General features: G+C 50.1%; 51 protein-coding genes, 2 pseudogenes and 1 riboswitch (1 of these 54 running past the window's edge). Of the genes and pseudogenes, 7 read left to right on the plus strand and 46 right to left on the minus strand.

Features of this window, described 5'->3' with window-relative positions; translation table 11 throughout:
* The 3 genes and pseudogenes from I8U19_RS17870 to I8U19_RS06600 form a co-directional block, all read left to right on the plus strand.
* Positions 1 to 151, plus strand: a pseudogene (locus I8U19_RS17870) (IS256 family transposase); the annotation flags it as partial.
* Between the two features lie 87 nt (positions 152 to 238).
* On the plus strand, positions 239 to 385 hold the full coding sequence (locus I8U19_RS06595; protein WP_198055516.1) for a hypothetical protein: 147 nt from the start codon (positions 239 to 241) through the stop codon (positions 383 to 385).
* Positions 386 to 1204: 819 nt separating this feature from the next.
* Positions 1205 to 3406: a cell wall-binding repeat-containing protein gene (locus I8U19_RS06600; RefSeq protein WP_198055517.1), complete on the plus strand. Its 2202-nt coding sequence runs from the start codon at positions 1205 to 1207 to the stop codon at positions 3404 to 3406.
* Positions 3407 to 3458: 52 nt separating this feature from the next.
* Here I8U19_RS06600 and argF read toward each other — a convergent pair whose 3' ends face one another.
* The 24 genes from argF to I8U19_RS06720 form a co-directional block, all read right to left on the minus strand.
* Complete coding sequence (gene argF / locus I8U19_RS06605; protein WP_198055518.1) at positions 3459 to 4424, minus strand: ornithine carbamoyltransferase; 966 nt, start codon at positions 4422 to 4424, stop codon at positions 3459 to 3461.
* A 55-nt stretch (positions 4425 to 4479) separates the two neighbouring features.
* Positions 4480 to 5661, minus strand: coding sequence for an acetylornithine transaminase (locus tag I8U19_RS06610; protein ID WP_198055519.1), 1182 nt, complete (start codon positions 5659 to 5661; stop codon positions 4480 to 4482).
* Positions 5630 to 6430 (minus strand): acetylglutamate kinase, encoded by an 801-nt coding sequence (argB, locus tag I8U19_RS06615; RefSeq protein WP_198055520.1) that lies wholly within the window; start codon positions 6428 to 6430, stop codon positions 5630 to 5632. Before argB ends, I8U19_RS06610 begins: the two co-directional genes overlap by 32 nt.
* A gap of 27 nt (positions 6431 to 6457) precedes the next feature.
* Entirely contained in the window at positions 6458 to 7663 is a 1206-nt protein-coding gene (argJ, locus tag I8U19_RS06620) for a bifunctional ornithine acetyltransferase/N-acetylglutamate synthase (RefSeq protein ID WP_033100537.1), read from the minus strand.
* Positions 7664 to 7730: 67 nt separating this feature from the next.
* A complete protein-coding gene (gene argC / locus I8U19_RS06625) occupies positions 7731 to 8762 on the minus strand; it encodes an N-acetyl-gamma-glutamyl-phosphate reductase (RefSeq protein WP_198055521.1) in 1032 nt (343 codons plus the stop codon).
* A 333-nt stretch (positions 8763 to 9095) separates the two neighbouring features.
* The gene (locus tag I8U19_RS06630) at positions 9096 to 9419 is read right to left on the minus strand and encodes a c-type cytochrome (protein ID WP_033100346.1); all 324 of its coding nucleotides are present in this window, start codon (positions 9417 to 9419) and stop codon (positions 9096 to 9098) included.
* Positions 9420 to 9431: 12 nt separating this feature from the next.
* Positions 9432 to 10232 carry a hypothetical protein gene (locus tag I8U19_RS06635; protein WP_198055522.1) on the minus strand — a complete coding sequence of 267 codons (801 nt, stop codon included), beginning with the start codon at positions 10230 to 10232 and terminating at the stop codon, positions 9432 to 9434.
* Positions 10233 to 10297: 65 nt separating this feature from the next.
* Positions 10298 to 11086: an enoyl-CoA hydratase-related protein gene (locus tag I8U19_RS06640; RefSeq protein WP_033100348.1), complete on the minus strand. Its 789-nt coding sequence runs from the start codon at positions 11084 to 11086 to the stop codon at positions 10298 to 10300.
* A gap of 36 nt (positions 11087 to 11122) precedes the next feature.
* Positions 11123 to 12233 (minus strand): peptide chain release factor 2 gene (gene prfB / locus I8U19_RS06645; RefSeq protein ID WP_181735394.1). Its coding sequence is split into 2 segments (ribosomal slippage): positions 11123 to 12160 and positions 12162 to 12233, totalling 1110 coding nucleotides; the frame shifts between segments, so codons are not numbered across the junction.
* Between the two features lie 100 nt (positions 12234 to 12333).
* The gene (gene secA, locus I8U19_RS06650; protein WP_198055523.1) at positions 12334 to 14877 is read right to left on the minus strand and encodes a preprotein translocase subunit SecA; all 2544 of its coding nucleotides are present in this window, start codon (positions 14875 to 14877) and stop codon (positions 12334 to 12336) included.
* A gap of 135 nt (positions 14878 to 15012) precedes the next feature.
* Complete coding sequence (locus I8U19_RS06655; RefSeq protein WP_198055524.1) at positions 15013 to 16233, minus strand: glycosyltransferase family 4 protein; 1221 nt, start codon at positions 16231 to 16233, stop codon at positions 15013 to 15015.
* A 245-nt stretch (positions 16234 to 16478) separates the two neighbouring features.
* Entirely contained in the window at positions 16479 to 17546 is a 1068-nt protein-coding gene (gene wecB / locus I8U19_RS06660; RefSeq protein ID WP_198055525.1) for a non-hydrolyzing UDP-N-acetylglucosamine 2-epimerase, read from the minus strand.
* A 190-nt stretch (positions 17547 to 17736) separates the two neighbouring features.
* The gene (hpf, locus tag I8U19_RS06665) at positions 17737 to 18300 is read right to left on the minus strand and encodes a ribosome hibernation-promoting factor, HPF/YfiA family (protein ID WP_198055526.1); all 564 of its coding nucleotides are present in this window, start codon (positions 18298 to 18300) and stop codon (positions 17737 to 17739) included.
* A gap of 250 nt (positions 18301 to 18550) precedes the next feature.
* Positions 18551 to 18748, minus strand: coding sequence for a cold shock domain-containing protein (locus I8U19_RS06670; RefSeq protein ID WP_033100539.1), 198 nt, complete (start codon positions 18746 to 18748; stop codon positions 18551 to 18553).
* Between the two features lie 215 nt (positions 18749 to 18963).
* On the minus strand, positions 18964 to 19686 hold the full coding sequence (locus I8U19_RS06675) for an amino acid ABC transporter ATP-binding protein (RefSeq protein WP_198055527.1): 723 nt from the start codon (positions 19684 to 19686) through the stop codon (positions 18964 to 18966).
* Between the two features lie 7 nt (positions 19687 to 19693).
* Positions 19694 to 20395 carry an amino acid ABC transporter permease gene (locus I8U19_RS06680; RefSeq protein ID WP_033100354.1) on the minus strand — a complete coding sequence of 234 codons (702 nt, stop codon included), beginning with the start codon at positions 20393 to 20395 and terminating at the stop codon, positions 19694 to 19696.
* A 310-nt stretch (positions 20396 to 20705) separates the two neighbouring features.
* Positions 20706 to 21479, minus strand: a complete 774-nt coding sequence (locus tag I8U19_RS06685) for a basic amino acid ABC transporter substrate-binding protein (protein ID WP_198055528.1) — start codon at positions 21477 to 21479, stop codon at positions 20706 to 20708.
* Positions 21480 to 21965: 486 nt separating this feature from the next.
* Positions 21966 to 22241, minus strand: coding sequence for an HU family DNA-binding protein (locus tag I8U19_RS06690; RefSeq protein WP_033100356.1), 276 nt, complete (start codon positions 22239 to 22241; stop codon positions 21966 to 21968).
* A gap of 82 nt (positions 22242 to 22323) precedes the next feature.
* Positions 22324 to 23067, minus strand: coding sequence for a ComF family protein (locus I8U19_RS06695; RefSeq protein WP_198055529.1), 744 nt, complete (start codon positions 23065 to 23067; stop codon positions 22324 to 22326).
* Entirely contained in the window at positions 23048 to 24673 is a 1626-nt protein-coding gene (locus I8U19_RS06700) for a DEAD/DEAH box helicase (protein WP_198055530.1), read from the minus strand. Before I8U19_RS06700 ends, I8U19_RS06695 begins: the two co-directional genes overlap by 20 nt.
* A 122-nt stretch (positions 24674 to 24795) precedes the next feature.
* Positions 24796 to 25224, minus strand: coding sequence for a glycosyltransferase family 2 protein (locus tag I8U19_RS06705; protein ID WP_033100357.1), 429 nt, complete (start codon positions 25222 to 25224; stop codon positions 24796 to 24798).
* An 80-nt stretch (positions 25225 to 25304) separates the two neighbouring features.
* The gene (locus I8U19_RS06710) at positions 25305 to 26045 is read right to left on the minus strand and encodes a response regulator transcription factor (protein WP_198055531.1); all 741 of its coding nucleotides are present in this window, start codon (positions 26043 to 26045) and stop codon (positions 25305 to 25307) included.
* A gap of 183 nt (positions 26046 to 26228) precedes the next feature.
* Positions 26229 to 27428, minus strand: a complete 1200-nt coding sequence (metK, locus tag I8U19_RS06715) for a methionine adenosyltransferase (protein ID WP_033100359.1) — start codon at positions 27426 to 27428, stop codon at positions 26229 to 26231.
* A 206-nt stretch (positions 27429 to 27634) separates the two neighbouring features.
* Positions 27635 to 29932 (minus strand): S8 family peptidase, encoded by a 2298-nt coding sequence (locus I8U19_RS06720; RefSeq protein WP_198055532.1) that lies wholly within the window; start codon positions 29930 to 29932, stop codon positions 27635 to 27637.
* Between the two features lie 218 nt (positions 29933 to 30150).
* Between I8U19_RS06720 and I8U19_RS06725 the strand changes: the two genes are divergently transcribed.
* From I8U19_RS06725 to I8U19_RS06735, 3 genes are all read left to right on the plus strand, one after another.
* Positions 30151 to 31221, plus strand: a complete 1071-nt coding sequence (locus tag I8U19_RS06725; protein ID WP_198055533.1) for an LCP family protein — start codon at positions 30151 to 30153, stop codon at positions 31219 to 31221.
* 268 nt (positions 31222 to 31489) lie between these two features.
* A complete protein-coding gene (locus I8U19_RS06730) occupies positions 31490 to 32539 on the plus strand; it encodes an LCP family protein (protein WP_198055534.1) in 1050 nt (349 codons plus the stop codon).
* Positions 32540 to 32604: 65 nt separating this feature from the next.
* Positions 32605 to 33249 (plus strand): YigZ family protein, encoded by a 645-nt coding sequence (locus I8U19_RS06735; protein WP_198055535.1) that lies wholly within the window; start codon positions 32605 to 32607, stop codon positions 33247 to 33249.
* A gap of 27 nt (positions 33250 to 33276) precedes the next feature.
* On the opposite strand, the gene I8U19_RS06740 is transcribed toward I8U19_RS06735, so the two are convergent.
* The 7 genes and pseudogenes from I8U19_RS06740 to I8U19_RS06775 all read right to left on the minus strand — a co-directional run bounded on the left by I8U19_RS06740 (position 33277) and on the right by I8U19_RS06775 (position 40485).
* The gene (locus I8U19_RS06740) at positions 33277 to 34074 is read right to left on the minus strand and encodes a MetQ/NlpA family ABC transporter substrate-binding protein (protein ID WP_152568508.1); all 798 of its coding nucleotides are present in this window, start codon (positions 34072 to 34074) and stop codon (positions 33277 to 33279) included.
* Between the two features lie 15 nt (positions 34075 to 34089).
* On the minus strand, positions 34090 to 34743 hold the full coding sequence (locus tag I8U19_RS06745; protein ID WP_033100363.1) for a methionine ABC transporter permease: 654 nt from the start codon (positions 34741 to 34743) through the stop codon (positions 34090 to 34092).
* A 6-nt stretch (positions 34744 to 34749) separates the two neighbouring features.
* Positions 34750 to 35700, minus strand: coding sequence for a methionine ABC transporter ATP-binding protein (locus I8U19_RS06750; protein ID WP_198055536.1), 951 nt, complete (start codon positions 35698 to 35700; stop codon positions 34750 to 34752).
* 78 nt (positions 35701 to 35778) lie between these two features.
* Positions 35779 to 35888, minus strand: a riboswitch (SAM riboswitch).
* A 534-nt stretch (positions 35889 to 36422) separates the two neighbouring features.
* Entirely contained in the window at positions 36423 to 37067 is a 645-nt protein-coding gene (locus I8U19_RS06755; RefSeq protein WP_033100365.1) for a sugar transferase, read from the minus strand.
* Between the two features lie 221 nt (positions 37068 to 37288).
* Positions 37289 to 38227 (minus strand): SDR family oxidoreductase, encoded by a 939-nt coding sequence (locus I8U19_RS06760; RefSeq protein ID WP_033100366.1) that lies wholly within the window; start codon positions 38225 to 38227, stop codon positions 37289 to 37291.
* Between the two features lie 295 nt (positions 38228 to 38522).
* A pseudogene (locus tag I8U19_RS06770) lies at positions 38523 to 38848 on the minus strand (aldehyde dehydrogenase family protein); the annotation flags it as partial.
* The gene (locus I8U19_RS06775; protein WP_198055538.1) at positions 38845 to 40485 is read right to left on the minus strand and encodes an acetolactate synthase large subunit; all 1641 of its coding nucleotides are present in this window, start codon (positions 40483 to 40485) and stop codon (positions 38845 to 38847) included. The pseudogene I8U19_RS06770 and the gene I8U19_RS06775, both read right to left, overlap by 4 nt.
* A 295-nt stretch (positions 40486 to 40780) precedes the next feature.
* Here I8U19_RS06775 and I8U19_RS06780 point away from each other — a divergent pair, with 295 nt between their 5' ends.
* Positions 40781 to 41680, plus strand: coding sequence for an LCP family protein (locus tag I8U19_RS06780; protein ID WP_033100370.1), 900 nt, complete (start codon positions 40781 to 40783; stop codon positions 41678 to 41680).
* 404 nt (positions 41681 to 42084) lie between these two features.
* Here the strand turns inward: I8U19_RS06780 and I8U19_RS06790 are convergent, their stop codons facing one another.
* The 15 genes from I8U19_RS06790 to spoIID form a co-directional block, all read right to left on the minus strand.
* Positions 42085 to 43191, minus strand: coding sequence for a glycosyltransferase family 4 protein (locus I8U19_RS06790; RefSeq protein WP_160173825.1), 1107 nt, complete (start codon positions 43189 to 43191; stop codon positions 42085 to 42087).
* Between the two features lie 151 nt (positions 43192 to 43342).
* Positions 43343 to 44728, minus strand: a complete 1386-nt coding sequence (locus I8U19_RS06795; RefSeq protein ID WP_152568510.1) for an O-antigen ligase family protein — start codon at positions 44726 to 44728, stop codon at positions 43343 to 43345.
* A gap of 6 nt (positions 44729 to 44734) precedes the next feature.
* The gene (locus I8U19_RS06800; protein ID WP_198055540.1) at positions 44735 to 46201 is read right to left on the minus strand and encodes a lipopolysaccharide biosynthesis protein; all 1467 of its coding nucleotides are present in this window, start codon (positions 46199 to 46201) and stop codon (positions 44735 to 44737) included.
* A 34-nt stretch (positions 46202 to 46235) separates the two neighbouring features.
* Positions 46236 to 46982 carry an acyltransferase gene (locus I8U19_RS06805; protein WP_033100374.1) on the minus strand — a complete coding sequence of 249 codons (747 nt, stop codon included), beginning with the start codon at positions 46980 to 46982 and terminating at the stop codon, positions 46236 to 46238.
* 14 nt (positions 46983 to 46996) lie between these two features.
* Positions 46997 to 48310: a nucleotide sugar dehydrogenase gene (locus I8U19_RS06810; RefSeq protein WP_033100375.1), complete on the minus strand. Its 1314-nt coding sequence runs from the start codon at positions 48308 to 48310 to the stop codon at positions 46997 to 46999.
* Between the two features lie 21 nt (positions 48311 to 48331).
* Positions 48332 to 49438, minus strand: coding sequence for a DegT/DnrJ/EryC1/StrS family aminotransferase (locus tag I8U19_RS06815; protein WP_033100376.1), 1107 nt, complete (start codon positions 49436 to 49438; stop codon positions 48332 to 48334).
* A gap of 16 nt (positions 49439 to 49454) precedes the next feature.
* The gene (locus tag I8U19_RS06820; RefSeq protein ID WP_033100377.1) at positions 49455 to 50480 is read right to left on the minus strand and encodes a Gfo/Idh/MocA family protein; all 1026 of its coding nucleotides are present in this window, start codon (positions 50478 to 50480) and stop codon (positions 49455 to 49457) included.
* A 341-nt stretch (positions 50481 to 50821) separates the two neighbouring features.
* Positions 50822 to 52021: a glycosyltransferase family 4 protein gene (locus I8U19_RS06825; protein ID WP_033100378.1), complete on the minus strand. Its 1200-nt coding sequence runs from the start codon at positions 52019 to 52021 to the stop codon at positions 50822 to 50824.
* 321 nt (positions 52022 to 52342) lie between these two features.
* A complete protein-coding gene (fabZ, locus tag I8U19_RS06830) occupies positions 52343 to 52768 on the minus strand; it encodes a 3-hydroxyacyl-ACP dehydratase FabZ (protein WP_033100379.1) in 426 nt (141 codons plus the stop codon).
* Between the two features lie 200 nt (positions 52769 to 52968).
* On the minus strand, positions 52969 to 54285 hold the full coding sequence (locus I8U19_RS06835; RefSeq protein ID WP_198055542.1) for an NAD-dependent malic enzyme: 1317 nt from the start codon (positions 54283 to 54285) through the stop codon (positions 52969 to 52971).
* A gap of 76 nt (positions 54286 to 54361) precedes the next feature.
* Positions 54362 to 54886: a CDP-alcohol phosphatidyltransferase family protein gene (locus I8U19_RS06840; protein WP_033100381.1), complete on the minus strand. Its 525-nt coding sequence runs from the start codon at positions 54884 to 54886 to the stop codon at positions 54362 to 54364.
* Between the two features lie 84 nt (positions 54887 to 54970).
* Entirely contained in the window at positions 54971 to 55834 is an 864-nt protein-coding gene (locus I8U19_RS06845; protein WP_033100382.1) for a DNA-directed RNA polymerase subunit beta, read from the minus strand.
* A gap of 276 nt (positions 55835 to 56110) precedes the next feature.
* On the minus strand, positions 56111 to 56395 hold the full coding sequence (gene spoIIID / locus I8U19_RS06850; protein ID WP_033100383.1) for a sporulation transcriptional regulator SpoIIID: 285 nt from the start codon (positions 56393 to 56395) through the stop codon (positions 56111 to 56113).
* Positions 56396 to 56607: 212 nt separating this feature from the next.
* Complete coding sequence (locus tag I8U19_RS06855) at positions 56608 to 57297, minus strand: M23 family metallopeptidase (RefSeq protein ID WP_033100384.1); 690 nt, start codon at positions 57295 to 57297, stop codon at positions 56608 to 56610.
* A gap of 89 nt (positions 57298 to 57386) precedes the next feature.
* A protein-coding gene (gene spoIID / locus I8U19_RS06860; RefSeq protein WP_198055543.1) for a stage II sporulation protein D crosses the window boundary here: on the minus strand, positions 57387 to 57671 show its final stretch. The gene runs 741 nt beyond the window's last position; only the last 285 of its 1026 coding nucleotides appear in the window; its start codon lies beyond the right edge, outside the window; its stop codon occupies positions 57387 to 57389.

The raw sequence follows: 57671 nt of genomic DNA on the forward strand, positions 1-57671 counted from the left end.
TCGAGCTTCCGCGTTGCGTTTGCTGGGAGCACTACTGATGGAAGTGGACGAAAAATGGGCCAGTGGTAGAAAGTACTTGGACATGACCGAGTACTTGGAGTGGCGAAAATCCAAAGAAAAACCTCAGCCAAAAGTCACACGCATAAGTTGAACGCCGACTTTTTCTGACCGTGGAAATTTACACATAATTTTGGACTTGATCCCTCCATGGATTGACTATTTATTAGGAAGCAACTTCATGTTAGCAGCCATTAGCTATGGAATAGATTACATTATGGAGGAAAGAGTAGTAGAGAAAAAAACATTCCTTATTGTTGCGGTCATCTTTGCCGTGATTGCCATTCTAATCTTTCTTATAAAACCTATTAAATCCGGGATTATTTAATAATGATAAATAGAAAAATAAATGAGTCATTGTTATAAGTGTACTGGTACTACACCATTTCTGTTTTTCAATTAATTTTGCTTTAGTACTTCTTATCAGGTTGCGCACACTTGACCCAAAATTTTCACAACGTCTAAACACCCGGGAATACTCATAACAATTTTAATCACTACGGCCATGATCACCATCCTCCTCTGGAAATGGGCGGAAAAGAGCAAAAACCTTTTGATCAGGTTAATTATTTTAGGTCCTTTTTATATTCGAATGTTATATAGCTCTGTTGAAGATCTTGTGAAGAGCTTTTCTGGTCAAAAGTATTTTCTTTCTCTCTTTCTTGCATTAGTGATTATTGTCATGTTCATTGTGTATTCATTATCGAATTAATGAACGTTTGTTGTTTAATTTGATCCGAAAGAAAAGGAGTAAAGAAAATAGCAAAAGTAATTAAAAGTGATTTTAAAAACCATGATTTTCGATTTAGTAGGAAAACATATTTATACCAATTAGACAGTCATGGAGATGTCTCGGCCCTGACGGGTAGCACGGATGCCAATGTCTTCACGGCCGGAATTAATCTGAATAAACAGCTCTTGTATTGAAAATATATCGAAAATAAAAACAAATCAATCTTAAATAATTGTTCACAAATAGCGGTTAAAAAGACGCTGATTCTCTTTTAAGTTTTTCGAATAATATTTTGCAATGGAAAATTTCCATTTCTGCAGATAGAGGACAGTTCGGGTTTGCAACTGGTGTTATTCCAGCTCGGCTATTCCATCTATTTGTACAACATCCTTTTTTTCTCTGAGGAGGAACGCTATGGCCGGATTGAAAAACAGACGGGGCATCCTTTTGGCTTCAGGTGTAGCCGCAGCAATTGCCTTTTCCCTTCCAGTCTGTCCTTCCACTTGGGCTAATCCGCCGGTGGTCAAAGTGATGGCGAGCGATGTACGGGATCAATTGCAGAGCGATTTCAACGGGAAAAAGCAAAACATCAAGATGGAAACGGAAGGAAAGCAGGCGGTACTTACAGTTGGACAAGCTGATGACACAGCCGTCTATACTTCGCCCGTGATCAAGTCGAAGATTGTGTTTACCGATGTAGGCATCCACTGGAAAAACCGGTCGAAAAACAAGGATCTTGGCGCCCGGAATACAAAGGTGGAGGTTCGCTTCTCTGCGGACGGGCAAAAATGGTCCGACTGGCAAGTGGCCGAAGTATCGGATGATGTAGGTCCTCATCCAAATCAGGAGGAAACATTCAGCGACTTGATTTATGCCGGAAACGGACGTTACCTGCAATACCGAGTCCATCTTACCGGAAACAAAAAAGTTTTGCCACGGATCAAGGATATCAAAGTAACCTTTATTAACTCGCGCGACGGCAAAAAAATCGTATCCAAAAAGCCGTTCTGGGAAATCCTCTTCGATAAAGTCGATGCCGCAGTGAACAAGCCTGATGTCGTCTCCCGGGCAGAGTGGGGGGCTGACGAATCGCTGCGCTTTAAAGACGGAGTTGAGACCTGGCCGCGTGAATATCATCCGGTGACGCACCTGTTCGTTCACCATACGGATACGCCAAACGATGATCCTGATCCGGCGGCACGTATTCGCTCCATTTACTATTACCACACTGTCACGCGCGGTTGGGGCGATATCGGTTATAACGCCATCATCGGCAGTGATGGACGGATCTATGAAGGGCGTAAAGGAAAAGACGATGAAGTGCTGAGCAACGGCGTTGTCGGAGCAGGAACCTATGCCTTTAACTACGGAGGTTTCTCCGTTTCTTTGATGGGTAACTACCAGGACGCACCGTTTCCGAAAAACATTCGCGACTCGCTGGTGAAACTGCTTGCCTATGAAGCATCAATCAACAACATCAATCCGGTGGGCAAATCGGATTTTGTGCGGGATTATCCCTACAACGACCCCAGTGTGCCAAAAGTGGACTACAATATGCCAAACATCGCCGGCCACCGCGATTCCAAATACACACCTGGCACTGAATGTCCAGGGGACTATGTTTATAACGATCTTCCCAACATTCGCAAGGATGTGAAAGCAGCGATCGATGCCGCCAGTGTCAACCCGAACTTAAAACGGCTGTCCGGGGCAAACCGTTATGAAGTGTCGTCCAATGTCAGCCAAGAATTGTCAGCTCTCAACATTTCATCGGATACGGTGCTTTTGGCCCGCGGCGATCTTTATACCGATGCGCTTTCCGGAGGTCCGTTGGCTGCCAAAAACAAATCGCCGATCTTGCTGACCACAACCGATTCTCTGCCAACCCAGGTTCAATTGGAATTACAAAGGCGCAAACCGGGCAAGGTGATCATCCTGGGTGGAACGGGCTCCGTTTCGGCCAATGTGGAAACACAGCTCCACAATCTTGGAATCACTGATGTTGAACGGATTGCCGGTCCAAACCGCTTCGCAGTTTCCGCTTCCGTGGCTGATCAGGTGGTCGACGGCGGAACGCAAACAAAAGCGTTTATCGCCAGCGGTCTCACTTTCCCTGATGCGCTGTCGGCATCGGGAATCGCCGGGCAAAACGGCATGCCGATTTTGCAAGTATTGACCGATTCGATCCCCGACGAGACAAAAGCGTTTATTTCCGAACATCCGGAGATCAATGAATATATAATCGTCGGCGGTCCGGGAACGGTTTCGGATAATGTAAAAGCGCAATTGGAGCAAATGGGCAAACAGGTTGTGCGCATCGGCGGAGCCAACCGCTTTGAGGTGGGAGTCAACCTGGCCGACTATTTCAATGTCAAACCGTCCTCGATCGTCTTTGCCCGCGGCGATTCATTCCCTGACGCCCTGTCCGGAGGGCCGCTTGCAGGACTGACCCAGTCACCGATCTTGTTGACCATGCCAAATTCATTGCCGACCCCGGTAGACAACTATCTGTCTGCTCATCAAACGGTGTTCCAAAAAGGATATATTCTCGGCGGAACGGCATCCGTTTCCACCGCCGTTGAGCAAAAAATCTCCAGCTATATGGTCAACCAGTAAACATTCATGAAAAAAGCCGGTCTCTATCTTCGAGAGCGGCTTTTTTCTTGTCCTATGCGTTTCCCAACAAGGCGATGAGCAAAGCCTTCTGGGCGTGCAAACGGTTTTCCGCCTGCCGGAAGACTATGGATGCCGGACCGTCGATCACCGCTTCCGTCACTTCCAGACCTCGATAGGCGGGGAGGCAGTGCATAAAGACTGCATCGTTTTTCGCCTGGGCCATCAGCTGTTCATTCACTTGGTAGCCGGCAAATACTTCCGCGCGCAACTCTTTTTCTTCCTCCTGCCCCATGCTGGCCCAGACGTCGGTATAAACGGCATCGGCCTCTTTGACGGCGGACGCCGGATCGGAATGGAATGAAAGGGTTCCTCCTGTAGATCGGGCGATCTCCTCGGCTTTTTGCCAAATGGCAGTGTCAGGCTCATATCCGGCCGGTGTGGAGACGGACAGGTGCATGCCTGTTAACGCGGACACCATCATGAGGGAATGAAGAACGTTGTTTCCGTCTCCAATATAGGCCAGTTTCACCCCGGAAAACTTCCCTTTTTGTTCAAACAGCGTAAAGGCATCGGCCACTGCCTGGCAGGGATGGAACCGATCCGTCAATGCATTGATCACCGGGATGGATGCGGCTTCTGCCAATTGCTCCACCATCTCGTGGGAAAACGTGCGAATGACGACGGCGTCCACATATCCGGATAAAATGCGGGCGGTATCCTCGACGGATTCCCCGCGGCCGAGCTGCAATTCATCCTGGCGCAGTTGCAATGTGAATCCGCCCAAGCCGTGAACGGCCACTTCAAAGGAGACGCGGGTGCGGGTCGACGGTTTGTCAAAGATCATCGCGATTCCTTTCCCCTTCAGCGGCGCCTGTTCCAGCCATGCTTCCTTGTTTTTCTTCACATTCTGCGTAAGCTTCAGCAGTTCGGAAACCTCGTCCGGAGACCAGTCCAGCAGACTGAGAAAATCCTGCCCCTTCAGCCGTGCCAATGGGTCTTTTTTCAAAGCAAATGACATGATCTGTTTCCTCCTCGTTCCGTTGGCTTCTCACACTCTCTTCCGGTGATCTTGCTTATCGACCGCTGCCTGCGGGCTCAAACCTCTCCAGGCAGGTTTGTTTTATAAGATGAACCGCTCTTCTGATCTGATCCTCCGTAACGATCAGCGGGGGCAACAGGCGCAGCACCTTTTCTCCGGCGGGAAGTGTGACCAGCCCCTTTCCGAGAAGCGCTGTGATGATCGGGGCCACCGGCTGGTCAAACTCCACCCCGGCCATCAATCCTTTCACCCGCACGGAAACCATCCCCGGCAACCCCGACAGTTCATCGGTCAAAAGCCGGGCAAAGAGTTCACCCTTGGCTTTTGTCTCTTCCAGGATCGGGGTCTCCTCCAGCTCAGCCAGCACGGCAGCGGCCACCGCAGTCGCCAGAGGGTTGCCTCCAAATGTGGTACCGTGTGTTCCCGGGCCCAGCACCGGTTTCAATTCTTCCCTAGCGATCATCGCTCCGATCGGGAAGCCGTTGCCCAATCCCTTGGCAGCCGTGATCACGTCAGGTTTCAGACCGTACGTCTGAAAAGCAAATGCCGCTCCCGTTCTGCCGATTCCGGTCTGTACCTCATCCACCATCAGCAAGATCTCTTTCTCCTTGCACCACGCGGACAGCCCCTCGATAAAATCGGGATCAGCCGGGCGCACTCCACCTTCTCCCTGAACCAGTTCCAGCAGAACGGCAGCGGTCGTCGCTCCTGTCGCCTGCTTCACCGCCTCCAGATCGCCGAAGGGAACAGTGCGAAATCCGCGCGGGAGCGGGGAAAACCCATGTTTCACCTTGTCCTGGCCGGTCGCCGTCAAGGTGGCAAGGGTACGGCCATGAAAAGACCCCTGGAAAGTGATAATCTCCGGTTCACTGATCACTTTGGCTTCTTGCGCCCATTTCCGGGCTAGTTTGATTGCCGCTTCGTTTGCTTCCGCTCCGCTGTTGCAGAAAAAAACCGCTCCCAGACCGGTCAGGCGTGTCAGACGCTGCGCTGCTTTTTCCTGTGCCGGCACTTGAAACAGATTGGAAGTGTGCCAAACTGCTTCGGCCTGGTCGAGCAAGGCCTGCTTGATCCGCGGATGATTATGCCCGAGATTGGTAACCCCGATTCCGGAAGCAAAATCGAGATACGTTTTCCCCTGATCATCTTCCAAAACCGCCCCGTTTCCTTTTACAAAACGGACATTATGGCGTACGTATGTGGGAAAGAGCGACATGTTCGTCCACCCCCTCTTTCAAAATTCGCGTTCCCGAAACGGGGTCAAATATGCCGGCTTTTTTGCCGCTGACAATCCTCACTTCCCTGACACTCCCCTCCAGAGAGCGAACGGCCGAGCGCACTTTGGGGATCATGCCCCCCGTAATCGCACCTTGGGCAATATAAGTTTCGATCATCGCCGGATTCATATGGGAAAGCAAAGTGTCTTCGATGTAGACGCCATCCACATCGCTGACCATGACCAGTTGTTCCGCCCCAAGCGCCCGGGCGATTGCCCCTGCCGCCTCATCCGCATTCACATTCAAAACCTTTCCTTGCCCGTCGATTCCGAGAGAGGCGATGACCGGCAACCATCCTTGCTGCAAAATCGTTTGCAGCCGTTCCGCATGGACAGCGGTCACCTTACCAACATACCCCAGCTTCGGATCTTCCGGTTCAAGCTGTAACAGGTTTAAATCGACTCCGCTCAATCCCAGCACCGCCACTCCCTCACGGGCAAATCGCGAAACCAGTTCCTTGTTCACCTGTCCGGCCAGGGCCATTTCAGCAATGTTCAGCGTTTCCCCATCCGTAACGCGGCGTCCGTCAACAAAGGCGGGTTTTTTGCCGATTCGCTCCATCCATCGGGAAATAAACGGGCCCCCTCCATGAACGATCACGAGCGAGAGCCCCTCTGTTTTCTGCATTCGGGCACAGCCGGCAAAAAATCCGGGATCGAGATTTTCCAGAACACTTCCGCCAACCTTGACGACGATCACTTTTCCCATTGATACTCTCCTTCCGTTCCCTGCGGACTACGTGCGATAACTGGCGTTGATCCGGACATATTCATAGGTCAAATCGCATCCCCAGGCGGTCGCGCACCCATTTCCCTGATGCAGATCGAGGGTGATCCTCACCGTCTCTTTTTTGAGCTCCTTCTCCGCTTCCAACTCATCGAAGGGAAGAGGAAGTCCCTCACGCACAACCGGAATCTCTCCCAGACGCACTTCCACCGCGTCTGCATTCAGATCGGGCGCACCGTAACCGGCTGCACAAACGATCCGTCCCCAGTTGGCATCCGCGCCGTAGATGGCCGCTTTTACCAGATTGGAACCGACGACCGCCTTGGCCACTTTCCGCGCAGTCTCATCGGACCCGGCTCCCGCCACCTTCACTTCGATCAGCCGGGTCGCCCCTTCTCCGTCGCGCGCGATCATTTTGGCCAGCTCTTCACACACATAGGCAAATGCGGCACGAAACTGGTTCCACTCCGGATGATTGCGGCCGAGGGGCTGATTGCCGGCCAAATTGCTGGCCATCGTAATCACCATGTCATTGGTGCTGGTGTCACCGTCGACGGTGATCATATTAAAAGAGAGATCGGTCTCTTTCCACAAAAGGGATTGCAACACATCGGAGTCGATGACGGCATCGGTGGTGATAAAAGCGAGCATCGTGGCCATGTTCGGCTTGATCATCCCGGACCCTTTGGCCACACCGGCAATCCTGACGCACTTTCCGTCGATCTGAAGTTCTACCGCCACTTGTTTGGTGCACGTATCGGTTGTCAAGATCGCCTGGGCAAATTTGTCGTCCCCTTTTTGCAACCGGGGAACCAATTGATCCAGTCCCTGTTCCACCCGCTCCATCGGCAGGTATTCACCAATCACTCCGGTCGAGGCGACAGCAACGAAATGCTCGGGAATCCCCAGCAAATCGGCCGTCTTTTTCCTCATTTGATAAGCATCTTCCAACCCTTTTCGTCCCGTGCAGGCATTGGCGATCCCGCTGTTGACCACAATTGCCTGAATGCGCCGCCCGGCCCCGAGACTCTCCTGTGTCACTTTCAGCGGAGCTGCCTGAAAAGCGTTGGTCGTATAAACAGCGGCCACGGAGGCGGGCACTTCGCAAACAAGCAATCCCAAATCCGGGCGTTTCCGCTTGATGCCGGCATGCATTCCCGCAGCGACAAACCCGTTTGGAAATGTGATTTTTGCATCGGAAGCCACGGAAAACATCTGCTTCTGCACGCGCTCTTTGATTGTCTCCACTTCTCTTCTCCTCCTTTTCTCCTGGTCTTCTCTCTTACGGATACAGCGGAATCCCGGTCAGCCCGCTCTCCTCCGGCCAGCCGCAACGAAGATTGGCGTTTTGCACTGCCTGGCCGGCCGCCCCCTTCATCAGATTGTCAATGGCCGCCATCACAACAATGCTTCCCGTTCGCTCATCCACATGGAAGCCGATGTCACAGAAGTTGCTCCCCTGCACCGCCTTGGTCTCCGGCCAACCTTCTTTCAACACACGGACAAAAGGCCGGTTTTGGTAGGTCTCACAATACAAATCAAACAGATCCCGGTTTGTATAATTATTCAAGTTGGTTGCATAAAGGGTGATCAGAATTCCGCGATTCATCGGCACCAAATGGGGAACAAACCGGATGCGCACCGGTGAATCGGCACAGATTTCCGCGAAACGCTCCATTTCCGGCGTATGCTGATGACGGTCCGCTTTATACGGCCGAACATTTTCATTCACTTCGCAAAACAATGTCGCCAGCCCCGGCTTTCTCCCTGCCCCGGATACCCCGGATTTGCCGTCGATGATGACCATGGCCGGATCAATCACTTTTTCCTTCAGCAAAGGCAGAAGCGCCAACAGCGAAGCCGTGGGGTAACAACCCGGATTGGCGATCAACTGTGCTTCCGGCAGCCGGTCGCCAAACCACTCGCTCAGACCGTACACCGCTTTCTCCATCCAGGTGCGGGGCGGGGCTTCTTTCCCATACCACGCTTCGTAAACCTCCGGCTCGCCCAGACGAAAATCCCCGGACAGGTCGACCACGATCACGTTCCGTTCCGCAAGGGCGGGAGCGTATTTGCCGCTGACGCCGGCGGGAGTGGCAAAAAAGACAAGATCGACTTGTTCCGCCAATTCATCCACATTCAATCCGGAAAAGGCATATCCCAAATGCCGCAAATGCGGAAACGCCTGATCCAGCGCTTCGCCCGTTTTTGAAGTTGAAATCAGTTTCGTCAGTTCAAAATGGGGGTGTGCCGCCAGCAGGCGGATCAACTCAACTCCTCCGTAGCCGGTGGAGCCAATCACTGCTGTTTTCAATTGATTGCACCTCTTTTTTTGGAACGACCTTTGCAAGTTATGTATCATTATACAATCATATTAATATTTATTCAACCATTCCATAAAAAAAGACCACCGTTTTTAGGTGGTACAACATGTATAAAGTCCGGTTGGTATTCTCTTTGCTCCCGGCTCCTTGATCGCAAAGGTCGGTGCAGAATATCACCGATCCCCTTCGACTGAAAAGCCGGCGTTCGGCCCCTGCCAGCCATCCCCGATCTCTTTCTTCTGTTTGCCGTCAGATTCGAAATTCAAAATACGATTGTGTATTTCAGGCAGATGGCCGACCCGGGTCCCTCTTATGTGAAATCCTCATTTTTTCTGCGACAGCCATTCGGCCAGCTTTTCCCGTGCTTCCTTGGGCACTTGCGTTTGCGGCGGCATCTGCCCTTGCCCGTTTTCGATCACGTGCATAATCTGCTCTTTGCTTAATTTGCTGCCGATTTTCTGGAGGCTCGGGCCATATCCCCCTTGCAGGTTGCCGCCATGGCAGGCAGAACAGTTATTGGCGAACACTTCCTGCGGTGTATCCGCCGCACTGCTGCTTTGCTGTTGCTGTTCCTGTCCGGCGGTGCTGCATCCTGCCAGCAAGAGGGCTGCAGCTGCCCCTGTCGCCAAAAGGAATTTATATTTCACCCGACTCACCCTTTACTTGGAGAACCATTTTTTACCTGATTCCTGTTTGGAACGTGAGGAGCTTTTTCCTTTTTCATCCATCGCCGCAGCGATTTCGTCTGTCGTAAACATCTGTGTATCAATCAAGGTCGCTTTGCCGAGATCTTTGCTTTCCCGCCCGCGATCGGGTTTTAACAGGCTCCGCTTGTATAAACGGCGGTTTTCCAAAGAATCGCCCTTCTGTTCGGAATCGGCTTTCTGCGGCGCCATTGGTTTTTTCTTCTTGGGCGATTCCAGTTTTTCCGTTTCTTCTTCATGGTTCGCCTTGCGTGTTTTCGTCCGGATGGCAAAAGACTTTTCTTTGTCTTCAACCTGTTCGTAGAGCTTGTCCAGCTTCGGCTGTTCTTCGCTTTTTTCTTTTGACGCTGATTTTGACACAGAAGACAGACGGGAAGACCGGCTTCGTTCCACTTTCTCTTTCTCCGCTCTGTCTTCCCGTTTCCGATCCGGTTTGCTCTGCTTGCTCAGGACTTGGCTGTCACGCACAATGATTTCTTTATCTTCATCCGGCAGCGGCTCGGTTGGCCGTTCGCGCGGAATATACTGCTGCTTCTTCTTCATCTTCTCCCGTCTCAACGTGGAACGGCGCACTTGTTCTACGGAGATTTTCATATCTTCACTGCCCAAACTTCCTTCCGGAAACATCTGTTCCAGTTCTGCCACTTCCCGCTTTCGCTTTTTGCTGACAATCAAGCTGATCACGACAATCAGAATCAGGACGATTACCAGGGCGGCTACACCCGCAATCTGCGGATTTTCCATAATAAAATCCATCGACTTTTACCTCCTTTTCCCATTCTCCCCGACCAATGACGAGCAGGGAAACCAACTGCCGAACTCTATTTGCCCGTAAAGCGGGGAGGTCTTTTTTCCAAAAAAGCATCCATTCCTTCTGCCCGGTCATCGGTGTTGAAGGTCAACCCGAAATAAGAAGCCTCCAAATGAAGTCCGGCAGAAAGATCGGTTTCTGTTCCGATATCAATGGCTTTCTTTATATACCGAAGAGCAATCGGCGCTTTTTGCGCCAACTGTTTTGCCAATCGCTTCGCCTCGTCCAGAAGCTGATCGGCCGCAACCACTTTTTGCACCAAACCGAGGCGCGCGGCCTCCTGCGCATCGATCATCTCACCCGTCATGCACAGGTATTTCGCCGTTCCTGTGCCAACACGGCGGGCGAGACGCTGTGTCCCTCCATATCCGGGAATAACGCCCAAGTTGATTTCCGGCTGGCCAAAGCGAGCACGATCAGAAGCGAGGATGATATCACCGGCCATCGCCAATTCACATCCTCCACCCAAAGCATAGCCATTCACTGCCATAATCACCGGAATCGGCAAGCTTTCAATCCGGCTGAACAACCGTTGCCCGAATGCGGCCAGGCGCTCCGCTTCCGTAGCGGACGGGATCCGGCGCAGCTCCGTGATATCTGCTCCGGCGACAAATGCTTTCTCACCGCTGCCTGTCATAATTAAAACACGAATCTCCTCGTCCTGCTCAATCCAAGAAATGACAGCGTCCAGTTCCTCCAGCAATTCCCGGTTGAGCGCATTTAACACTTTCGGACGGTTAAATGTGACAAGTGCCCAGGCATCCCCTTTTTCCACTTGGACGTTTTTCCAATCGGACATGAACCGGTCACCCCTCTATTCTTTTTCAGGCTCTTTTTATCCTTTGTTCATCAACTTACGCAGATAAGCCTCAATAAACGGATCAAGTTCTCCATCCATCACCGCTTGCACATTTCCCGTTTCCGTCTGGGTGCGGTGATCCTTCACCATGCTGTACGGATGGAAAACATAGGAGCGAATCTGGTTGCCCCAGCCGATTTCGGTCTGCTCCCCTTTCAGGGCTTGCAGTTCCTTCTGCTGTTCTTCCATCTGGCGTTCATAAAGACGTGCCTTAAGGATTTTCATCGCACGCTCACGGTTCTTGATCTGCGAGCGTTCTGACTGGCAGGTCACGACGATCCCGGTTGGAATGTGGGTAATCCTTACCGCCGAATCGGTCGTGTTGACGTGCTGGCCGCCTGCCCCGCTCGAGCGATAGGTATCGATTTTCAGCTCATCGGGACGGATTTCGATTTCCACATCATTGTCAATCTCCGGCATCACATTGACAGAAACAAAGGAAGTATGCCGGCGGCCGGACGCATCGAACGGCGAGATGCGGACAAGCCGGTGCACCCCTTTTTCTGCCTTCAGATAGCCGTAAGCATTGATTCCCTTGATGAGCAGCGTGACACTTTTGATTCCCGCCTCTTCACCGGGCAGATAGTCCAGTGTTTCCACTTTGTACCCGCTTTTTTCCGCCCAGCGGACGTACATCCGGTGCAACATCTCCGCCCAATCCTGCGATTCCGTTCCCCCGGCCCCCGGATGCAGTTCCAGGATGGCCGAATTGCGATCATAAGGCCCGCTCAGCATCAGGGTGAGCTCAAAGGCGTCGATCTCCTTTTTCAGCTCACGCAATTCCCGCTCCAACTCTTCGCCCATCGCCTCATCTTCCCCTTCTTCGGCCAAGAGTTCGAGCATCAACTGCGCCTCTTCCTGCTTTTCCTCCAGTTTCTGCATCGTTTCTGTCAGCTCTTTGAGCTGTTTCATTTCATCAATTACTTTTTGGGCTTCTTCCTGATCATCCCAAAACGAAGGGGAAGCCATTTTCTCTTCCAGTGCAGTCAATCGTTCCTTTTTCTGATCGAGGTCAAAGAGACCCCCTGATATCCGCCAATTGCTTGGCTGTATTGGACAAATGCTGTTTCACTTCGCTCATTTCCACATCAATCACCTCATGCTCAAGTCTGTTCCTGAAACATTTTTATTATATATGAAAAAGAAAAAAACACTATCACCGAAAGAGGCAGGGTAAAGCCCCTGCCTCACCGGTTTGCTGGAACTGCTTTTTCGTTTTTTAAACAGCAGTTTTTATATTTCTTTCCACTTCCGCACGGACAGGGTTCATTGCGGCCCACTTTATCATTTCGGCGAATCGGCTGCTTTTTGGGCGCCTCTCCCTCTTCCGATCCCCCGGAATGCGCGACGGCATTGATGGCCACTTCTTCCCGCTCCAGCTCTTCTTCTTCACGGATCACGGACTTCATGACATACTTGATAACCTCTTCCTGAATCTCCTTCACCATTTCCTCAAACATGGCAAAGCCTTCGAATTGATAAGCCCGAAGCGGATTATCCTGGCCATAGGCCCGCAGGTGAATCCCCTGACGCAACTGCTCCATCGCATCGATGTGATCCATCCATTTGCGGTCGACAGTACGCAGGATAACAACTTTGGAGAATTCCTGCAACCGCTCGTTGCCCATTTCCTCTTTCTTCTCTTCATAATGGCGGACAACCTCGTCATAGATGAGTTCGATGATTTCCTTGGGCTCTTTGTTTTCCAGGTCTTCCTCATCAATGCGTCCTTCCGGAAGCAGATTTGATTCAACGTAATCGACGATCGCTTCCAGATCCCAATCTTCTTCCAGCTCTTCCGCGGTATGAATGCCCACGACATTTTCAATCGTCGATTTTGCCATGCCGAGAACGACATCTTTCAAATCATCGCTGGTCAGCACTTCCCGCCGTTGTTTATAAATAATTTCCCGCTGCTGATTCAAGACGTCGTCATATTGCAATACCCAGCGTCGGGCATCAAAGTTGTTGGCTTCCACCTTGCGCTGTGCGTTGGCCACCGCCTTGCTGAACATTTTTCCTTCAATCGGCTGATCATCCGGCAGTCCCAGACGCTCCAGCATGTTTTCCAGGTTCTCCGCCCCAAACCGGCGCATCAAATCATCGGACAAAGAGAGGAAGAACTGGGATGAACCGGGGTCTCCCTGCCGGCCGGAACGCCCGCGCAACTGGTTATCGATGCGGCGGCTTTCATGGCGTTCCGTTCCCAACACGTGCAACCCGCCAAGCTCGGCCACTCCTTCGCCGAGAACAATGTCCGTTCCCCGACCGGCCATGTTGGTGGCGATCGTCACCGCTCCCCGCTGTCCGGCCCGGGCAATGATTTCGGCTTCACGCGCATGGTTTTTCGCATTTAACACTTCGTGCGGAATTCCCCGTTTTTTGAGCGCTCGGGAAAGCCGTTCCGATTTTTCAATCGATACCGTCCCGACCAAAACGGGTTGCCCTTTTTCATGGCGTCGGGCGATTTCCTCGACGACTGCATTAAATTTGGCCTCTTCCGTCTTATACAGAACATCGGACAAATCCTTGCGGGCCATCGGGCGATTGGTGGGAATCGGATAAACGTCCATATTGTAGATTTTGCGGAATTCTTCTTCCTCTGTCTTGGCTGTCCCGGTCATCCCGGACAGTTTTTTGTACAGGCGGAAATAGTTTTGCAGCGTAATGGTGGCCAGAGTCATGCTCTCCCGCTGCACCTGCAAACCTTCCTTTGCCTCAATCGCCTGGTGCAAGCCGTCGCTGTACCGGCGTCCGTACATCAGGCGGCCGGTGAACTCGTCCACGATGACAACCCCGTCCTCATTGACCACATAATCTTCATCCCTTTTCATGAGGACATGGGCTTTCAGCGCCTGCTGCACATGATGGTTCAGCGTGATGTTGCGCATATCGTAGAGGTTATCCACACCGAGGAAACCCTCCACCTTTTTCACGCCGTCTTCGGTAAGCGCAACCTGTTTTGTCTTGATATCCACCGTATAATCTTCGTCTCTTTTCAAACGGCGAACCACTTTGTCGGCCGTATAATACAGATCTGTCGCTTTGTTGGCCTGACCGCTGATAATCAGTGGCGTCCGCGCTTCATCGATCAGGATGCTGTCCACTTCATCGATGATCGCATAGTTCAGTTCGCGCTGTGTCAATTGTTCGGGATAGAGCACCATGTTGTCACGCAGATAGTCAAAGCCGAACTCATTGTTCGTTCCAAACGTAATATCCGCCTGGTACGCGGCCCGTTTCTCATCCGGGCTCATCTGCGGCAGATTGAGTCCGACCGTAAGACCCAGGAATTCAAAAACCTGTCCCATCCATTCACGGTCCCGTTTGGCCAGGTAATCGTTGACGGTCACAATGTGCACGCCTTTGCCGGTGAGCGCATTGAGGTATGCCGGCAGGGTCGATACCAGCGTTTTCCCTTCCCCGGTTTTCATCTCGGCGATATCGCCTTGGTGCAGCACCATTCCCCCAACCAGTTGCACGCGGAAATGGCGCATGCCAAGCACCCGTTTCGCCGCCTCACGCACAACGGCAAACGCCTCCGGCAACAAATCGTCCAAGCTCTCTCCATTTTCCAGCCTATTCTTAAATTCATCCGTCTTTGCCCGGAGTTCTTCGTCGGAAAGAACCTGCATCGACGGCTCCAACGAATCGATCGTATCAGCAAGGGCAAAAAACTTCTTCAATTGCCTCTCTTGCGGATCAAGCAATTTTCGAAGGGCTTGCAACACCTTCATCATCTCCTACCTAAGCTGGATTTATATGAAACAAGAGATTCTTGTATGATCTCGATGAATATAAAAGCCCACATTAATTAGTTTATCAAATTTCGTCCGTTTTTTCACTTTTTACGCCTGGAAAAGCGTTTAGCGGCGCACCAGCTTTTGCAGGATCGTATAAAAACGGTGTGCTAATTTCTTGCGATCCCCTTCGCGATCGATATAATCGCGTCCGTTCTTTTTAATCTCTTCGCGCTCCTCCTGTGAATACGAACGCACGGTTTTAATGGCTTCAGCCAATCCTTCCGGATTCTCCGCCCCGGCGAAGAGCCCGACCCGGTTTTTCTCGACGATTTCACGCACTTCTCCGTCAACCGTGGTCACAATCGGCAATCCGATAAAGGTGTAATCAAACAGTTTGTTGGGCCGGGCACCGCGGAACACTTCATTGTCAGCCAGGGAGATAATCCCCACGTCGGCGGCTTGCGTATAATCGAAAATCTCTGCTTTTGGAACAGGATCGAGCAGATAAACATTATCCAGCCCTTTTTCGCGCTTCAGCCTGATCAGCTTCTCCTTTTCCGGGCCGTCACCGATCAGTACGATGGAAATGCCCGGATCGAGATAGCGGCCCGCTTCCACCACGTATTGCAAGGCATTTGCCGGCCCGTGCGCCCCCGTATAAATGGCCACAAAATCGTCTTCGGGCACTCCCATTTTCCGGCGGAACTCTGCCCGCTTGGACGGGTCCGGCTTCCAAGAGCTGACGACGATCCCATTGGGAATCAGCTCGATTTTATCCGGATCAATGCCCTTATCAGCAATAAATTTGCGCTGATGTTCGGTCAGCACGATGATTTTATCCGCTTTCCGGTAGAGAAACGATTCCATCCAAGTGAGCAGTTTGATGACGTGTTTGTTGTTCAGGCCGCCCATTTTAATGAGCGAATCAGGCCACAGATCCCGAACCTCGAGAACGAACGGACACCGCTTTAACGCTGCCAGCATCCATCCGGAAAATGCGGTAAACAGATGAGGCGAAGAAGCGATTAACACATCGGGTCTCCGTTTGAACAATCCGGCCAGAAAAAAGATGGCGGCAAAGCTCCCCATATTGATGATCCGTTTGAAATCGTTGGTTTTATGGGGATAGGACCAAAGCCAGTTCAGATTCAGTCCCGGAACCTTGTCGAGGGCGTTTTTTTCCTCTGCGGTGACGAAGGTGCGGCGAGGATGGACAAATTTGGAGAGAAACAGCGTGACATCCGCTTTTTCTTCCGTCGCCCACTCCCGCGCCAATTCATAGTGGCGGGTAATCCCGGCGATATTGGGAGGAACCGCATAATGATTCGCTAACCAAATTCTCAACTTCTTCACTTCCTTACTTCTGGACAATCCATTTAGATTCATTTTATGAGATCGCTATAAACTTCAGCCGTGTTGACTTCTTCTATTCCTGCAAATACAGCACTTGCTTGTAACATTCCGGTTACTATATTACATTAACATGAAACAAAAAACGGTCAATGTAATATTAGTGAAATCTTTCGGATATTCTTTTTCCAAAAAAAGGCCGGCGGCCCGGTCAAAAATGGGGCCCCGGCCTGCTCCGGTCAGCCAAGGTCTTTCAGAAGTTGATCTGTGATTTTCTCCGATGCCCGCCCGTCGCCGAACACGTCTTTCATCCTGGTAAAATCAACGGTGAAATTGTCCACTGCATTAAGAATCTTCGACTGATCCGCCCCGACAAGGAGGTTGGCACCCAGCTCAACCGTTTCTGTCCACTCCGTTTCGTCACGCATGGTAATGCACGGAACTTTGGCAAAAAACGCTTCCTTCTGCACTCCGCCGGAATCGGTCAGTATTTTTTTGGCATTGACCTCCAGCTGCAGCATATCCAGATAGCCGACAGGTTCGATCAATTTGACGTTCGGATTGGTAATGGCAAGGCCCATTTGTGCCATTTTGCCCTTCGTCCTGGGATGAAGCGGAAGGACTGCCGGCAGCGGAAGTTCGTTGAGCGCTGAAATGATTTGCGACAAACGGGCCGGATCGTCGGTATTTTCCGCTCGGTGAAGGGTGATCAGGATATATTCCCCGGTCTTTATGTTCAGTTCTTTCAATATGCCGGACTTTTCATTCGCCAATCTGCTGTTGTACTGCACCGCATCCAGCATCACATCGCCAACCAGGTGAACTCCCCGGCGGATGCCTTCGGTGGCAAGATGGTTGACTGCCGTTTGCGTCGGGCAGAAGAGCCACTCAGATACATGGTCGGTGAGAATCCGGTTGATCTCTTCCGGCATCCGTTTGTTGAAACTGCGCAGACCCGCTTCGACGTGTGCGACGGGAACATGAAGCTTGCTGGCCGCGAGCGCTCCCGCCAAAGTCGAGTTGGTATCCCCGTAGACGAGCAAACAATCCGGTTTTTCTTTCAGAATCACTTCCTCGATCCGGGACAGCATCTCCCCTGTCTGCGCGCCATGGGATTTTGAACCGACATGCAGATGATAATCGGGAACCGGAATATGGAGTTCGGAAAAAAAGACATCCGACATTGATTTATCGTAATGTTGACCCGTATGTACCAATATCTCATCCGCTTGTTTGCGAATCGCGCGGGAAACCGGAGCCGCTTTGATAAATTGCGGTCTTGCTCCAACCACTGTCAATATTTTCATCTTGTTAAACCCCCTGCACCTTTCCTGTTCACCAGGAGACCTGATCTATATACGAAGTTATCATACCACAGGCAAGCCTCCCTGCAATAAAAATCGCCGATTCTTCACGGGAACTCCATCATAAAAGAGTTGGGGGCTTTTCCCCAACTCCCTTCTTAGACCCTGACAGGGTGAATTTTCCGTATTTGAATCACTCCGGTTCAATCAAACCATATTTGCCGTCCTTGCGGCGATAGATCACGTTGATCAGGTTTGTGTCAGCATTGGTAAATACGAAGAAGTTATGACCCAGCATGTCCATTTGCAAAATCGCTTCTTCCGTCCCCATCGGTTTCAGGTTAAACCGTTTGGTCCGGACCACTTTCAGGTCATTTTCTTCCTCGGTCACTGCCGTGGCAGCCGTTTCATTGTATGCGCTTTCTTTCCAGTTGTTGCGGAAGCTTGCATCCTGGCGAGATTTACGATTCACTCGGGTTTTATACTTGCGAATCTGTCTCTCCAATTTTTCAACTACCAAGTCGACCGATGCGTACATGTCCTCGCTCGATTCCTCCGCGCGGCAAAGCAAGCCCGGATACGGAATCGTCACTTCGACTTTGTGCTGATCCTTGATTACACTCATGGCAACGTGAGCTTCTGCTTCCTGATTCGGAGAGGAATCGAAATACTTTTCGAGCCGCCCGAGTTTTCGTGCAGCAAAGTCTTTGAGCGCATCAGTCACTTGGAAATTGTTCCCACGGATGACATATCTCATAGAGAATCCTCCTTCCGCTTTGTACTCTATCTATTCCCTCATTTAAAAAAAATTCCTCCTCTTTTTTTTACAAACTTCGATAAAAAATTACACCAAAAATTACCATAATTTTTACCAGGATAATCCGGATTAAAAACCCGGCAATCTGAGAGGGTGACACGATCCGGACCGCATGCATTTTCACACTTTCAGCGAAAATGAAAGCTCCCCAGGTCCAAGATCCGGGGAGCGTTTTTTTCGGTTTGGAATGTTACTTTTTCACAACGTTCGCAGCCTGTGGTCCACGCGAACCTTCCACGATTTCAAATTCAACCTCTTGTCCTTCTTCCAATGTTTTGAAACCTTCCATTTGAATCGCAGAGTAGTGAACGAAAACGTCTTCTCCGCCTTCGCGCTCAATAAACCCGTAACCTTTTTCCGCGTTGAACCACTTGACTTTGCCTTGCATGCAAACACAGTCCCTTCTTAAATTCAGATAATGGTCGGCATAAGAAACGCTCATGCCGGGAAAAATAGAACAGCATTGCCGCTGAAACAGCAACAAGCTTCCTGAAAGGAAATACCGTCCAAACCTTCTGTTTAACGAGTTTTCACTCGTATCACAGTTTTAAGTGTTTTCACACTCTGTGAGAATTATACCAAAAACCCGGCCAAAAGTCATCCCTACAACACCTTGCTTAAAAATGATTTGAGCCGTTCATGGCGAGGCTGTTCAAAAATTTGCTCCGGTGTTCCCTCTTCCAGAATTTTTCCGTCATCCATAAACAGAACGCGATCACCCGCCTCCCGAGCAAATCCCATCTCATGCGTGACGACGACCATGGTCATCCCTTCCCCCGCCAACTGTTTCATGACATCCAGCACTTCCTTGACCATCTCCGGATCAAGGGCGGAAGTCGGCTCGTCAAACAGCATCAGTTTCGGCTCCATCGCCAATGCCCGCGCGATGGCCACTCTCTGCTTCTGGCCGCCGGAAAGCTCTCCGGGATAAGCGTCCGCCTTCTCCTCTAACCCCACTTTCTCCAGCAGAGCCAGGGCCTTTTTCTCCGCCTCGGCTTTCTCCATCTTGCGAACGTGAATCGGCGCCAATGTGATATTATCCAGTACCTTTTTGTGAGGAAACAGTTCAAACTGCTGAAAAACCATTCCCACATCCGTGCGAACCCGATTGATATCCGTCTTTGGATCGGTCAAATCGAACCCGTTGACCACGATCCGCCCCGAACTGACCCGTTCCAGCAGATTCAGGCATCGCAAAAACGTGCTTTTCCCCGAACCGCTGGGCCCGATCACACAGACCACTTCTCTCTCCTGAATTTGTACATTGATCTCTTTTAACACATGATGGTCGCCAAAATATTTATTCAGATTTTCTACTGTGATCACTGGACAATCATCCCTTCTTGCTGCTCGTATTAAACCGTTTTTCCAAGTGGAAGACAATGCGGGAGAGAATCAGGGTCAGGACGAGATACATCACACCGGCCGCGATATACGGCGACCAGCGCACAAATGTGTTTTTCGCTGTGACAAATGCTGCATAGGTAATATCATTGACCGCGATGACCGTAACCAGGGACGTATCCTTTAACAGTGCAATAAACTCGTTTCCGAGCGGTGGCAGCATCCGTTTGACCGCCTGAGGCAGGATCACCAGGCGCATCGCCTGGGCATAGGTCATCCCCAGTGAACGCGCTGCTTCCATTTGCCCTTTTTCGATGGAAAGAATTCCGCCGCGAAAAATTTCCGAGATGTAAGCCCCGGCATTCATCGACAAGGCAACGAAAGCGGAAACCATGGCATCCGGCGTCTCCAAGCCGAGAATATCTTCAAACAACGTCGGCAACACGGCAAAATGAATGGTAAGAATCTGCAGGAAAAGAGGTGTTCCCCGAAACAAATCGACATAAAGCTTCGCTGGTATGACCAGCCACTTTTTTCCCGAAATCTGCATAAAACCCAAAATGAGTCCGATCAAAAGCCCGATGCATATGGCAACCACAGTCAATTCGATTGTGGTCACAACACCTCGGATAAACAAATCTTTGTACTGGACAATGACTGACCAATCGAGTTCGTTCAAAAGTTGATCCATTGTTATCCACAAACCCCTTTATCTGCAAATCATTGTTTTTCGAGTTATTCACAAAGTTATCCACATTATCCACAACATCCACAACCCAGGGATATACACAATTTGTCCACTATTTATCCACAAGTTATCCACAGAAAATGGACAAGGGGTGTGTTAATGCATTCATATTTAATGAATTCTTTATTTTGCACTTGTTTCCATTTTTATATAAAAATTTGTTGCCAGGTAAGATCGCTGGTTCCCCTGACCTTCCCGAGCCCTGACGGTCGGCCAGGAGTTCCCAACCGACAAAAGATGCGAGCGTTTCGAATCATTGTTGCGGTTCCGTCCCGAAATATTTTTGATAAATCTTGTCATACGTTCCGTTCGCTTTTACTTTTTTCAATCCGTCGTTCAGCTTTTGCAGCAGGGCCTGGTTGCCTTTGTGCACGGCAATCCCGTACTGTTCCGTCTTGATTGAAGGATCTTCAACAATCTTGTATTTGCCTTGGCCCAGCTTTTTGATATATTCCATGATCACGGCGTTATCGACGACCACCGCATCCAGTCGCCCGAGCTCCAGATCATGAACGGCAGACGGAATATCATCATATCCCTTGAGCCCGGAATAGGTTTTGCCGAACATCTCCTGCACAACCTGTTCTCCGGTTGTGGCCGTTTGCACTCCGATCCGTTTTCCGTTCAACTGTTTCAGCGATGATACATGGGAAGAGGTCGGTACCAGAATCAATTGTTTGGCATCGAAATAAGGAATGCTGAAATCATATTTTTTCTTGCGGTCAGGCGTAATGGTGATCGCCGCCATCCCGGCATCGAGCTTCCCGCGGGAAACGCCGTCAAGCATCTGGTCCCAGCCGTAATGTTTAAAATTGATCTTCAGGTTTTCTTCCTTGGCGATGGCCTGAATCAGATCGGCATCAAACCCGGTAATCTTCCCGTCCCCCTCCAATTTTTCAAATGGCGGAAACTCCGCATTCGTCCCGATCTGAATCACACTGTTATCCGTATTTTTATTCGCGCACCCGGTCAGGACAAAGGAAACGGCGACCACGGACGCGAGCAACATGCCAAGCCACTTCTTCATGTTTTTTCTCTCCTTTCAACTTTTCACCATTACCGGAATAAAAATCATCATTTCTCATTATGATGTAATTATTATAAGTATAAATGTATATTTATTCAATTCGTTTTTATTTACCAGATTTCAGGAGATCCCATCCTCATCCGTCAGATCCAGGCAAAATTACTTTGCCAAAGGAGAATAACTGGAATATTTTTAGAAAATTTTGTCATGAGTGCCGTTAAATTTGATCTCTTTCGGCAATTGTATGCTCCCTTTTTTACAATCCCGTAATATCGCATCTTAAAGGAAGGGAATGATCCCGATTTGTACACATAACCTCTCTCTTATTACCTTAAATTTCAAAAAATATGAGTACAAACTATTATTAAGTTTTAGATTTATTATAAAACAATGTCAGTATTAAATGCAATTCATCAAACAGTCACAAATAAAAACCGCCGTCTCCGGTTTTCTTCCGAAAACGGCGGCCTCAGCAAATGATGAATCTTACTGGTTCACCAAGTCTTTCAACTGTTTACCGGCTTTAAAAGCGGGCACTTTGCTGGCTTTGATCTCAATCTCCTCGCCGGTCTGCGGGTTGCGGCCGGTTCTTGCAGCACGTTCGCGCACTTCAAAGTTTCCAAAGCCAATCAGGGTTACTTTTTCCCCTTTGCTAAGCGCTTCCGAGATCGTCTGCAATACCGAATCGACGATAATTCCCGCTTCCTTTTTCGTTTTGCCCGTGCTCTCGGCAACGCGTTCTATCAATTCCGTTTTATTCATTTTCAACTCTCCTTCAAACCGATAGTCTTAAAAGGGATGCTATCTATTGGTGTTGACGAGTTTTTCCTTTTCTATACTCTTTTTATCTAGCAAACGTGACCGAGTAAACTCGGCTTGCTCCTGATACCAGCAGCGGTTTGGCACACTCCCTCAGCGTTGTGCCTGTCGTATACACATCATCAACAATAAGAACTGTTCGGTCCCGTATGCATTTCTCACAACCTTCACCTTCAATTTGAAATGCTCCTTTCAGAGCGAGCAGGCGTTCCTGCCGATTGCGCCTGCTTTGTGAAGCAAGATCTTTCTCTCTTCCCAGCAGAGGCAAAACCGGCAACCCAAGCCTTGCACCGATCACGCGGGCCAGAAGTTCCGACTGGTTGAATCCGCGTTCCGCTTTCTTCTCCTTATGTAATGGAACAAAGGTGATCACCGATATTCCCGTATGAGCAAAATGGCTTTGAACCACCTCTGCCATCCACCGGCCCATCGGTGTCGCCAAACTTTCTTTACCCCGATATTTGAACAACGACACCCATTCTTTTGCCTTTCCGCTGTAAACCACAGGACTGCGGTTTACAATCCGCTCTTCTTCGGCAAGACGCAGGCAATCGGGACAAAGATGATCAGCACCAGCCTCCTGCTTCCGCCCGCAAACGGGGCAAAACGGCCCGGAAATCAGTTCAACTCCCGCCAGACAGGTGGAACAGATTCTCTCCCGCACCGGAGCAAACGGAGACGGGCGGCGAACGAATGCCGTACAAAACTCGCAAGTGGGAGGCTGGGAAAAGAGAGACGACCATACTCCTTCAAAGATTATACGCCCCATCTTTGAGAAATCCTTCTTTCTTCGCACAATCATTTAACCATTTAATCTCCCTTTTTGCCCGCAATTGGGCATCCGTCTTTTCATCGGTCAAAAACCATACTTCTCCCTCCTGGTAGGAAGATGATCTTCCTGCTCTGCCCGCCATCTGAACGAGCGCCGCCGCCGTAAACACCGGATGATCTGCACCGATGACGGCAACATGGATCGCGGGAACCGTCACTCCCCTCTCCAAAATCGTCGTCGTCACCAGAAACCGCCATTTGCCCTCCCGAAAATGGCGCACCGTCTGTTCCCGCTGCAAATCGCCGGCGAAAACACCCCGGGCCTCTCGGTAAAAGTCCGGCTCACAGCATTTCATCCAGCGCAACACCCGGCTGACGTCTTCCACCCGCGGCACGAAGAGAAAGGCTTGTCCTTTCCGCTCCACCACCTGACGCAAAAAGGCGGAAAGCGGACGGATCGGTTTCCTCTTGCTTATCTTCTGCCAAAGCCGCCACTCCCGCTTCAAGGCCGGTTCAGGCATAGGATAACCGTGGTAGCGAACCGGCAGCAAAACTGTCGGTAAAATCTCTCTGCGCCCGAGCGCCTTCCATTCCGGCGGGGGAGTGGCAGTCAGCAAAATTTTCTTTGCCCCGGGTGAAAGCGCCCGTCCGATTCCCTCCTCCAACGCCCTGTTGCCATAGAGGGGGAATGCGTCAACTTCATCGACCACCGCAAGCTCAAACGACCGATAAAAGCGCAGGGCTTGGTGTGCCGTGGCAATCACCAACTCACCCGTTTCCAGCGTTTGGGCTGATCCGCCGTAGAGAGCGATCACCCTTCTGCCGGCAAATCCCTTTTCCAGACGGGGCTTTAATTCCAACACCACATCTTTGCGCGGAGTAACCCATAACACTTTTTTTCCCCGATTCAGCCAGTCCGCCACGATCGTCATCATCATCTCCGTCTTGCCGCTGCCGGTGGCCGCCCAGACCAGAACCTGCCTGTGTTGGCTAAGGTTCGCCCTGATTCTCTCCACTGTTTTGGCCTGGGCTTCTGTCAGCGGAGCAGTCCGGCAAGCGATTTCAGAACCGGCAAACGTGCGATTGTCCGGAGGAGAAAAGATAAACAGCGGAAAGCAGGTTCTCGCCCGACCGAGCAACAGGCAATGCTCGCAAACGACGCATCTTTCCCCACAGATCGCACAAGGAGTTTGCCTGAGAAGCGGCCCCCGGTATCCGCACCGTTCACACTTCCAGGTGACCGGCGGGCCCGCAGAGCGAACAGCCGGTCTGATGTCCGCCATTCCCGACAGGCTGAGCCATTGCAAGGCCCGGCGCATAAGGAAGGAGCCAGGCCACTTTTCGTATTTGCGAAGAAGGCGCTCCACTTCTTCCCACAGCAGCACTCTTCCGGCCAGCAGCGGGTGAATCTCTGCCGCCAGTTCGCGCACCGCGGTCATTTCTTCTCCCATCATGGGCGCTTCCCGCAGTGCCGAACCGAAAGCGTTCTTTCTTCCCCGGTTCCCGGCAAATGCTTGTCCAATCGATGACGATTCAATCATTTCCGCGATTTGCTTTCCTTGCTCTTGCCAATGGAAAAAGTCGACTTCCGGCGCGATACTCATCCTTCCATCGGCTTCTCCTTCCAATCGGTAAAAACAGAACCTCATCAAAAATCCCTCTTTTTTCCAGTGGACATCAAGAAAAAAACCCAAGGGACGGCTGATCACATCCCCGGGGCTTTTTTTCAGGCAAGACTCCGTTCCGTATCCTGTGAGGAATCCGAATCCCGCAGGTCGAGCACAAGCCATTTTTCCGTACTGTTCCTCTTCGACTCAAGCCATTCCTTGATTCGCTCTTCCGCTCCTTCACCAGGGGTGATGCGAACGATCTCCAGATTGGGATAGCGCTGTTTTAACCGCTCGAGGATCAACAGCGTATCATCGGTCGAGCCCACGTCGATGCAGGTAATTTTGCCTGCTTTTTTCCTTTTTGACTTGTTGGAAACATGGTAAGAGCGAATCATCCACTCGACGGAATGCTGGCTGTTTTTGGTGATCATGACCAAGTGCACGGCTTTGTTGTGATAATAATTACCGAAATAATGGGACAACTTTTTTGCCAGATAAAACATGACAATATAAAGGGCTACACTCCACAGAACCCAAAGTTCCATCGTATTGCCCCTCCTTCTTTATATCTTATGCCAAAAAGGTAGGGACTGTGACACAGACCTCGACTGATAACAGGCTCTTTTCAAATCAATTGAACCCATCCATACTTCATCGCGAGCAAAACCGCCTGCGTCCGATCTTGAACATTCAGTTTATAAAGAATATTACTGACATGGTTCTTAACAGTTTTTTCGCTGATAAATAAATGTTCACTGATACTTCGATTATTTTTACCCTGTGACATTAATCGTAAAACTTCCATTTCCCGATAGGTGAGAACCTCTTGCCACGGGATGGAAGGAGTCAAAGCGTAATGATAACAAATACTCCCTTCCATTCGGCTCAATCTTCGAAATTCGTTCACCAGTCTTCCCATCATGATCGGGTGAATATACACGCCCCCGTGTGCAATCACGCGAATCGCTTCAATGATGGGCTCTACTTTCATATCTTTTAACATATACCCGGCAGCGCCGGAACGAATCGTTTCAATAACATAAGGGTCAGCATGCTCAGAAAGGATTAACACCTTGGTTTGAGGAGCCATTTGACAAAGACGGTTCGTTACTTCCACTCCGTCGATCCGCGGAAGGTACAGATTGATGACGGCAACATGCGGTTTGGTCGATCCGCAAAGAAGCGGGACATCAATTCCGTCCGTACACTCCCCCACCATCACCATATTCTTTGTCCTCTTGATGGCTGTTTTAATTTGCTCCCGGTATTCGGTGTCGGAGTCTGCCAGTAAAACCCGGATCAGCGGTTGGATGTCCGTACCTGAAAATTCACTTCCTTCGAGGTGGCCTGTCTCCGGCTTCCTCATGGGCAAAGGGGTCACTCCTTTCTCGCAATATTCACCCTTATTCAAATTTTACCACGAACAAAACAGTTATGAAACAAAAAAGAAGGCGAGAAGAAAGGAAAAAGAGAGAATGAACGGGGAATTTGGCAGAAAAAGTCATCAAAAAAGAAAAAGGGCTGAGATTTCGTTTCTCAGCCCTAAAATTTAAAGCCCCGCTTCTTTTTTCAAGGTGTCGGCAAGATCCGTGCGTTCCCACGGCAAATCGACATCCGTGCGGCCAAAGTGACCATAGGCAGCCGTTTGACGGTAGATCGGGCGGCGCAAATCCAATTGGCGGATAATGCCGGCCGGGCGCAGATCAAAGAATTTCTCTGTCAATTCGACCAATTTGTCTTCACTTACTTTCCCGGTGCCAAACGTATCAATGCGGATGGAAACGGGACGGGCTACCCCGATGGCGTAAGCAAGCTGCACTTCGCACTTGTCAGCGAGTCCGGCAGCAACGATGTTTTTCGCTACATAGCGGGCGGCATAGGCTCCTGAGCGGTCAACCTTGGTCGGGTCTTTGCCGGAGAAGGCACCGCCTCCATGACGGGCATAACCTCCGTAAGTATCAACGATGATCTTACGTCCGGTCAAACCGGCATCTCCCTGCGGACCGCCAATGACGAATCGTCCGGTCGGATTGATGAAGTACTTGGTATTATCATCGAGCATCTCTTTGGGAACAATCGGCAAAATCACATGTTCCATGAGATCTTTCTTGATTTGCTCCAAAGCGACATGTTCGGAGTGTTGGGTGGAAACAACCACCGTATCGATGCGTACAGGTTGATCTCCTTCATATTCAACGGTTACCTGCGTTTTTCCGTCCGGACGCAGGTATTCCAGCGTACCGTCGACACGCACTTCATGGAGACGGCGTGCCAGTTTATGGGCCAATGAGATCGGGAGCGGCATCAATTCCGGTGTCTCATTGCAAGCAAACCCGAACATGAGTCCCTGGTCCCCGGCGCCGATCGCTTCAATCTCATCTTCCGTCATCGAACCTTCGCGTTTTTCCAATGCAACATCTACACCCATTGCAATATCGGGCGATTGTTCGTCAATAGAGGTCAAAACGGCGCAGGTTTCGGAGTCGAAACCGTATTTTGCCCGGGTATAGCCAATATCCTTAATCGTTTGGCGCACAATCTTCGGAATATCAACATAGCATTGGGTGGAAATTTCCCCCGACACAAGCACCAAACCGGTAGTGACCGAAGTTTCGCAAGCGACGCGAGCATTCGGATCTTTTTCCAAAATGGCGTCGAGAATGGCATCGGAAATCTGGTCGCAGATTTTATCCGGATGACCAACCGTAACCGATTCTGAAGTGAACAGGCTGCGTTTTTGTTCTCCCATTCATTCTCCTCCTTGCTAGCAAAATGACGCAATAAAAAACCCTTCCCATCGAGGAAAGGTTTTTGATTATCAGTTCATCCTCGAAACTCCCCGCCAGACCGTCAACCAGCCTGGAATAAAGCTTTATCCAAGTGAAGGGAACCTGTCTCTACATCATCAATAGAATAACCTAAAGAATAGGGAATTACAACTGTTGCTTTGGGGATTCACCTTCTGTTTTTCTTCCACTTTTTGTTTTTGAGTTGGATCTGGTAGAGAACCGGGCCACCCTCTTCCGTTCGCACCCGGATATAATGCCGCCCGGAGGGGAGGGACAGCGTTTGGCTGAATCGCTCTCCTTTCGCCAGCGTCACGGTCCCGCCGGACAGAGCGTAGAAATGGTGATCATAAACAGCCCATTCCAACCTTTTTACCGGCTGATCCGCCTGATAGAGAAAGGTGACTGTCTCTTCTCTGGTGCTGCTTATAACATACCAGTCCGGGATTCCGCCACCTGCCAATACCCCTTTCACCCACTTGGCCGAAGATAGTAAAGCCGCTTTGTCCGGAGTGGAGTGATCTTTTCCATCCCCGATTGCCGGCCGGACCGTTATCACCAGATGATAAGGTTCACTGATGATATTCCCCCCGTAGTCGGAAACGGAAAACAGCAGATCTCCTTTCCCTCCGGGAACCCGCAGGCTCTCCGCTTCACCGGCTCCATGTTGATCTATTTTCCAATTGTGCCAATCGTCTTGCGGCATTTGCAGCAATACGGGGTCAAACCTCGGAGTCAACGGTTCCACTTTCACTTCCGCTTCACCGGAACGGGGCAGGGGTAGCCGGTACCAATCCTGATCCCCCTGCTTGTGAAGAGTTGCCTCGATGACTTCCTGCTTCCCCGGAAGCGCCAACTGTGCCGCCTGGGCCAATCGGTCATTTGGTTCATAACGATCCGCCCGCGGAATGAAATTTACCTGAAAGCTGTACGAGACAGGGACATCGCCGGCCGGGGAGGAGAATCCCAGAAAGACGTCATTTCTCTCAACCGGTACCCGCAACTGGTTCATCCCTTGCAACTGATAGGAGCGGACATCCTTTTCTTGCGGATTTTCAACAAACAACCTTGTTTTTTGAAAATGCCCGCGATTCTGCCTGAGATGAATCACCAGCGTTCCGGGACAGGGCAACTCCAGGCGGAACCAGTCCCGGTCACCCGGACGCAGAACGGCATCCATCTCCTGATCCAGGGACAGGGACATCGCCTGATGACGCTCATCATTCGGTTCATAGGGATCCCGTTTCAGCTTGCCGGAAAGCGCCCGGGCAGCATCCAAAATCCCGAACCCTTTTTGCCGGTCCCATCGCGGTTCCCCCGGTTTCTTTTGTGCCGTTTGCTTAAGGAGTTGCCGGATCTGCCCGGGAGTGTAATCCCGATGCCGCTGCCAGAGAAGAGCGGCCACTCCCGCTGCTTGCGGAGCCGCAAATGACGTGCCGGAATCCGTGGTAAAGCCCCCGCCCAACCGGGTAGTGGCAATCCGGTTTCCGGGAGCAGTCAAATCGAGACCATCCCCCTGGTTGGAGGTCGGTTCATGCAACCCGTTATTTTTGACCGAACCGACTGCCAGAACAGTGGGAAATGCCGCCGGATAATAAAGAGGCGAATCGTAGACGGTGTTGCCATTAAGATCGGATTCTGCATTTCCGGCAGCAGCAACGACCAACACTCCTTTTTTCTCCGCATCCTGCACCGCCTCTTCCATCAGCTTGGAATAGGTCCAGCTGCCCTGTGCCAGAACGATGATATCCGCCTTCCGCTTAATGGCCGCTTCCATCCCCTCAACTGTATAATATACTTCTCCGTCGCTCCCGTTCTCCATCACCTTGATCGGCATGATTTTCCCCGCTCCGACCGCTCCCTCCCGGCGCAGTCCGCCCCACGTCGCCGCTACCACCCCGGCCACTTCTGTCCCGTGCCCAAAGTGATCCTGAGGCGCTTCCTGCCGGTTGAGAATATTGACTCCCGGCACGAGCAAAGGAGAAAGGTCGGGGTGATGCAAATCGACGCCGGTATCGATGACCGCCACGATCACCGGACGGTCTGAAGGGGAGGAGGGTGGAACTTTGCTCCAGGCTTCTGACGCCCGAATTTGCTCCAGGTAACTGAAAGACAAGGACGATTCCCGTTCTCTTCCTTCCAATCCTCCTTCATTCAGCTGATAAGATCGGTCGCGCTGCATGTACCGTACGTCGGCGGCAGCGCTCCAACTATTGTGCCAGCTGTTCACATCCACGCCTTTTTTGGGACGAACCAAGTCGATTTCACTGCCTGCCAACACAAATTTCCGCAATAAAACCGCCTGATGCCAAAATGCGGGATCTGCCTTCTGCTGCCAGGCAACAATCCAGTTTTCCTGCCAAACTTTTTCAGTTTGGCTTCTCCCAAAATCCGGGTAACGGGTGACAGGGAGGAAAAAGCACCCTGCCAGCAGAAGGATGCTTAGGAGAGCACGTATAAAAGGCATATCATCTCACCAATTGTTCTATTATTTTCAAAAACAATACGCAGAAATGTATAGATACTTACGAATTTATTATATAAAATAAAAAAACGTAGACCTCTGTTTTACTACAAGCCTTACAAGCATTTCTTCCAATCTTTTTCCCTCTGTGAACTTTGTCTTTATCATTTCCATTGTGAAATGTGTTCGTATGAAAAAATTTCGGCAAGTGAGGAATTAAAATGGAAAGAGTAGAAAGAAGCCGCATTCATCGCGTGCGGAAAAAGCGAAAAAAGAAGTGGACTTTTCGTATTCTTACAGTCTTTATTCTTCTTATTTTAGGTGTCGGTGCATACTTCGGCACGCAGATTTGGGGCGCGTTTGCCAACAGCGGCAAAAAATTGAGCAAATCGGACTTGCGGACGTCCCAAGTTGAGTTTCAAAAAGACCCGTTTACCGTGTTGCTGATCGGGACAGACCAGAGAGGACACACAGCAAACTGGCGCTCCGATGTCCTGATTCTCGCCGCGGTCAATCCCAAAACGAAGTCGATCAAACTGGTCAGCATCCCCCGGGATGTCTATACTGAGATTCCCAATTCCGGCGGAGTCAAAACCAAAATCAATGCTGCTCCTTACTATGGTTACAAATCGGGCGTCGGTCAGGTGCAAAATATCCGCTTGGCGATCGAGCACGTTCTCCACATTCCCGTCGACTACTATGCCAGAATCAATTTCCAGGGATTTGAGGATATCGTCGATGCTCTCAACGGGGTTGACGTCAATGTGAAGTTTCCGTTTCACCAGGCAGCCATTGGCGGGAAAATGGTTTACTTTGAACCTGGAGAACACCATTTAAACGGCTCCGAAGCGCTCGCGTACGTCCGGATGCGCCATCAGGACCCCAAAGGCGATCTGGGACGAAATGAACGGCAGCGGGAAGTTATTTCCGCACTGATCAACAAGATGGCCAGTGCAGAAGGCGTGTTCAATTTCGGCGATGTGATGAAGGCAGTCGGCAATAACTTTGAAATGAGTTTCCAGGCCACCGATATCCCTGCCCTGATCGAACTGTACCGCAGCATTCCCCAACAAAACATTGAAACGCTGCAGGCAAATGTAACGTTTGAAAAAATCCCCGGTGTCGGTGATGTGGATATCCTGAACCAGGCCGAACGGGATCGCATCAATAAAATAATGTCTGAGCAACTGGGAATCAAACCGCAACCCGGCGGTACCACCGGAGCTGGAGTTGGCACCGATGATTCCAATCAGTCAAACGGTCAATCAACCGGTGAAAGCGATAGCTATTGAGCTGTCGCTTTTTGCTTGTAAATTTGTGTTTTCGTGAACGTATGTTGTAGGCCGGATTCCTGATGACCGGTCAGCGAAGCCCCCTCCCATCCTGATTTCGCTCCCCCCACGCAGACGGATCATTTCCGGGTTACAAGCTTTTATCGAACTGTAACATTTTATTTTGAAAAAAGTTATATAAAATCCGGCCACCTTTCGAATAAATAATATAGAATGATCTATATTATGCGGATTCATACTTCGCTTCACAGACAGGGTGGGAAAAGAAATGGCTGACCAGATAAAGTCTCCTGTCAAAAAAAAGAAAGGGAAACGTATTTTTCTTACACTTCTCTCTATTGTCATACTTGTCTGCGTCGCTTTGGGATTCAGTGTTGCCTGGCAGATGTGGGGGGCACTGGCGGCCAACAGCGGAAAAAAGTTGCCCAAATCCGATATGCGGACAAAACAGGTGGAGATGAAAAAAGATCCGTTCACCGTTCTGCTGATCGGCACCGACCAGCGGGGGCACTCCAAGGACTGGCGCACCGATGTGCTCATCCTGGCCGCCGTCAATCCCGAGAATAAGTCCGTAAAGGTGGTAAGCATCCCACGGGATTTGTACGTTACCATCCCCAACACCAATGGCATGAAAGGCAAAATCAACTGGTCTGCAGCCTACGGCACAAAAGTGGGGCCGGTCGAAAACACGAGAAAAGCAATCGAAAACCTGTTGCAGGTTCCGGTCGATTCCTATGCCAAGATCAATTTTCAAGGGTTTGAAAACATTGTTGATGCCCTCGGCGGGGTGGACGTGAATGTGAAATTTCCTTTTCACCAGCGGGCCATCGGCGGAAAGATGGTTTACTTTGAACCAGGGAAACATCATTTAAACGGCGCGGAGGCTCTTGCCTACGTCCGTATGCGGCATCAGGACCCGCGGGGCGATTTGGGGCGGAATGAACGGCAGCGGGAAGTGATCGCAACCTTGATCGATCAAATTGCCAGCACCAATGGTTTATTAAATTTTGGTGATGTGATGAAGGCGGTCGGGAACAATTTTGAAATGAGTTTCAATCTGTCGGACATCCCGGGCCTGATCAACCTGTATCGGACAATCCCCAAGGAGAACATCGAAACGGTTGAAATGAAAGTCACTTTTGACCGGATTCCCGGTGTGGGGGATGTCGACATTTTGCATTCATCCGAACGGCAACGCGTGATCACGATCTTGCAAGACCAATTGAATTTTCATCCCGAACCGGACGGAAATGCGGCAATTGACTCTGAAGGCTCCCATACAGGGGTGAACGGTACGGAAGAAAGTGGCGGCAAATAAAACCCGCCACTCTTTTTTATGGCCATTTTTCTCTTTATAATAAATTATGGAAGGTAGTGAACAAAATGAACCAAAAATATCGCACCATTGGATCTTTTGGCGAAACGGAAATCATCATTCAAAAATCACGCTTTATCTGCCGGGCGAAAAGGGTGGAATCGGAAGAAGAAGCAGTTCAATTCATTCATGACATATCCAAACAGCACTGGGATGCCACCCATAATTGCTACGCTTATCTGGTCACTGAGCTTCAACAAAAATCGTCCGATGACGGGGAACCGGCGGGAACGGCAGGACGGCCCATATTGGAAGTGATCCATGCCAAAGACCTCCTCTACACGGCCATTGTCGTCACCCGATATTTTGGCGGCATCAAGCTGGGGGCCGGCGGACTGATTCGCGCCTACAGCCAGGGAGCGGCCACGGCGATCGAGGCGGCAGGAATCATCGAACGCATCATGCACCAGGAAGTTCTGCTCACCTTTGATTACTCCTTTATGGGAAAGATGGAACACGAACTGCACAAAACGGGATATCTGCTGGAAACGCCGCAATTTACCGACGTGGTCACCTGGCCCGTCTGGACACCTGCAGGCGAAGAACAGCAGTTGATTGCAAAAGTGACCGATTGGACACACGGCCAGGCAAAGATCGTCCTGGGAAAACAAGAATTTAAAGAACGCGAAGAAAGACGCCCCCACGAGAAGTGAGAGCGTCTTTCTTCTGTTACTCAGACTTTAAAATGCCGGGATGATGGCACCTTTATATTTTTGCTCAATAAACTTTTTGGTGTCAGGCGAAGTGAGGGCTTTCGCCAGCTTTTGAATGCGCGGGTCGTTTTCTTTCCCTTTCTTCACAGCCAGCACATTCACATACGGGGAATCCTTGCCTTCAATGATCAAGGCGTCTTTCGTCGGATTCAAATGGGCTTGCAAGGCATAGTTCGTATTGATTACATCCAAGTCGACATCATCGATCACGCGGGGCAGCATTGCCGGTTCCAACGGTTTGAATTGCAGCTTTTTGGGGTTGGAAACAATATTGTTTACTGTTTTTACCCCTTTGTCATTGTCCAATTTGATCAGGCCGTTTTTCTCCAACAGGAGCAGTGCGCGGGTAACTTCGCTGGTTCCGTTCGGAATGGCGACGGTGGCTCCGTCTTTCAGCTCTTTAATATTTTTAATCTTATGGGAATATGCCCCCATCGGCTCAATGTGAACCCCGACGACTTTGACCAGATGATAACCCTTCTCTTGGTTGGTCGTGTCCATCCAGACGATGTGCTGGAAATAGTTGGCGTCCAAATCGCCTTCTTCCACTGCTTTATTTGGCAGGACATAATCCTGGAACACTTTGATGTTCAAATTTACGCCTTCCTTGGCCAAAATCGGTTTTACGTGCTCCAGAATCTCCGCATGGGGAACGGCGCTGGCACCAACGGTTAACGTATTGGACGATTCTTGCTGCTGCGAGCAGGCTGTCAGCCCGACCAGAGAAAGGACAGCCGCAAGAAACACCGAAAACAATCTTTTCATCAACTAGCACACCCCTTATCTTTTATCCAGATAACGCGCAATCGCATCGCCAATCACTTGAATGATTTGCACCATGACAACAAGAATGAGACCGCAAGAATACAACATGCCGTTATTGAATCCCTGAAAACCGTAACGGTAAGCGGCATCTCCCAGTCCGCCGCCGCCAACGATCCCGGCCATTGCCGAAAAACTGACCAAAGAGACACAGGTAACGGTCAAGCCGGAAACAATGGCTGGCAGACTTTCAGGAAGCAACACTTTGCAAATGATCGTCAAACGGCTGGCTCCCATCGCTTGCGCCGCTTCGATCACGCCTTTGTCAATTTCGCGAATCGCAGTTTCGACCATGCGTGCATAAAAAGGAGCAGCTCCTGCAATCAGCGGGATGGTGGCCGCGGTAGGTCCCAAAGTGGTTCCGATCAAAAATTGTGCAACCGGGAATAAGAAAAGAACGAGGACGATAAAGGGAACCGCGCGAAAAATGTTTACCACGAGCCCCAGCACTCGTTGCACAAAGCGATTCTCACAAAAATAACCGCGATCGGTCACCACCAGAAGCACACCCAGCGGAATTCCCAGCAAAAAAGTGAACAAGGTAGAGATCCCGACCATGTACAACGTCTCATTTGTAGCTTGCCAAACTTGATCCCAGGCTATTTGTTCCATAAATTGTCACCTCCGGTTAAGCAAATTTACCGCTTCTTCCACCTCTTTGTTCTCCCCGGACAGTGTGACCTGAATGCTCTCTTCCGCTTCGCTGACTTCACCGGTCACCTGGCAGGTAAGACCGCGGTCTTTGGCGATTTGCGCCAGTTGCGGCAACTTGTCCAAGGAAACGAACAGGGTTCTGCCGCCTTCTTTGACTACCTGCTCTTCGCTTGTGCCCACACCGTAAATAAATTGCCGGGTCAATGGATGGGACGGCGACTGAAAAATTTGCTCCACCGCTCCGGTCTCCACCACTCTGCCACTTTCCATGACGGCCATTTTGTTGCAGATTGCACGGACCACACTCATCTCATGGGTAATCAGAACAAGGGTAATCCCGGTATCCTTGTGAATCTCCTTGAGCAACTGCAAAATCGAAGCCGTGGTCTCAGGGTCAAGAGCCGATGTTGCCTCATCACATAACAGGACATCCGGATCATTGGCCAGCGCACGCGCGATCCCCACCCGTTGCTTCTGTCCCCCGCTCAATTGGGACGGATAGGCATTCGCCCGGTCAGCCAAACCCACCCGTTCAAGCAGGTGATTTACCTTCTCATCGATCTTCTGCTTGGGCACTCCGGCGATTTCAAGCGGAAAGGCGACATTATCCCTTACCGTACGCGACCAGAGCAAATGGAAGTGCTGAAAAATCATGCCGATCTTTTGGCGCGCCTGACGCAGCTCTTTTGTTTTCAACGCGGAAATATTCTTGCCATCGACGATGACTTCTCCGCTCGTCGGGGTTTCCAGACCGTTGATCAGGCGCAGCAATGTACTCTTCCCGGCTCCGCTGTAACCGACAATCCCAAAAATATCGCCCCGTTCGATTTTGAGGGAAACTCCCTGAAGAGCGGTTACGGCCGCCCCTTTGCCACGTGCCGGATATTCTTTTATCACATTATTGATCTCGATCATTTTTTCACCACCTTTAATCACACTAAAAAACCCCTTTCCACGCAGATGCAGAAAGGGGATAAACGCCGTTATCGCCTTCTCTCATCTGCCAGGGCAATTGCCCTGCAGGAATTGGCACCTTTCTGTCCGGGGACAGATGGTTGCCGAGGGGTCATCGGGCCTGTTCCCTAACCCTCTCTCGATAAGAGAAATTCGCGTTGATTTCATTGTATCATCAAACTGAAATATAAATTATCACACAGAACATTATTAGTCAATAAATAAAATTATTTTATCTTTACCTAAAATCAGGAAAACAACGGACAAGCGGGTGCAATGGACCTGATCCATAAAACAGAATAATGAATTTGATCCGCGCATGGTAATCGAATCAACATAACTGTTTTCATTCATATCTCAACTGTTACTCTGACATTACATTTCGTTAACAAAACGCTATTTTCTCACTAGCCCTCATGTTCGTGGCGTATAATATAGATACATCCTTCCGTTAAATGGAGGTGCCCGACATGGAAACAACTCTGGTTGTCGGCAAAGCCTTTTGGATCGGAATATTGAATGCTTCCTGTTTGAGCATCCCGTTATGGCTGTTGATTTATTACTGCTTGCGGCTCTGTTTTTAAACGCCGCTGGTGCACCTGATGCTTAAAATAGAGACAATTATCATTCATGTTCAATATAAACGCAAAACGGGTTGCCCCTGACTGGCACCCGTTTTTGGCCTAACGCGCTCCGTTACCGGAAAGTACAACCCAGACGGTACGCAACAGGATTTGCATATCGATTTTGAAAGACTGATGTTGAATGTAATACATATCCATCTCAAACTTTTCAGCAGGGGTAGCCTCATATCCACCGTTTACCTGCGCCCATCCCGTCAAACCGGGCTTCACCAGCAAACGCTTTTTAAATCCGGGAATTTCCTCGGCAAACTGCTCGGTAAAGACAGGGCGCTCCGGACGCGGACCAATCAAGCTCATATCGCCGCGCAAAATATTGATCAACTGAGGAATCTCGTCGATCCGCGTCTTGCGGATAAATTTGCCTACCCGGGTTACGCGCGGGTCATTTTTGGCTGCCCATTGCGGCCCGTTTTTCTCCGCATCCGTCCGCATCGAACGCAGCTTGATAATGTAAAACGTCTTTCCATTAAGCCCTACACGCTCTTGTTTATAAAAAACCGGGCCCGGCGATTCCAGCTTGATCGCGATCATGGTCAAAAGCAATACGGGTAACGTGAAAATCAACAGGGCAATCGAAAAGAAAACCTCAAAACCGCGCTTAAAAGCGGGGTACAGTGAAGAAGAGGTGGAAACTTTGCCCGAAAACGCGCGCGAATTGCTCTCATAGGCCATTTTTGAACGCATCCGCTATCCACTCCTGCTGTGTATAGTGATCAAAGGTCAGTTCCCTTATGTCCGTAAGTTAAGTTTACAAAAATGACAGTAACATTACAGTAATGTTTCAACGATTACTGTAACCAAGTATACTGTAGATGGCCCTGAAAAACAATAGCCGATTTGTTAAAAAAGAATGGATTTCGGGCCGCTTGTTGCGAAATTGTGTCCTCCGGATTCCTCTTTAGTTTCTACATTTCTTTGTCCATTTTACGGTAGATATCCTGGTAATATTCGTAGGTTTTACGCAATCCTTCCTCAAGTGTCACTTCCGGCTGCCAGCCGAGTACCCGGCGAATTTTTCCATTGTTGAAATAGCTGTGCTTGATATCCCCCTCCCGTTCGGGGCCGTATTCCACCTTGTTTTCATACCCAGCGATCTCATTAAAGCGCTTTACCACTTCATTAAGCGATGTGCTGACACCCGTGCCCACATTGAACACTTCACCATCTCCTTGTGACAGGGCCATAATATTGGCTCGAGCCACATCTCCCACGTAAATGTAATCGCGGGTCTGCTCCCCGTCACCAAAAACAGTGAACGATTCACGGCGCAGATATTTATCCACCAGGATGGAGATAACGCCGCCTTCCCCGCGCGGGTCCTGTCGCAAGCCGTACACGTTGGCGTAGCGCAAAATCGTGTAATTCAATCCGTAAAGTTGACGGTAAATCGCGAAGTAGTGCTCGGGTGTATATTTCGACACGCCGTAGCCGGACAACGGAGCGACCGGGTGCTTTTCATCGATGGGCAGGTATTCGGGATTTCCGTAAATCGCTGCCGAGGAAGCATAAACCACTTTTTTGACACCGGTTTTGCGGCAGGCTTCAAGCAGATTAATGGTTCCCAAAATGTTCACGGTTGCATCAAACATCGGCTCTTTCACCGAGGTATGAACATGGATTTGCGCCGCCTGATGGATGACCGCTTCGGGCCGTTCGCGCTCAAACACATTCAACAGATCGGAATCGGTGATATCTATTTGGTAAAAGCGGGCTTTTTCATTTATATTTTCTTTTCTTCCGGAGGAGATGTTGTCAACAATAACCACTTGATCCCCTTTTTCCACTAACTGATCAACAATATGCGAACCGATAAAACCGGCACCGCCGGTCACTAACACCTTCATCGACAATAAACCCCTCTCCAATTAGGTTGGTTTTTCTCCCTCGACAAAGCGGAAAACACTCCCTTTGTCTGTAAATAATCTTACCAACTGGACAAATAATAAGCAAAGGGAGCTTATAAATAGAAGCTTTACAATTCTGTCAACAGCCATTCGCCCGGACGCAAAAAAGACCAACCGCCGGCAAACGGTCAGTCTTTTGCTCCCCTTTTCCGATATTCAAGTTCATAATCTCAAATTCCCCCGACGGAGATGTATTTCGTTCCCAAATGCTCCTCAAGGCCCTGCCGGCCTCCTTCAGCGCCGGGCCAAGCTTGCAAGTGATCATCGCCGCCGGGAAATTCCACGGGGTGATTGCCACGACAACTCCGACCGGGTGCTTGATCACAAACAGGCGCTTGCGGGGATGGGAGGCCAAAATGGTTTCTCCATAAATGCGTTTTGCTTCTTCGCTGTACCACAGAAGAAAATCAGCCGCGTCATTGTCGCTTTTTTCACATCCTCGGGAGCGGCATCCACCACCCGGCCCGCCACCTCCCCCGTCGCCGGACCGGTCAGATCAAACAAAGCGTTGGACTTCGCGGACACCCATTTGCCTTCGATAAATAATCCGAATTCCCTCATCTTGTCTCATCTCCGCAACCGAATCTGATTTTCTCTTCCAACTTAAGATTCTCCCTGTAATCGACCGGACAATCAATCAGAACGGGCCCTTCCGCATGAAGAGCTTTCTCCAGCAGGGGACGCAACTCTTCCCCTTTCTCCACCCGACAGCCCTCTATTCCGAAGGAACGCGCCAAATGGACAAAATCGGGATTGCCAAACGTCACATGGTGAGAATGGCGGAACTTTTCCAACTGCTTCCACTCGATCAAGCCGTAACCTCCGTCTCTCCACAGCAGAATCACCAGCGGCAGTTTTAGCCGGGCGGCGGTCTCCAGGTCTTGCACATTCATCAGGAATCCGCCGTCGCCGCAAACGGCCACCACCCGGCGCTCCGGCTTCACCAATTTGGCTGCGATCGCCCCGGGAAGCGCAACCCCCATCGTTGCCAGTCCGTTGGATATGAAACACGTATCAGGGGCAAACACGGGAAACATCCGCCCGAGCCAGACCTTGTGCGCCCCGACGTCGCATACAACGAGATCATCGTCATTCATCGCGGCGCGCAGGTCATATAATATTTTGGACGGTTTTAGCGGAAAAGCCGTGTCCTGTCCGGCCTCTTCCCACTCTTGGCGAATTTTCCTCCGCAACTCGGCAAACGGAGCCGGTAAGGCCGTTCGCTCCCTTACCAGCTCCGTCAAGCGTGCCAAATTGCATGACAGATCTCCGATCAGGCTGGCAACAACCGGATAATGGGCATCCACTTCCGCTTCTTGCCAGTTGATATGAACCACCTGTTTGCGTTCCTTATTCCAGCGAACAGGCGAATATTCGATATAATCATAGCCGATGGCCAGCACGAGATCAGCTTTGTCAATCGCTTCATCGGCCCAATCGCGCCCCCATGTCCCGGCGGCGGCCAGATGCGTGTCCAGCCTCCATGACACCGCTCCTTTTCCCATAAACGTTTCCAGGACAGAAGCACACAGCTTCTCCGATAAAGCCGCTACTTCCCGGCTCGCCTTTCCGCGAAGAGTGCCCGCTCCGGCTAAAATGAGCGGCATCTCAGCCGCATTGATTTGCTCTGCCGCCCGTTTCATGTCAATTTCCGCGGCTTCCACCCTGCCCAGGGCACTTGCAATCCCGGTAACGCTGTCACCTTCTTTTACGGCCAGATCTTCCGGCAGTTCAATAAACACGGCACCCGGCTTCTCGCTCATGGCCAGGTTGAATGCTTTCTCAATGGTTTCCCGCGGCGCGGACGAGTGGCGAATCGTCGTGCTCCACTTCGTAATCGGGCGGAAAAACTCAGGCAAATCCACCATTTGGTGGGAAGGATGATGCAGTCGGTTCGTCTCCGCCTGCCCGGCAATCGCGATCAAAGGGAGACCGTCAGCATTGGCAGTCGCCACCCCTGTCGCCAGGTTGACCGCCCCCGGCCCCAATGTGGACAGGCAAACACCGGGAATCCCCGTTAACCGGCCAACCATCGCTGCCATCATCGCTGCGGTTTGTTCATGTCTGGTCAAGATAAATTGAATGGAGGAGTTCCGTACCGCTTCCAGAAAATCAATATTTTCTTCCCCGGGAACGCCAAACAGATAGCGAACCCCTTTTTCCTCCAGAGACTGAACCATTTCCTCCGCAATATTCATTGCCAACACCTCTTTGGGATGTCTTTCTTACTAGTTGTTTCCGAAGCCGCTTTCCGGAAAACACAGGATCGGATTCAATGCAGGTTCCAAAAATCATCCTCGATCATTGGCTGAATATTTGTTATAATGCAAAAAGCCATCTGTAAATAAATTCAATTTATTGAAAATAACGATAAGAGAGGCGCCATAAAACGCCATCGGCACAGAACCAATCAGCCGGTGGGATCGTGGGGTTATGGAAAATGAGCGCGGTCTTCGTTGCCGCCACAATCTGGACAAGTGAGGGGAAAACACATTGAAAAGACGATTTTTGCGCATTCTTTCCGTCCTGATTTTCGCCATGGTCATCGCTTTTGCCTATTATGCCTATCAGATCTGGCTGGCGATGGGACGAGCCTATGATCCTTCGACGCGCATCAAATCGAATAAAAGGCAAGAAGCCGTCTCCTTGACAAATGATCCGGTTTCGATCTTGCTTCTGGGCGTCGATGAACGGAAAGGAGACATCGGAAGATCGGACACGATTATGATCGCTGCCATTAATCCCCAAACGAAAACAGCGATTCTGACCAATATCCCGCGCGATACTTTGGTAAAAATCCCGGGAAGGGAAGAAAAAACGAAAATCAACCACAGTTATGCCTACGGAGGTGCCCGGCTGACCCGGCTCACCGTGGAAAATTTTCTCGATTTACCGATTGACGCGTATGTCAAAATCAATATGCAGGGATTAAAGGAAATTGTCGATGAACTGGGCGGGGTGGATGTAGAAGTGCCCTTTGACTTTACATATGAAGGAGTTCATTTCACCAAAGGGCCGATGCACCTGAACGGCAATCAGGCGCTGACCTTTGTGCGCATGCGAAAAGCGGACCCGAACGGGGATTTTGGACGCATCAAAAGGCAGCAGGAATTGATCCGGGCCATCCTTCAAAAAGGAACCAATTGGGGTTCACTGACCAAGCTGGATAACGTCATGGAAAAATTGGGCGACAATATCAAAACGGACATCCCTCCCATCGAGTGGATCAAGCTGCAAAACCTGTATGCGGGAATCTCCGGAAACCGGATCAAGACCGTCACTTTCCGGGGAGAAGACGCAATGATCAACGGGGTATATTACTTTAAGATCAGCCAGCAGGAAGTGCGGCGCGTTCACGATATTTTGGCCAAACAATTGGAATACACCGAGTGACACAAAATGCAAAAAGGATGCTTTGGTCCGAAAGCATCCTTTTTGAAAACTCCGGATAATTCTCTCATAAAAGAAAGGCTCGCCAAACGGATTGGTTTCATCCGTTATGTAAGCGAAATATTTACACACGGAGCGGCACAACTTATGTCCGCAATCAAACAGGTAAAGGCCGCCTTGCGGTTCATCTTGGAGATTTGCGCGCTGGCCGATTCTGTTACTGGGGCTTCAAAACAGGCAAAGGCCCCGTCATGAAAGCAGTGCTCGGCATCGGCGCACCGCTGGTCACCACCATTGTCCGGGGGGACTTTCGTCGCTCCGGCCGCACAAACCTGGCAATCAGTTTTTTTATCTGCAGCGCACAACAAAAAAGCCCCAGCCATCGACCGATGATGACCGGGGTTTCTTCAGCTCAATAATTGTTTGTACAGCGCAAGGAGTTTCTTTTCTTCCACATGCCAGTTATAAATCTCTTCGTGCGCCCGTCTTCCGTCAGCCCCCATCTGTTGGCGCAACGAATCATCCGTCAGGAGCTTGGTGACTTTCTCAGCAATATCCTTGGGATCGAGAGCGTCAGCGATAAAGCCGCAGTGACTGGTTTCGACAATTTCGCGCCACAGGGGAAAATCGGTTGCGACGAGGGGCAAGCCGGCCGCCATATACTCAAACATCTTGATCGGCAAGGATTCACGGTAATTTTCAACCGGGTGGAGGCAAACCAGCCCCACTTTCCCCCTGGCCAGCCACTCCTGAACTTCAGCAAATGAAATCCGTCCATGCAAATAGATTCGCTTTTGCGCCAATTCCTCCTGATTCTGGTCTTCCGGAGCAATATGCTGCAGAGGGCCGATCAGATGGAGTTCTGCCTGCAGCTCTTCAGGCAGATGATCCATCATCTGAATCATCTCCTTATAGCCGCGTAAATAGGAGATTCCCCCCACATACAAAATCCGGTTGACCTCATCTTCCCGCTTGTCGAGCTTCGGCATGGGCAAAGGATAGTTTTTAATGACTGTCACGTTTTTTGCCGTTTTGAATTGATCGCGAATCGAATCGGTTGCCGTGACGACAGCGGCCAGTTTTTTGGCCAGGCCTTTTTCGACCTTATGCACCAGACGGGATAAAGGACCGCGGATTTTTTGCGGAATCCATGGTTTGGTGTGAATCTGTTTGGGCAGGTCCTCATGCGAATCGTAGATCACGGGGCAACCGGTGATCCAGGTGAGCAGCACTCCCCACGGAAGCAATTCGGGATCATGAAAGTGAAACAGATCCGCTCCGCTTTTGAGTGCCCTTCGAAACAGAGTAAAACCGCACGTCAGCCGTTTCCATTTTTTATTCACCCGTTTGACGCCGAAGATCCGTACACCATCGATCACCTTTTCCGCAAAATCAGCGACGGCATGAAGTTCTACCTGATATCCTTCTTTCGCCAATGATTTCGCCTGTTTGTGAAAAATGCGCGAATCATCGTAGGGATGAACCGAACTGAAAATCATGACTTTTGCCGCCACAAACGCTTCTCCTTTCACTGTGACAAAACGACCTAAAAGTATCTGTCTCCATATTACAAAATAATAATCCCGCCCAACATAGCAATCTTGATATTTTCTTAAGTTTGTCAATAAAAAACGGCTATTCTTGATAGCCGTATCCATTAAACATTTATTGGGTTTTCGCGGCCTTTTGATTCTCCCCGACAACAATCACCGCCAAACTTAATCCATAAATCACCCACATCGGAGTGAAACCGATACATGTGCTCGGCGCCATTGCCCCGAAGAAAAAACCGGTCAACGAAGCCAGACAGGAGTACGCGCCCCAGCGCATTACCGGGCTTAATGACGGTGAGTGTTTCAGGCTGGCCAATTTCCACAAACGCCACAACATCCAGACATAGAGCGCCATATAGAGAACAAACACGATTACGCCGAAATTGACGAGGATTTCCGCCCACCAGTTGTGAATGTTGACTTTGTTTACTTTTACGCCGTATTTATCCATCCAAGCCTCGACGTTACCGGCACCGACACCCATATAATGGGACTCTTGCAGGAATCTCAACCCGTTCAGGATAAGATATTTGCGGACAGTGGCACTTTCACCCGTTTCCCCTTTGACCACATCATCGCTCCCGTCGTCCAGGCTCCAGTCCGAATGCTGGACGTCCATGATGAAGCCAAACGTGCTGGACAGTTTCGTCTTCGCCTGCTCCCGTGCCTCCGGGCTTAAAAACAACTGGCTCAGCACATTGACCGTAATCACCGCGGCGATAATGGCAATCAATGCCGTGGCCAGGTTCTTTTTGGTGATACGCTTGCGTTCCATGACAAAGGTGAGGCCCACCACCAGGACAAGGGATGCGAGCGGCAGGGCAAAGGAAGTGTTGCTGCGCGATCCCGTAGCCATCAAATCGTACAAGGCCAGGATCCCGGTGATATAGATAAACCATTTGTGCTTTCGTTTCAAGTTCAGCATATAGAGTGCCGAGATCAAAAACGGAAGGGCAATCGTAATGCAGCTGGCAAAATCATTTTGATTCCTGAACACCGTAGTCACACTTGCCGAGGCTTTGCCAAACACAGCCGAGGTCGGAAGATGGAGCAGCGTGATCGATTCAAATACCCCGAAGAAAACGATCGAAGCAAAGACCCAAAACAGGATGCGGCTCGTCTTCCAGAATTTCTGCTCCGTATCGATAAAATAAGGAAAGGCAAGGGACAGCGGCATCATAAACACCAAATAACTGAGATAACGGACAGCATAGCCATAATTCATCACCCATGCCAGGCTGACAACACCGTAAAGAAACCAAAACGCGAAAAATGTCACATACCAGCGAACCGGCATCATATGTGAAGCCGCCAGTTGTTTTTGTCCCACCAGGCGCAAAACGAAGCCAGCCGCCAGCAGAACAAAGGCAACGCGGAAAAATGTCAAACGAAAGTCCGCCACCGGGACGCCAAAGGAGGGTCCCAGCAGCGCAAAAACAATCATGAGATAAAACAATGTTTCTAAACGCTTCTGTCTAGGAAACAACAGCTCACTCACCAACTCTCACCCTTTTCCACCTAGTTTAGGCAATGCCCGACCGATTCGATTCAGTGAACGAATGGAAAACAGCCCGGTTGCAAACACAGTGCCCATCGTCACTCCCAGTGCCAGCAAATAATAGAGCCATGCGTTTTCCAGATGGTTGGCTTGCACATAAGTAATGCCGATCATGGAGATAAAGAAGACTGCGAGATAGATGGCAATCGAGCGAAACCGGAAGTTGATAGGATATACCTTTTGGTTTTGATAGTACACCCAAACGATGACGATCAAGTAAGCCAATACGGTCATGGAAACCGAACCCCAGATATTGAAGATCGGCACCAGGATCAGATTACCCACCAAATAAACAACAGCTGCAATCATAAAACCATAGGAAATCACTTTGGTTTTCTTTTTGATCAGCAAACCGACACCGAACACGTTTTGCAAGACGTTGAAAAAAGTGCCGAGTGAAACAGCCCAAACATAAATATATCCCATACCATAACCGTGTTTTCCGACGGTGTAAAGGCCGTAGATCCATTGGATAAAAAAGGTTAAGATCATGACCGCGAGCGTTCCGACCACAAGCAGAGCCCGGCCGACCAGGGCGAACAGCTCCGGAGCATCTTCACGATCTTTGATCGACATGGAAAAAGGCCGCCATGCCAGCTGAAACGGAGAGGTGATCAACACAATAATGCTGGCGAGCCGCATCACCGCTTCATAAATGGCGGCGTGTTCCGGCGAAGCCAAATGGTAGATGATCGGTCTGGAAACGGAACTCATCGCCCAAAACGCCAGCAAGGTCGGAAGGAGCGGGGCTCCGTAACGAATCAGATCCGATAAGTGCCGGCGTGAGATTTTCAGGTGAAATTCCCCTCGGAACAGATAGAGCAAAATGAGAGCCACACCTACTTGACCGATCAACTGTCCGTAAAAGATCCCCATGACCCCGTCGTGAAAATAGGCCAAAAATAAAATGCTCAGGAGATTAGAACCGATCACATAGGCCATACTAAAGATGTTAAAGGTCCAGACCCGGCGGCTGTACCGGGCATACCCCAAAATATGCTGAATCACAATAGCGCCAACTGTCGCAAGGAAAGCAACCGGCAGCAAATAGGTATAATTTTCACTATTCGCATAAAGTGCGTCTGTCAAAGGCCCGCCAAACAAGTAAACGAGCAGGGTGAAAACGATACAGGTTCCGGCACTGAAAAGAAGTGCATTGGTAAAATAGATTCGGCGGTCTTCCACCGTCTTGGCATCATAAAAATAAAAAGCCATCGCGGCATCTGTACCCAGAATGCAGACGTACTGGAGCACCATGGTCACGACATTGGTCTGTCCCCAGTCAGCGTATTTCCCCATGCTCAGGTAGGCGATAAAGACGGGGCCAAGCATGGCCGAAACCAGCTTGTTCCCCATGGTTGCGATGGCAAAAGCGGCAGAATCGGAGAATAATCTCTTTATATATTGTTTCATACGCTACACCTTTTCCGTATATGAGGTGTGGTGGTTAATCCTGATTTTCCAATTTTTCGCGATCCGGCACTTCACGCAAAACACGTGCAGGCACCCCGACATAAACTTTGGCCGTTTCCGTATCGCGGTGAACCAAAGCACCGGCAGCAATAAAACTTTCCTCCGCCACGGTTACACCCGGCAACAGAATGGAACCGCCTCCCACGCGGGCTCCCCGTTTCACCAGCGGGCCCTTAACGAATTTAAACCGCTCTTTGGTCCGTCCCATAAAGTTATCGTTGGTTGTGGTCACGGTTGGCGCGATGAAGACGCGCTCTTCCAGGGTCGTATAGGCAGTGATGTAAGCATTCGTCTGAATTTTGGTGAAAGAACCGATTTCCACTTGATTTTCCACGGCCACTCCACGCCCGATAACCACACGGTCACCGATTGTGCATTTTTCACGGACAGAGGCCTGATCGCCGATCATAACCTCTTTGCCAAACGTGCTCCCCCGGTAAAGGACGGTATTGGCCCCGATCGTCGTTCCGTCGCCGATGGTGAGCGGCGGCAGATCGGCATCCACTTTTACCGTGGAACTCTTGGCCGGACGAGGCCAGCGCCCCAACACGCAGTTATCTGAAATATATACGTTTGATCCGATCACAGTTCCTGCATGAATGGTTACATTATTGCCAATGGTCACGTTATCGCCCAACACGACTCCTTCTTCTACGACGGAAAAGAAGCCGATGGAGACACCTGTCCCCATCTTGACTGACTCATGCACAAAGTTTTTCATGGAAAAACCCGCCTTTATAGTTTTTCGTAATCCGCTTCGATTTTTTGTACATCTTTCAGCGCATTCCGCGTATCAAAGATGACTTTCGCTTTTTTGGCAATCAATTCGTAATCAAATGCGCTGTGATCGGTCGTGATCAGGACAAGATCGGCAGACTCGAGCAATTCTTCGGTCAACGGCACGGTTTCATACTCTTTGTCTCCGGCACGGAAGGTGGAGATATGCGGGTCAACCGTCACAAAATCAGCGCGATATTTTTCAAGGAGTTGCACGATCTCCATCACCGGCGATTCGCGATAGTCGTCAATATCTTTTTTGTAGGCGACGCCGAGCACGGCCACTTTCGCTCCGTTCAACGCTTTGCCGTAGCGATTGAGCACTTTCATGATGCGGTCGACCACGAATTCCGGCATTTCATTGTTGATTTCTCCGGCCACTTCGATCAGGCGGGTGTGGTAGTTGTATTCACGCGCTTTCCAGGTGAGGTAGAACGGATCGATCGGAATGCAGTGACCGCCCAGCCCCGGTCCCGGATAAAACGCCATATAGCCATAAGGTTTTGTTTTTGCCGCATCGATCACCTCCCAGATATCGATGCCCATTTTATTGCACAAAATCGCCATTTCATTGACCAGGGCGATATTGATATTGCGGAAGGTGTTTTCCAAAATCTTCTCCATCTCCGCCACTCTGGGGCTGGAGACGACGTGAACTTCCCCTTCGAGCACCGAGCGGTAAAGCGCAGCGGCAATCTCCGTACATTCCGGCGTTACCCCGCCAACCACTTTGGGCGTGTTTTTGGTGTTAAATACTTTGTTGCCCGGGTCTACCCGTTCCGGCGAATAAGCGAGGAAGAACTCTTCTCCCACTTTCAGGCCGGTTTCCTCCAGAATCGGTTTGACCACTTCTTCCGTCGTTCCCGGATACGTCGTGCTTTCCAGAACAACCAGCATGCCGGGATGAAGGTATTTGGCGATGCTTTTCGCCGAATTCTCCACATAGGAGACATTGGGTTGCTGATATTGATCAAGGGGGGTGGGAACGCAAATAGCCACCGCATCTACATCGGAGATGAGGGAATAATCAGTGGTTGCACGAAGCAAACCTTCCGAAACCAGTTCTTTCAGCTCTTCATCCACAACGTCCCCGATATAGTTGATTCCTTTGTTCACCATGTCGACGCGGTTTGGCAGGATATCAAAGCCGATCACTTTAAAGCCCGCTTTTGCTTTTTCGACGGCGAGCGGCAAACCGACATATCCCAATCCGACAACGCCGATCACGGCTGATTTATCGTTAATTTTTTGCAGCAATGTTTTTCCGCTCATGGATCATTCCATCCTTTGCCCTTATTTGTTGTAATACGTTTTAATCGTATCGACAATCGCGTGAATGGTTTCATCGGAGAGCTCTGCATAAAGAGGCAGCGCAAACGTGCGTTTGGCCATGTACTCCGCATTGGGAATGCTTCCTTCTCCGTAACCGAGCGATTCATACACTTTCTGGCGATGCAATGGCACCGGATAGTAAACGCCGGTGGAAATTCCTTTTTCCTTCAGGTATGCCATCAGATCGTCGCGGTCTTCCGCCTGCACGATGTAAAGATGATAAATGTGCTTGCGATCTTCTGCGGCATATGGCGTAACCAGCGGAGTATCCTTGAGCAATTCATTATAAAGTGCCGCTTTTTGCCGGCGGGCATTGTTCCAGTCATCCAAATGGCGCAATTTGATGCGCAGGATGGCGGCTTGAATCGCATCGAGGCGGCTGTTGTACCCGAGCACGCTGTGATAATATTTCGGATTGCTTCCGTGGACGCGCAGGATGCGAATCTTGCTCGCCAATTCATCATCATTGGTAACGACCATCCCGCCGTCTCCATATCCGCCCAGGTTTTTGGTCGGGAAAAAGGAATAGGTTGCTGCATGTCCGAGTGAACCGATCTTGCGTCCTTTATATTCCGAACCCATCGCTTGTGCGGCGTCTTCCAGCACAAACAGGTTATGCTTTTCAGCCAGTTCCATAATTTCATCCATGTTGGCCGGCTGCCCGAAAATGTGAACCGGAATGATCGCTTTCGTTTTTTCATTGATTTTTGCCTTGATCTGATCAACATCGATATTGTAGGTTTTGGGATCAATATCGACGAAAACGGGGGTTGCTCCCAGTCTGGACACGACCTCGGAAGTGGCGAAAAACGTAAACGGCGTGGTGATCACTTCATCTCCGGCGCCAATGCCCGCAGCATCCAGAGCCAGAAGAAGCGCATCCGTTCCATTTCCAACTCCGACCGCATGTTTCACGCCGACGTAATTGGCCACTTCTTCTTCAAATGCCTTTACTTCCGGACCCATGATGTACTGCCCGCTGTCAAGCACCTTTTCAACAGCGGTTAATACTTCGCCGCGAATTGTTGCCAATTGTGCTTGTAAATCTAACAAAGGGATGTTTTTCATGGTTATCCTGACTCCTTTATTTGCGGTTTAATTCAGCCATGCGTACCGGTTTTCCGGTTTCGGCAGACTCGATGCAAGCAATCACGAAGCTGAGCGCTTTCCGTCCTTCTTCCCCGGAGACAACCGGCGTGCGGTCTTCGCGGATCGCATCCGTCATATCCTGAATGATGCACTGGTGACCGGGAATGCCGTAAGGGTCCTTTTCCACCTGCTCGATGACCGCTTGTGCTTCGTCCTCTTCCAGTCCCTCAAACTTCCATTGCTTGATCCAGTTTGCGGTTGGCCCGCCGATGATGGCCGTCCCTTTTTCCCCGAAAATACTGAGGGATTCCTCCAGATTGCGCGGATAAATGGTGACAGCCGCTTCAAGCACGCCGAGAGCGCCGTTTTTAAAACGGATGATCGAAACCGACGTATCTTCCGCTTCAATGTCACGAACACGGGTCGCATGATATGAGGAAACTTCCTCGATATCGCCCATCATCCACAGCAAAAGATCCATATTGTGAATGGCCTGGTTCATCAACACGCCGCCATCCATCGCTTTGGTTCCGCGCCAGGGTGCCTGGTCGTAATAAGCTTGATTCCGGTTCCAGCGCACGGTCGCATTGGCGTGACCCAGTTTTCCAAAAGCCCCGTTCTCCAATTGTTTGCGCAATTGGACGACAGCCGGGCGAAAACGGTTTGGATGAACGACAGCCATTTTCACTCCATTTCGCTCACAGGCATCGATCATTCGATCGGCATCTTCCAGGGTGAGCGCCATCGGTTTTTCCACGATCACATGTTTTTTCGCTTCAGCCGCCTGTACGGTCAAATCTGCATGCAGTCCGCTGGGGGTGCAGATATTCACCACATCGATATCCGATTTCAGCATTTCCGATAAATCGGTGTAACCGCGAACGTCGCCCACAGCAAACTCCTTCAGCCGCTCTTCGTTGGTATCGCAAACGGCTGCCAGCTCGGCTCCTTCCACTGCCGCTATGGCAGCCACGTGCTTTTTGGCAATATGTCCACAGCCTACAATTCCATAGCGTATCACAGAATCGCCCTCTTTTCTTATCCACAAAATCGGTCAACACGATTTACATTTTTAAGTATCGCTCATGAGAATAAAATGGTATTGAAAAACGAACAACAAAGTGGATTGTTGCGTCAGGCTCTTACACCTTGATGCAGGGGATTGAGCAAGATCGCTCTGGCAATTATCCCCCGAACGCGGATCAAACCTCTTTCGTTCCGTGACGTCAACGGAGGTCATCCGCTCTCAAAAATCCCTCTTTTCATCCTGATTATTCACAAGCATATATTACAGTAACGTTACAAACCTACCATACACTGTAACATAGTTGAAATGTTTTGGGTATCCCCACATCAAAAAAGTCATAAACTTTTCCGTTCTATCACTTCTTTGTAACACTCTTTGGTTCTGGCCGCATTCTGTTCCCAGGTCAGGGATTTGGACGCCTCCAATGCCTGCTCTCCCATTCTCCGGCAAAGCTCTTCATCCTCCAGAATTTCCCTCAAGGAAGCAGCAATGCGTTCCACATTCTCGCTCGGGACGAGCCAACCCGTCTCGCCGTTTCTCAACACCTCTGAAATTCCTCCGACATCCGTTGCCACCATCGGCCGGCCGCACCCCATCGTTTCCAGCAAAATCGACGGCAATCCCTCGCTCAGGCTGGTCAATGCGACCACATCCGCACTGCTGATCCACAAAGGGATCTCGTCATAGGGTTTTCTGCCCAAAAAAGTTACATGTGCCGCAATGCCCAATTCCTCCGCCTGCCGGGCCAATTCTGCGCGAAGCGGTCCATCTCCGACCAAATAAAGGCGGATTCCGTTTCCATCCGGAACGATTTGCTTAAACGCTTGCAAAAGAAAATGAACCCCTTTGACCGGGAGCAGGTTTCCCACAAACAACACGCTTTTTTCCCGTTCCGGCAATCCCAGTCGCCGCCGTGCTTCTTCTTTCGCCACCGGGAAGAACTGCTTGGGGTCAAAGCCGTTATAGATGGTGGAAACAGAAAGGTCCGGCCACATGGCCAGTGCTTCTCTTTTCAGCCGGTCACTCACTGCGATCACATGATCATTTCCCTGAAGTGCACGAAGCGTGCGGGCATGGACTCCCTTGTTCCGCTTTGGATAAAGCAAAATATCAGATCCGTGGATCGTGCTGACAACCGGGACTCCAAACTCCTCTTTCAATTTTGCTCCTGCATAACCATCCGGATAAATCGTATGGCAATGGATCAGGTCGAAGGAAAATTCCTCGCGGATGGAGGAAATCACTTTTCGCAGTGAATCGATATAGTAATTCCCATACTGCGAAAAGAAAAATCCACCCGGAAACATCCGTGTCGGCACATAATGGACGGGAATTCCCTCTCTTACCATCCGCCCGGGCAAACGGCGGTACCCCCGCCATTTCGGATAAAGCGGAAATGAAGGCATCGGGGCGACGACGCGAACATCTAGCCCGGCCTCTTGCAGTGCTTTTGTTTGGTTTTGCACAAAAATTCCCGCCATCGGGTTTACACCATTTGGATACATATGGGAAATAACGAGTATGCGTTTTTTCATCGTCCAACACATCCTTCAGAAATAAAAGACCAAGCGGATTTCATTTCCACTGATTCTCCGGGGGTAGATCGGGCCAAATCGGTGATAATAAGCATAACACCCCTTTTGGAGGAGAAAGGATCATGAGGAGACAAAAAATGGCGAGTGATTCGTATGACTCCATGCTCGGAATCATAAACGGGATAATGATTAGTCTTCCATTATGGGGTATTCTCTATTTCAGTCTTCGCCTTTTTCATCTCTGGGATTAACCGAAACGGACATGAGAAGGAAGGTCCTCCTTTCACGGACCTTCCGCTTTTATGTATCAAGCTCTTCCGTTCAGGAAATGGCAAACATCAATTCTCCCTCGGCCACCACTTTATCACCGATGCGGGCTGTCCCTTTCCCTTTGCCTACCCGTCCTTTGACGCGGGTCATTTCCACCTCCAGCGTCAGCACATCACCCGGCTTGACCTGATCGCGGAAACGCACATTGTCGATCCCGGCAAAGAACGCGATTTTGCCGCGATTTTCCTCCAAGCTGAGAACCGCAACCGCTCCCACCTGCGCCAATGCTTCAATGATGAGAACTCCCGGCATCACCGGATATTCCGGAAAATGGCCGAGGAAAAAAGGCTCGTTGATTGTCACATTTTTCACACCGATTGCTTTCTTTGCCGGCTCAAGGTGCGTGATCTTATCGACCAGCAAAAAGGGGTAGCGGTGCGGAATAATTTCCTGAATCTGCTTTGCATCAAGTTCCATGATCAAACTCCTTTCCATTCTCAGGGCTTTCCGGCTTCAGGCACTTGTCATCATTATAACGAATGGGCCCTGGAAATACCAAGGGAGCGGCGCCCGCAAAATGGGCGGATTTCTTACAAATGAAGGTGCATTTTCCCAAACAAAAAAGACTCCGGCATCTGAGCAGGAGCCTCTTTTCTTAATGCTTTCATCAATCATCTTCAATTTTTTTGCGAAGCCACCTGTTCCACGGCGCGGGCCACTCTTCGATGCACTTCCGGATCAAGCGGGTGAGGAGCCAGTTCTCCTTCGCTGGTGCAATCGGCGATAGCCTGTGCCGCCGCTACCAGCATCTCATGGGTGATATCACGTGCGCCGGCATTGAGCACCCCGCGGAAAATTCCGGGGAATCCGAGAACATTGTTGACCGAACGCCCGTCCGCGGCAAATGCTGCTCCCGCTTTCAGGGCACATACCGGATCGATCTCCGGCTTCGGATTGGAAAGCGCCAGAATCACCTGCCCCTGACGAATCATCTCCGGCTTGATCAGGCCCGGAACGCCAGTGGTTGCCACGACGATGTCACATTTTTCCATCAACTCTTCCAGTGAACCGAGCGGTGTGCCACCGTATTGCCGCAAACGGTCGAGCGCGGCTGCCTGACGATCCACCCCGCACATCTCTTTAACTCCATAAGCCATAAACATGCGGCAAATGGCCAGTCCCGCCGCCCCCAGACCAATCTGTCCGACGACTGCGTCCCTCAGTTCAATTCCGGTCGCACGACAAGCCGAAATCGCTGCGGCAAGAGTGACAACGGCCGTTCCGTGCTGGTCATCATGCATGACGGGAATCGGGAGTTCCCGTTTCAGGCGTTCTTCGATTTCAAAGCAATGCGGGGAACCGATATCCTCCAACAAAATGCCACCAAAACTGTGACTGATGTTCTTAATCGTGCGAACCACCTCATCGGGATCGCTGGTGTCAAGCAAAATCGGGATACCGCTGATTCCGGCAAAGCGGTCAAATAATGCCGCTTTCCCTTCCATCACCGGCATCCCGGCCAGCGGTCCGATATTTCCCAATCCCAAGATGGCCGTACCATCCGTCACAATAGCCACAGTATTGCCGATGCTTGTATAATATCGGGCTTTCTCCGGCTCTTCCTGGATTACGCGGCAAACGTCAGCCACACCAGGGGTATACACCCGGCGCAAGTCAGCCAGTGAGCGTATATCCAACTTGCTGACCATCCGGATTTTCCCACCTTCGTGCGCTCTCAGCACCTCATCTGAAACTCCGTGCACATAAATGCCGCCTCCAAGTGCTTCGATCGCCCGCACAACCACTTCCAATTGTTCATCGCTTTCAAATTGAACCGTGATATCACGAACGGTGGAGAGCGGTCCGATTTTGATAGTGGTAATATCCCCGATATCTCCGCCGGCCTGTCCGATCGCAGTGGTCACTTTGCCCAAATTGCCCGGTCTGGAGGGGGTTTCTACGATAATAGTACGTGTAATATTTCGTGCCGTCATTGGTGCACCTCCCCATTCCCTTATCATACAAAATCTCTTTATATAAAAAAAGAATCGGTTTTATTTTCGCCGATTCTTATTGCATCATCCGTCCATTGACCGTTTTCAATTGCAGCATATAGATGAGCGAAGTGATATAAGAGAGCACAATCACCGACCACAAGAACGTTTCGGCATTCGGCAAGTCGAAAAGAAGAAGGAATAATGTCAAATAGAAAAGAACGGTTGTCAGCTTGCCGAAAATGTTGGCCGGAACCGTTTTTTTACCGCGAAAATGAAAAATCGCCGAGCAGACGATCATGGTAAAATCGCGGAAAAAGATCGCAAAAGCCGCCCAAAAACTGATTTTCCCCGAAATCAGAAGCGACAGGAAAATGGCGATCATCATCAGCTTGTCCGCCAACGGGTCTAACATAATTCCGAGCTGGGTAATCTGTTTGGTCTTGCGCGCTAAGTATCCATCCAACACATCAGTCAAACCTGCGAGAAGGATAATCCCAACCGCCCAGTACATGTGGCCCGGCAAATCCGAAAAGAAAACGAACAGATACAAGGGAATAAAAACAAAGCGAACCAACGTAATCAGATTGGGCAAATTCACCAGGATCCCTCCTCACAGTTACTGATTTTCACACGATCCCCTCTTCCGAAAAGAAAAGCTCCCGTCTGTACAACCTCGACGGGCCTATTTCGTAAAGAGCAAATCATAGATATGGTTCCACATGCTCATATTAAAAAGATCGCCTGCCGGTTGATCCCCGATCACCGTATGACCGATGATGAATCCTACAATCAAGACCACAACGATCGTAACGGGGAACCACAGGATTTTGGCTATCCGCGCCAGGTTTTGGCTCGAAGATTTTTTATCTTCTTTTGCATCTTCCCCAAAACGTTTATCCTGTACACTTGGTTTCTCTTTTGCTTTGGTTTTTTCTTTTACCTTGGGCTTTTCTTTCTGTTCCTTCGACTTTGGTTCTTCTTTTTCTGCTTTTGCGTTCGATTCTTCTTTTTTCGGAAGCGGTTCTGCTTGAAAGACAGGTTTTTTAACTTCCGTTTTAAACTGCGCCTGTTCTTCGCTTTTGGTTTGCTTGGGATCGATCAGGTACTCCTTAAAGTCAATCGGAGTTAATGTGTCTTCGATCGTAAGCTCCCGCTTGGCCGTCTGCGTTGACTCGGCAGAAGAAGCAACTTCCTTTTGCGGGGTTTCCCCTTCTTTGGCCAGGCCCGCTTTCCCTTGCGGCTTGGAGAGAGGATCTGCATCCTCTTTCGGAGAAGATTTCGGCGAATTCCCGGCAACGCCCGCCGTACTGGATTCGTTTCCATCTTCTTTTTTGGGAGAAACCGCCTCATTTTTTTTGCTTTTGGCCAAGATCAGTTCTATATCCTGCTCTTCCTCTTCGTCTTTGCTCCATTTCAGCTTTCCGACGGGCAAACGCGTCATTTCTTTGGTTTCCGAAGGCGAGCTTTTTTCTTTGGTTTCCTGTCCGGGACTTTCAACCGTTTCCGACTTTTTGTCAACTGGGGTTTCTTTATTTGGATAACTCATCTGCATTCCTCTCCAAAGGCTTACTTCTCCACATTATGATTCAACCATCTATAAAAAGCTCGTCCAAAGCAAAACAACAAGCAATTGATAAAATCCAGCTATGTTCATAATAGAATATATCGTAACTATTAACATAAGTCTACACTTAGAGCTGGAGGAGTTTGAACGTTTCTTATACAGAAAAGAGCACCGGAGACTGTCAGGCCACCTCGCAAAATGAGATTTTCTCTCTCTTTTTTTAATCTTATGTAATGCGTCCGGTGCCACAGGAAAATATTAAACTTTCAGTGAAACTTCCCCTGATTTATTTTCCTTATTCCGCTTATATTTGATCTTTGTCGCTTCTCCTCCTCGAATATGGCGAATGGACTTATGATATTCCAAAATTTCCTTCACCTGATTCGCTAAATCGGGATTGATTTCGGGAAGCCTCTCCGTCAAATCCTTATGCACGGTACTTTTGGAAACGCCAAATTCCTTGGCGATCATTCTCACGGTATTGCGCGTCTCCACAAAGTAATGCCCGATCTTTATGGTCCTTTCTTTTATATAATCATGCACCCGCCGTGCCCCCTTTCATTCATTTGGTACATTATATTGACAGGGGGTAGGGGTTATTCTTTCGAAACGCGCTGAGACAGGCATAAACAAGCTATTTTTTATGGGTCGCGGCAGCCTCCGCTCCTCCCGAGTTGCTGCCCCGTTTTCCCCCCTCCGGCTTCACCATTTTATGGATACAAAAAAACGCCCTCGTTTTTGAGAGCGTTTCGCCTTCAGGAATTTGGCAGATATTCAGCCGGATTCATTGCTTGATGATCCTTGTTTCTGACTTCAAAATGCAAGTGGATGCCCGCTTCTCTTTCAAAGCTGTTCCGGCCTGCTGTGGCAATCACCTGTCCTTTTTTCACCATTTGCCCTTTTTTCACCTTGACTTCTTTCAGACTTTGGTAGACGGTCGTAATCCCGCTGTCGTGTTGGATTTCGATTTGGTATCCCACAACCGGATTCGCTTCAACACGAATAACCTTTCCTTCCAATGCCGCGACAACATCAAATGACTTCCCGTCTTTGCGGGCAAAGTCAATCCCGGAATGCGGCCAAAAGGAATTGGCATATTTGACCAGCGAAGCTTCCCGCTCCTTTTCGGAAGCCGCTTCATCATAAAAACCCATCGTCTTCACCGCATGCGCATCCGGGGCAATCGGCAACACGAAATCATCATCTGTCGGATTGGATGGAATCGGCTCCATCGGCAGAGATTGTTGAACGGTGCGTTTTGTTGTCTCGGTCACTTGATGAACCCGATAATCCTGATACCACCAAGCAATAGCTAGAATCAGTGCTGCCGCGGTCAGGTAAACGGCCGGGAAAAACCATTTCTGGGCAAATAATTTTTTCCACTTCAAACGGCGCTTCGCTTTTTCAAAGTCAGAAACTTGATTTTTTGGTTCCTCAGGTTTCATGAACAATCACCTCAGGAACCATTGTCGACCTCGAAATCTCTTTTTATACCCAAGCCTGCAAATTTTTGGTATATTCCCCGAACCCCTCTTTATCCGACACTTGAAGAATCGGGGATCGGGCTGATATCCACGCCGTGATAGTAATATTTGATAATTTGCTCCACCTTTTTCCCCTGTTTTGCCATCATGTTGGCTCCCCATTGGCTCATGCCGACCCCATGCCCGTAGCCTTTGGTGGTGATCTGCACGCGATCCCCCGTGATTTTCCAGGAAAAATCAGAGGATGGGAGATTCAGCGCTTCCCTTACTTTGCGGCCGCTCAATAACTTGTCCCCCACCCTGACCTGGGCCACACGATTGCTCTGAGTCCGGTT

This window comes from Thermoactinomyces sp. CICC 10523 (assembly GCF_016055105.1).
In the GTDB taxonomy this organism is placed as follows: Bacteria; Bacillota; Bacilli; order Thermoactinomycetales; family Thermoactinomycetaceae; genus Thermoactinomyces_A; species Thermoactinomyces_A daqus.

What these genes read in the sequence shown, in the direction of transcription:
- I8U19_RS06710 (WP_198055531.1), bottom strand. Translation starts at nt 26,045, where the DNA reads ATGAGGAAGCCGGAGACAGGCCACCTCGAAGGAAGTGAATTTTCAGGT.
- I8U19_RS06735 (WP_198055535.1), top strand. Translation starts at nt 32,605, where the DNA reads ATGAACCAAAAATATCGCACCATTGGATCTTTTGGCGAAACGGAAATC.
- I8U19_RS06750 (WP_198055536.1), bottom strand. Translation starts at nt 35,700, where the DNA reads ATGATCGAGATCAATAATGTGATAAAAGAATATCCGGCACGTGGCAAA.
- fabZ (WP_033100379.1), bottom strand. Translation starts at nt 52,768, where the DNA reads ATGGAACTTGATGCAAAGCAGATTCAGGAAATTATTCCGCACCGCTAC.
- I8U19_RS06740 (WP_152568508.1), bottom strand. Translation starts at nt 34,074, where the DNA reads ATGAAAAGATTGTTTTCGGTGTTTCTTGCGGCTGTCCTTTCTCTGGTC.
- argF (WP_198055518.1), bottom strand. Translation starts at nt 4,424, where the DNA reads ATGTCATTTGCTTTGAAAAAAGACCCATTGGCACGGCTGAAGGGGCAG.
- I8U19_RS06695 (WP_198055529.1), bottom strand. Translation starts at nt 23,067, where the DNA reads ATGGGGCGTATAATCTTTGAAGGAGTATGGTCGTCTCTCTTTTCCCAG.
- wecB (WP_198055525.1), bottom strand. Translation starts at nt 17,546, where the DNA reads ATGAAAATATTGACAGTGGTTGGAGCAAGACCGCAATTTATCAAAGCG.
- I8U19_RS06670 (WP_033100539.1), bottom strand. Translation starts at nt 18,748, where the DNA reads ATGCAAGGCAAAGTCAAGTGGTTCAACGCGGAAAAAGGTTACGGGTTT.
- metK (WP_033100359.1), bottom strand. Translation starts at nt 27,428, where the DNA reads ATGGGAGAACAAAAACGCAGCCTGTTCACTTCAGAATCGGTTACGGTT.
- I8U19_RS06815 (WP_033100376.1), bottom strand. Translation starts at nt 49,438, where the DNA reads ATGAAAAACATCCCTTTGTTAGATTTACAAGCACAATTGGCAACAATT.
- I8U19_RS06745 (WP_033100363.1), bottom strand. Translation starts at nt 34,743, where the DNA reads ATGGAACAAATAGCCTGGGATCAAGTTTGGCAAGCTACAAATGAGACG.
- I8U19_RS06775 (WP_198055538.1), bottom strand. Translation starts at nt 40,485, where the DNA reads ATGAATATTGCGGAGGAAATGGTTCAGTCTCTGGAGGAAAAAGGGGTT.
- I8U19_RS06640 (WP_033100348.1), bottom strand. Translation starts at nt 11,086, where the DNA reads ATGTCCGATTGGAAAAACGTCCAAGTGGAAAAAGGGGATGCCTGGGCA.
- I8U19_RS06845 (WP_033100382.1), bottom strand. Translation starts at nt 55,834, where the DNA reads ATGAGTTATCCAAATAAAGAAACCCCAGTTGACAAAAAGTCGGAAACG.
- I8U19_RS06755 (WP_033100365.1), bottom strand. Translation starts at nt 37,067, where the DNA reads ATGCGTTCAAAAATGGCCTATGAGAGCAATTCGCGCGCGTTTTCGGGC.
- I8U19_RS06600 (WP_198055517.1), top strand. Translation starts at nt 1,205, where the DNA reads ATGGCCGGATTGAAAAACAGACGGGGCATCCTTTTGGCTTCAGGTGTA.
- hpf (WP_198055526.1), bottom strand. Translation starts at nt 18,300, where the DNA reads ATGAGATATGTCATCCGTGGGAACAATTTCCAAGTGACTGATGCGCTC.
- I8U19_RS06800 (WP_198055540.1), bottom strand. Translation starts at nt 46,201, where the DNA reads ATGAAACAATATATAAAGAGATTATTCTCCGATTCTGCCGCTTTTGCC.
- I8U19_RS06680 (WP_033100354.1), bottom strand. Translation starts at nt 20,395, where the DNA reads ATGGATCAACTTTTGAACGAACTCGATTGGTCAGTCATTGTCCAGTAC.
- I8U19_RS06705 (WP_033100357.1), bottom strand. Translation starts at nt 25,224, where the DNA reads ATGGAACTTTGGGTTCTGTGGAGTGTAGCCCTTTATATTGTCATGTTT.
- I8U19_RS06635 (WP_198055522.1), bottom strand. Translation starts at nt 10,232, where the DNA reads ATGGATTTTATTATGGAAAATCCGCAGATTGCGGGTGTAGCCGCCCTG.
- I8U19_RS06725 (WP_198055533.1), top strand. Translation starts at nt 30,151, where the DNA reads ATGGAAAGAGTAGAAAGAAGCCGCATTCATCGCGTGCGGAAAAAGCGA.
- I8U19_RS06805 (WP_033100374.1), bottom strand. Translation starts at nt 46,982, where the DNA reads ATGAAAAACTTTGTGCATGAGTCAGTCAAGATGGGGACAGGTGTCTCC.
- I8U19_RS06610 (WP_198055519.1), bottom strand. Translation starts at nt 5,661, where the DNA reads ATGTCGCTCTTTCCCACATACGTACGCCATAATGTCCGTTTTGTAAAA.
- I8U19_RS06825 (WP_033100378.1), bottom strand. Translation starts at nt 52,021, where the DNA reads ATGAAAAAACGCATACTCGTTATTTCCCATATGTATCCAAATGGTGTA.
- I8U19_RS06595 (WP_198055516.1), top strand. Translation starts at nt 239, where the DNA reads ATGTTAGCAGCCATTAGCTATGGAATAGATTACATTATGGAGGAAAGA.
- I8U19_RS06810 (WP_033100375.1), bottom strand. Translation starts at nt 48,310, where the DNA reads ATGAGCGGAAAAACATTGCTGCAAAAAATTAACGATAAATCAGCCGTG.
- argB (WP_198055520.1), bottom strand. Translation starts at nt 6,430, where the DNA reads ATGGGAAAAGTGATCGTCGTCAAGGTTGGCGGAAGTGTTCTGGAAAAT.
- I8U19_RS06690 (WP_033100356.1), bottom strand. Translation starts at nt 22,241, where the DNA reads ATGAATAAAACGGAATTGATAGAACGCGTTGCCGAGAGCACGGGCAAA.
- I8U19_RS06720 (WP_198055532.1), bottom strand. Translation starts at nt 29,932, where the DNA reads ATGCCTTTTATACGTGCTCTCCTAAGCATCCTTCTGCTGGCAGGGTGC.
- argJ (WP_033100537.1), bottom strand. Translation starts at nt 7,663, where the DNA reads ATGTTTTCCGTGGCTTCCGATGCAAAAATCACATTTCCAAACGGGTTT.
- I8U19_RS06685 (WP_198055528.1), bottom strand. Translation starts at nt 21,479, where the DNA reads ATGAAGAAGTGGCTTGGCATGTTGCTCGCGTCCGTGGTCGCCGTTTCC.
- I8U19_RS06855 (WP_033100384.1), bottom strand. Translation starts at nt 57,297, where the DNA reads ATGAAACCTGAGGAACCAAAAAATCAAGTTTCTGACTTTGAAAAAGCG.
- I8U19_RS06760 (WP_033100366.1), bottom strand. Translation starts at nt 38,227, where the DNA reads ATGAAGGTGTTAGTGACCGGCGGTGCCGGTTTTATCGGTTCGCATATT.
- I8U19_RS06835 (WP_198055542.1), bottom strand. Translation starts at nt 54,285, where the DNA reads ATGACGGCACGAAATATTACACGTACTATTATCGTAGAAACCCCCTCC.
- I8U19_RS06730 (WP_198055534.1), top strand. Translation starts at nt 31,490, where the DNA reads ATGGCTGACCAGATAAAGTCTCCTGTCAAAAAAAAGAAAGGGAAACGT.
- I8U19_RS06700 (WP_198055530.1), bottom strand. Translation starts at nt 24,673, where the DNA reads ATGAGTATCGCGCCGGAAGTCGACTTTTTCCATTGGCAAGAGCAAGGA.